Consider the following 53,476-nt stretch of genomic DNA (forward strand, 5'->3'; position numbering starts at 1 on the left):
TTCATATTTGCAGCAGTTTCGGTTTTGGACGTAATTACGTGGCTCCGGCGATTGCCGATTTGGCCGTTGAGTACCCAGACCTCGAAGTCCGTATGGATGTTTTTGATCGTGTCGTCGATATTGTTGCAGAAGGTTTCGATCTCGAGATACGTGTTGGAGACGACATTCCAGGTCAGCACATAAGTCGGCAGTTGGTCGCAAATCGACGGGTCATCTGCGCCACGCCTGAATACCTGGAAGAGCGAGGCGTGCCTAAGACAATTGAGGACTTGGCCCGCCATGACTGCTTGGTTCTGAAAGAGCGAAATAATAACTTCGGTGTGTGGCAACTGCGAGATGGCCAAAAGGATGTAACCGTTCGTGTGAACGGCCAGTTGTCATCCAATAATGGGGAAATTGTCTTGCAGTGGGCTCTGAAACATCGTGGTCTGTTACTGCGCTCGATGTGGGATGTGAAGCCACTACTTGAACAAGGTCGATTGGTGCAAGTGCTTCACGATTACAGTCAAAGCGCAAATGTTTGGGCTGTTTACCCCACCAGGTTAGCTGAATCTGGGAAGCTAAGAGCGTGTGTTGAATTTCTACAGGCATGGTTTATTCGGCTCAGGGCTGAATGAACCATGCTTGCGGTCATGGTTAAATAGGGCAACCCTTGCCACGCAGTATGTCGTCAAACCTGGACGGGTCGAGTTCACCAGATGCCACTGCTTTCAGAATGGCAGCCTCTCTGTCCAGAAGTTCCGTGCAACGGGCGTGTACCTTGGCTAGTTCGTCGGTCCTTACTGCAACAACACCGTCTGCGTCACCCACAATGAGATCACCAGGGTTTACCAACATACCGGCGCAAGCGATTGGAACATTAATTTCGCCGCCTCCATCAGTACTCGGTCCTCGATGGACATAACCGAGAGCATAAACCGGCAGCTCTCCGTCCAGCCACTCTTCTCGGTCCCGGATGGCGCCATTGATGACGACACCTGCAATACCCGCCTTGATGGCCATTGCGCGCATGATGCCGCCGATGACAGCTCTGCTCAGGTCCGCGCTACCATCGATAACCAACACATCGCCAGGGCGTGCCATCTGTATGGCCTTAAGCACGAATAAGTTATCACCAGGACGAACACGCACCGTTAACGCGGTGCCGCAGAGATGGCGCAGTCCATGATAGGGCTTTAAACCGAGGCCACCAGTGTTGCGACCAAGGCAATCGCTAACAATCGCTGACGGCATCCCTTGAAAGACTTCGTGCCAATCCTTCACCAGCGATGGCGCACATGGGTTGATCAAGTAGCCTGCGGGCCAGTCACCATGACTTGTCACATTCAACATTGCAGTAGCTCCTAAGCGGGAAACTAAAGCTCCCGCTCATCAGACTGGCGTCCTATCACGCCAGCCAAGGGTTGCTCTCAAGGTGCCGTGATTCGAACTCTCGAATCTGATCCTGACGTTGCAGAGTCGTACCGATAGCATCGAGACCCAACATCAGCGCTTCTTTGCGCAATGAATCGATATTGAAGGGGATGGCTCGACCGTCCAACAGAATATGTTGGGCCTCAAGGTCAATCGCGATGCAAGCGCTCCCGCTTTGACTCACAACCTGGCCAATTTCTTTGAGTTCGGCTGGCGAGAGCTGAATGGTCAGTACCCCATTACGCTGGCAGTTATCATAAAAAATGCCAGCAAAAGTAGTACCGATCAGGGCACGGACACCGAGCTGCTTCAAACCCCAAACGGCATGTTCACGGCTTGAGCCACATCCAAAGTTTGGCCCGACCACCAAGAACGCGGCCTTGTTCCACGGATCTTGGTTAAGAACAAAGTCAGGGTTCGGAGCGCCATCAGGGAGAAAGCGCAGATCGAAGAACACCCCCCGGTCCAAACCGCTACGGTCGATTCCCTTCAGGAATTGCTTAGGCATGATTACGTCAGTATCGACGTTGGCCGCGAGCAGTGGTGCCGCGTAGCCCTCGACATATTTGAAAGGTTCCATGCTCAGGCCTCCAACGCCAAAGAACGTACATCAACCAGGTGGCCAGTAACTGCGGCTGCGGCAACCATTGCAGGAGACATCAGGTGAGTGCGGGCCCCAGCACCTTGACGGCCTTCAAAGTTACGGTTCGTACTGGAAGCACACCGATCACCCGGACTCAGCACGTCATCGTTCATTGCCAAGCACATGGAACAGCCGGACTGACGCCATTCGAAACCAGCATCACGAAAGATCTGTGCCAACCCTTCAGTTTCGGCCTGGTCGCGTACCAAGGTGGAGCCAGGGACGATCATCGCACGCACACCATCCGCGACCTTACGCCCTTTAACGACCCGTGCAGCATCGCGCAAATCCTCAATTCGAGCGTTGGTGCAAGAGCCGATGAAGGCGTGACTGATTTGAATGCCTTCGAGAGCAGTGCCTGGTTGCAAATCCATGTAGCGCAGTGCGCGCTGTAAGTCCTGACGGAGGATGAGGTCAGGCTCTTGCATTGGGTCCGGGACGAGGCCGGTGATTGCGCCAGCTTGATCGGGGCTGGTTCCCCAAGTGACCATCGGTTGAAGATCCCCGACATGCATCCGGACCTCTTTATCAAATGTGGCCTCTGAATCTGTATAAAGTGTTTTCCACTTTTCGACTGCAGCGGTCCACTGGGCACCTTTGGGGGCACGTGGCTTGTTCTCGAGGTAGGCGAAAACTTTTTCATCAGGAGCCATGAAGGCGCCCCGCGCACCGGCCTCAACTGCCATATTGCAGATCGTCATCCGTGCTTCAACACTCAAAGCGGTGATAGCCGGCCCGGTGAACTCAATGGCATATCCGGTGGCGCCGGCAGCGCCGATCTGGCGGATGAGTTCCATGATGATGTCTTTGGATACCAACCCGGGTCCTGGGGTCCCCTCGACTGTCACACGCATCGTTTTGAGGCGCTTGTACACGAGGGTTTGAGTAGCCAGGAGATGCTCGATCTCTGACGTGCCAATGCCAAACCCGAACGCACCAAGCGCACCGTAGGTGGTGGTATGACTATCACCGGCAGCGACAACCATGCCAGGCAGGATGAAGCCTTGTTCGGGAGCGACAACGTGCTCAATGCCTTGGCGCTTGTCCAATACGTCGAAAAGTTCGATGCCGAAATCGCGGCAGTTCTGCTCAAAGTAATTGACCTGAAGAGCACCTCCAGCGTCCGGCATTTCCGAAATACGTTCTGGCGCTGTCGGGTTTACGTGGTCTACGACACACAGGGTTGCTGACGGTCTCCAGACCTTGCGACCGGCTTCACGCAGACCGCTGAAAGCCTGAGGGCTGGTGTATTCATTGGCGACTTGGCGATCAATGTAAAGGAGCACATGGCCCTGATCGTCCAGCTCACAAACGGTATGAGAGTCGATATGCTTCTGATAAAGCGATCTTGGGCTGTTCATCGCAAGTTCGTACCCTTTGTTATTGTTCAGGCCCGAAGGCATCACGGCCACTGCAAAACAGTGTCAACAACAGGATATCGATACGAGATCATGCATCAACTAGCGCTCAGTGGAGTATGCATTCACACTTCGTGAATTGAGCGCTAATGACGAAAGATGAGGAGCGCAGAACAACCCAGCAAAAATAGAGAGAACAGACCGCACAGTACTCTCTCTGGCGCAAGATACGCCCATTTCACGCCCCAGCTGACACTCAAGACGCCGCCCAACGCCATAGCTAATCCCATCGGCCAATCCACATGGCCTCCGTGCCCGTATGTGACAAGGGTAATCATCGTGCTTGGCAGAGCAAGAGAAAGAGCCATTCCTTGCGCGGCAACCTGGGTGAACCCAAATACGCTGGTCAAGACGGGTACGGCAACTACCGAGGCACCGACTCCAAAAAATCCCCCAAGAGCACCACAGGCTCCGCCTAATACTCCCAGGCGAGGTGAGGTGGAGTGCGTAAGGGCTTTCGGTACTGCAACCAGGCGGGCCCGGACCAAATTCAGGCATGCTAGGAAAATCATCAGAATGGAAAAGCCGAACTGAATGAGTTCGGGATTCGTAGTGGTCGCTAACTTAGCCCCTAGTCCAGCACTCACTAAACCCGCACCAGCGAGCGGCAAAACCAGCGAGTAATTTACGAGCGTGCGCTGTTGGTATCGCCAAAAAGCGAGAATCAGATTTGGCGCCATCATGACCAGAGCAGTGCCTTGGGCAAGCGTCTGAGTTTGATCAAAAAAAATTGTCATTATTGGGATAGCAATGAGCCCGCCACCAATCCCAAAAAAACCTCCCAAGGCTCCCATAGCAACACCAAATATAAAATCTATCAGCAGGGAGAACACGTGATTACCTATATGCTAGAGAGCAGCTAGTTAAAAGTACCCCCAACGAGTTGTCTGCTCAACAGCGGATGGTAAATTATCAGTCTACATTTCGTGAATGATGGAACCGGGATTGCGGCTGGTTAGGTCGACTAGCGAAATTCAGCTTATGACAAAACCTACCACCCCTGAAGTACAGCGATGAGGCTTGATTGGGCGTTTGGTACAAATCGTTCGGGCTGTTATGACCAGTCATCGTGTCCTCGCGTGCTAGCCCTGTGGTTAGGAGATCCCCTTTGAATGCACGGCGGACATATCCTTCACCCCTGTATCAACAATCAATGCTGATATCAGTCTCCGGTACGGACGTGCACAAGAGCGCATACCCGGATTTAGCGCTACCGACGTCAATCAGCGGAAGGATTTTCCCGTCCAATACGGCGCACTCACAGGTTTGGCATATGCCAGCCCGACAATGGGCAGGTAATACCAGCCCCTTGGCTTCTGCGAAGCTAAGGAGGGTTCCATCTGTGGGTTGCCATGAGGCAGTGACACCTGATCTGCTGAACGTGACCTGGAATGGCCCACATTCGGGGATTTTGCGCATTTCCACTGGACTGTCAGGGGTGGCGAAGCTGTCCATATGCAGCCGATCCACAGCGTTAGCTTGAACCACGCTGTCCTTTATCTGGCGCTGAAAGCCTTCAGGCCCGCAAACATGGATGGCAGCGCCACGCTCGGCAGCGTCGGTGACTAACGCGGATATATTCGGCCTGTAGTTGATCGCGCCTTCAATTTCACTGTTCCCCTCGGTCACATGCAGGGCGATAGCACCTTGGCTTAGCTGCCCTACCAGCTTGGTGACCTCAACCCACAGCGCTAAGTCGTCGCTGGATTTCACGGTGTGCACGACCCGTACAGGATGCGGGTAACGTGCTTGCACAAGTGCTGTGAGCTTGGTGATCGTCGGGGTTATGCCTATTCCTGCGGTAATGAAGAGATTGGCTGGAGCGTCCAGACTAAACGTAACTGGCCCTGAAGGACCAGTGAGATGCAGCCACCGCCCTGTTTTCAAAGCATGAATAGCTTGGGAGCCGGCACCACTCCCCTGCTTCACCGTGATGCGTACCCGATCATCCTCGACGCCTGACACGGTATAGCGGCGCCACGTGCCATCTGTTGTCAGATGGTGAACTGCGACATGCTGCCCAGCCACAAAGCTGTCTAGCGAGCCGAGCATGGCTACAGGATCTCGTAGCCATACCGAGCGAATACCCGGAGCTTCCTCAACAATCTCAACGACTTCTGCAGGACGCGGCCAGGTAGTCAACGCAGGTGCTCTTGGAACCTTGGCTGCAATTGCCAGCCTTTCGCCGTAATGCGCCTGCGTGCTTGAAATTCTGTCGCCAGGTTGCAGCGATCCTGCTTGCTCGACCTGTGCGTAGACGCCGCAATACATGTGACCGAAATGTCGGTTCAGTTGGGCGGGAATGTTCATGTCCAATTCGCCCGTCTGCGGGTTTACCGACGTCGCTCGGCAGCGCTTGATTGGCCGGATGATCGAGAGACGGGACTGACCAAAATCCACACCTTTGCCAAGCCATCCGATTTCGGAAAATGGTTCTGCATCGATATAGATGTTGCCTCGAAAACGCATGGGGTCGATCGTTACGCCCATGAGCGTAGACAGCGCCTGCACTGTCCTCACATTGATGATGGACAATGCCGAGTCGTCAAAATCCCAATGGCCGAGAAAATCGTTTCGATGAACAATGCGTGATTGCGCACCAAAAAATTCGGCCAGTAGTTCTGGATCTGTCAGCAAATCTCCACGAGGCACTGGCTGCTTAACATGGAGCGTCGCTGCGCCCAGGCTTTGGCCAGGCAGAAAATGAACAAGCGCTGGATTGGTCGTGAGTTGCTGATACGGGGCGGCCCCGGCCGTCGTCCCACTACGGGTAATGGCTACCGCACGGTCGCCTGGAAAACCTTTTCCGTATTCCAGCGAGACACTGTCCAGCCTTTCACCTTCGAAGCCCTTTATTGGATAGCGGAACAGCGAAACGACGTGAGCCATCTGACATGCCCTCTTCACAAATTCATAGGAATCACTCGAAGCCCAGCGTGACCTGACGGGGCTGAACTTTTCGATGCATGCAATGCCGATCACCCAGTCGCTCGTCACTGATGCAAAAAAGCCACTGCCCGGAGGGGCAGTGGCCGGGTCCGCACCGAACTCCGTCAGAACAGCGCGGGATCAGGACACAGGCAATTGCATCACCCGCGTCCCGCCAGTCACGAAGCGTTGATCCAGATGGTCTTCAGCTCCGTGTACTGATCATGGGCCCAGATGGACTTGTCCCGCCCACCGAAGCCAGACTCCTTGTAACCACCGAACGGCGTAGTCACATCCCCTTCGCCGAAGCAGTTGACCGTGACCACGCCCGCACGGATTTCCCGCGAAAGGCGCAGCGCGTTGCGCAGGCTGCCGGTGTAGGCCGAGGCGGCCAGGCCGTAAACGGTGTCGTTGGCCAATTCGATCGCCTCGTCGATGGTCTCGAAGCTGGTCACGCTCAGCACCGGGCCAAAGATTTCCTCGACGAACAGTTTGTTGTCGCGGCCAACGTTGTCGACGATGGTCGGTTGCACGAACACACCTTCCTCGGTTTCGCCGCCCTGAACGATGCTGAGTTTCTGCTCGGCCGCGTATTCCAGGTACGACTTCACCTTCTCGAAGTGCGACTTGCTGACCATGGCGCCCAGGCGGTTGTCCGGGTCGAGCGGGTCGCCCAGCTTCCAGTCTTTCAGGTGCTTGGCGATCAGGCTCAGCAGTTCGTCCTTCACGTCCTTGTGGACGATCAGGCGCGAGGAGGCGGAGCAGTTCTCACCCATGTTCCAGAACGCACCCGCGGTGACGAACTGGGCCACTTCGTCCAGGTCTTCGCAGTCGTTCATGACCACGGCCGGGTTCTTGCCACCCAGCTCCAGGACGATGCGCTTGAGGTTGGACTCGGCGGCGTATTTCAGGAACAGGCGACCGGTGTCGGTGGAACCGGTGAAGCTGACCATCGGGATGTCCATGTGGCGGCCAATGGCCTCACCCACTTCACGGCCACCGCCAGGCACCAGGTTGAACACGCCAGCCGGAATGCCCGCCTCGTGGGCCAGTTCGGCCACGCGCAGGGCGCTGAGGGTGGTTTCCTTGGCTGGCTTGACCACGATCGAGCAACCGGCGGCCAGCGACGGGGCGATCTTCCAGGCCAGCATCAGCAGCGGGAAGTTCCACGGCAGTACCAGGCCGACCACGCCGATGGCTTCACGCACCACCATGGTCACGGCGGCATTGCCGGTCGGCGCGGTGGCATCGTAGATCTTGTCGATCAGCTCGGCGTGCCAGCGGATGGTGTGGATGGTTTCCGGCACGTCGACGGTCTGGCACTCGCTGACCGGCTTGCCGCTGTCCAGCGCTTCCAGCACCGCCAGCTCGTGGGCGTTGTCTTCCAGCAACTGGGCGAACTTCTGCAGCACATGCTTGCGGTCGTTCGGCTGCATTTTCGACCAGGTGCCTTCCTCGAACACACGCTTGGCTGCTGCAACAGCGACGTTGACGTCGCTGACGTCGCAGGCGGCGACCTCGGCCAACTGCTTGCCGGTGGCCGGGTTGGTGGTGACGAAGGTGCGGCCAGAGATGGCGTCGCGGAATTCACCGTCGATGAACGCCTGGGTGCGCAGTTGCAGGTCGGCGGCGATGGCCGCGTATTGATCCTTGCTCAGCAATTCAGCCATTTTTCCAGCCTCCTTATTTGATCCGGGCGATGGTGGCTTTCAGCTCGGTGACCACGCGCTGCAGCTCTTGCTTCTCGGCTGCGTCCAGGTCGTACAGCGGCTTGCGCACGCCTCCGGTGCTCAGACCGTTGAGGGCGACGCCGTATTTGATCGACTGGACGAACTTGCCACCTTCGAGGAAGTCCATCAGCGGCATCATGGCGGCCATGATCTTGCGGCCCTTGTCGAAGTTCTTCTCGATCACGCAGGCCTCGTACAGGGCCACGTGCTCGCGCGGGATGAAGTTGGAGCCGGCGCAGACCCAGCTCTGGGCGCCCCAGGCGAAGAACTCCAGGGCCTGGTCGTCCCAGCCGCACGAAAGCTGGATGTTCGGGCGCTTGATGGCCAGGCGATGCAATTGGGCCATGTCACCGGAGCTTTCCTTGATGGCGACGATGTTCTTCACATCGGCCACGGCGTCGAAAAACTCTTCACCCATGCTTACGCTCATGCGGCCCGGGTAGTTGTAGAGCATGATCGGCAGGCCAGCGGCGGCATCGACGGCTTTGACGTGCAGGGCAATTTCCTGCTGGGTCGGCAACGCGTACGGCGGGGTACCGACCAACAGCGCATCGGCCTTGATTTCCTTGGCGTGCTGGGCGAAAGCCACGGCGTCTTCGGTGCGAATGCCACCGGTACCAACGATCAGCGGCAAACGACCATGGAGCACGTCCTTGGCCTGGGCAGCCAGTTCGATGCGTTCTTGAGTGGTGTGGGCATAGTATTCACCGGTCGAGCCGCCGATGATCACGCCGTGAATCTTCGATTCGACCAAGTACTCGAGCACTTCGGCGAAGGCCGCTTTGTCGATCGAGCCGTCCGCTGCCAGTGGAGTGATTGCCGGGGTGTAGATGCCTTCAAATTTCACGGTAGATTCTCCAAGGATACATTTGGTAGTGAAAGCCGCGACGCAACGCGCCGCGACGGCTGTGTTTCAGGTCAGGCGAGCGAGGCGGCCTGTTGCAGATTCATGGATCGGGTTTCGGGTGCCAGCGCGAAGGAGAACGCCAGGCCGACGAAAGTCACTGCGGCGGCGGCGTACATGGTCGCGCCGATTCCGTAGGTATCGAGGGCAATCGGGACCAACCAGGTTCCGACCGCGGCGCCGACCCGCGACATAGAGGTGCCCACACCCACCGCACCAGCGCGAATTTCGGTAGGGAAGAGTTCGTTGGGGTAAACAAGCTGCAGCACCTGGGCACCGCCGATAAACAGTGCATAGGCGCCGAACAAGGCCAGAATCAGCATTTCCGAACCGCTACTGAATGCGCCCAGGCCCAGCAACGCCAGTCCCGACCACAGGAAGCTGTGCAGCAGCGTGGTACGCCGGCCAAGCCCGTTGATCAGGCGTGTAGCAATGATGCAGCCGACTACGAATAGACAGGTGATGGCGACAGAGCCAATCGACGCCCACTCACCTTTGAGATTGAGCGCGCCCAGAACCTTCGGGGCGAAGGCATAGACGGCAAACACCGGAATAACCGAGCAGGTCCAGAACATGGTGACGAACAACATGCGTTTGCCATAGCCGGAGTGCAGCAGGCTGAGGAACGACAGTTTTCGCGTTTTAGGCTCTTCTGGCAGGTTGCGCAGAGAGAAATCACTGCCATATACACGCTTGATGATCTGCTCGGCCTCGGCGCTGCGGCCCTTGCTGATAAGCCAGCGTGGCGACTCAGGCGTACCAAGGCGCAACATGAACAAAACGCTACCGACTACTGCTGCACTGGCCAGGACCATGCGCCAGGCATCATCGCCACCGTGGTGAAGAATCGCTTCCCCGACCATGTAGGCCACAGCTGCGCCTGCGAACCACAGTACGGTGAGGGTGGCCAGGCGAGGCCCCCGATTCTTCTTGGGCAGGAACTCAACCAACAGCGAAGTGGCCACTGGATACTCAATGCCGACAGCGATGCCGATGGCAAAGCGCAACAGGAACAGTGCCAGCGCCGACTCGACCCAGAACTGCGCGACTGAGGACAGAACGAACAGGGTCGGCCCGACGAAGAAAACGCGTTTGCGACCAAAGCGATCGGTCAACCACCCGCCGAAGAAGCCACCGAAGAAAATGCCGATCAGCGCCGAGGCCGCAATCATGCCCTGCCAAAAGCTGGACAGGCCAAGCCCTGCGGACATCTGTGCCATGGCCACGCCAACGATGCTCAGCACATAGCCGTCAACAAACGATCCGCCGCCAGAGCGTACCGTCAGAAACTGATGAAAACGATTAATAGGTACATCTTCGATTGATACATTGGAATTTGTCATTGTTTTCTCCTGCCACGACCAAAGTGCAGCCTGTTTAAGGACGAACGGGTCCGCGAAGCTGAAAACCTTATTCAGCTCCGTCTCGTCGAAGTGCACTTCGACCCTAAACAGCACGCAATAGAAACCGCAGGCCAGGCCAATTAGTGCCCGGCTAATATCAATAAGTTATAGCGTCTTACATTAACTCAGCTTTCTTTTCCGGCGCGGTACTGTCCCCATTTCAGATTCAGGTTCAAACCCAGCGATACCAAGGGCGCCGGTGGGTTAGCGCACGGTCCTGGTGCCTGGCGAACAAAGTCGATCAGTTCATTCTTCTCACCGGCCAGCCAGTCAGCCAAAAGTTTGCCGGTAGCGGTGCCGCGAGTAACACCCAAACCATTGCAGCAAAGAGCACCATAAACGTTAGGCGCCAACTCCCCAAAATACCCCATGTGATTTCGCGACATCGCCAGTGCACCGCCCCAGGTATATTCGAAGGGCATGTCTGGCAGCATCGGGAAGCGCCGTTCGAAGGCGTCACGATGACGAACCACGAAGCGTTCGAGGTATTTGCGATTGGCACGGCCGTCGGGGTTGAAACTGAAACTGTTACGGATCAACAAACGGTTGTCTGGCGTGCGACGCACCGTGGTGCCGAATGGATCAGCGGGAATGACGCCCCAGTATGGCTTGCCGCCTAGCCTCGCCTGCTCCTCTTCGTTCATCGGACGGGTCAGGCTGGCATAAGTGAACACCGGCAGCATGCGGCCTTTCAGGAAGCCGAAACTCATGCCGAAAGCGTTGGTAGTGAGCACCAGCTTGTCAGCCGTGATTGAGCCATTGGCATGCTTGAGCACGGTTTTTGCGCCGTAGTCAATTTCAGTGATCGGCGTCTGCTCATACAGCGTGACATTCGGCGGCAGATTATCTGCCAACCCTTTTACCAACGCCGAGGGCTGAATAAGGGAAGTGCCCGGAGTGAACAGGGCCTTGCGGTAGAAATGAGTGCCGATATGCTCTGGAAGCTGAGCGGCGTCAATCATCTCGTACGGCTGATCGAGTTTGTCCAAGCCGCGCCGGTAGGCATCCAGTACGGCAATGCCGCGTGGCTCTACGGCCGCTTGGTACTTGCCACAATGCTTCATCTGGCAATCGATCTGATAGCGTTCTACCAGTTCCTTGAGGAATGACTGTCCGCTGAGATTGAGCTTCAGCGTGGTTCTGGCGATGGCAATGTCACCGATGTAGTCGTCGGCGCCGATGTCATGAGGCAGGTCGATGGCAAAACCAGCATTGCGCCCCGACGAACCGAACCCCACTTCCTGAGCTTCGAGCAGCACGACCTGGTCATCCGGAAAATTCAATGCCAGCTGGCGTGCAGCGGCTAATCCGGTAAAGCCAGCGCCGACCACAACCCAACGTGCGGCGGTGTGCCCGCGGTGCGGAGCTTTGATCTGCCGTCCTTTGCTCAGGTGGTACCAACCGCACGTGGTGTCGTCGGCGGGCAACGAGGTGATCTTTGTCATTTCAGGAACCAGATATTGTTGTTAGCGTCTGTTCCTCATCACGCCTCGCCAAACCCGGCATCCTGCCGGGTGTTGGCGCGCGGTGAGCATTACTTCATAAGGCCAGTGCCACTTCCATCCCTTGGGGCGCCGCGTATTCGGCCATGCGGCGACGCGACAACTCGAAGTGCTCGCGCACAAGCTGTCCGGCAGTTTCAGGATCTCGACGCTCGATGGCCTCGATCATTTGATCGTGCTGCTGGCAGGCGAGCTCTAGGTCGCGCTGCATGTCATCTGTGGTCGGGTGTCGATAGAAGATCTTGCCAAGCCTTGTGTGGTCGATAAGAAGGCGCCGCAGGCTTGGCAACAAGTAGTCGTTATGCGCCATCCGGCCGATCTCCAGATGGAAGGCATCGTTGTAGAGCACTCGGTTTTCCACATCGCGCTCTTCGATGGCCTGGCGGAACATCGCCTGAATGGCCTTGAGCCCCTCGATCTCACGCGCAGTTGCATGGGTAGCCGCCAGCTGGGTAGTCGCTATGTAGATCAATGGCGCTGCCAGGAAAAAGCTATGCAGAGAATCGTGGTTCATCGCAGCCACGCGAGGCGCGCGATTGGCTTCCAGTTCGATGTAGCCCTCTGCTGCGATTTGTCTCAGCAATTCGCGAACCGGCGGGCGTGACAGGCCGAACTCTTCACTCAAGGCCAGCTCATCGACCACCGCGCCAGGTGCCAGCTCCATGCTCAGGATGCGCCGGCGCAAGGCATCAGCAAGGACGCCCTTGCGGTCCAGCGGCACTTCACCGATCAGTGGATGAGCCTCAGCGGTTGCTTTCATGGCGGCTTTCTTGGTTTTCATATTGTTGTGTCTACAATTTGTATAATGAATATAGGGTTCGTTAGACAATGTGTCTACTGGTTTTTCGACCATCGGTAAAGCGTGATCACGATGGCTCGAAGCTCACATTTCTGTCCGCGACAATATCATGCCAACCCACGACCATAGCGGCGCCCAGCGCAGCCGCCGCAAAGGCTCATGGCCACTGGGTTCGCGGTATTCTTTCGAAATTATCTTGGTATACACAAAGAATACAATCGCATTGACGGGGCTCGGAACCCATGCCAGTCTGAATCAAACAGTGATCGCTCCGAGTTTTGGTGAACGGTGGGGGGTTCCATGAGAGGCGGCAAAAATGAGCTGTACGAGGATCTGAAAGGCCAGATTCTGACCATGGAGCTCAGCCCCGACCAATTGCTGGACGAGTTGGGGCTAAGCGAACGATACGGGCTATCGCGTACCCCTGTCCGAGAGGTGTTTCGCCGCCTGGCGGGTGAAGGCTATCTGGACATACAGGAACATCGTGGCGCCCGAGTGGCACCGATGAACCACAACACCTTGCGTAACTTTTTCCTGGTGGCGCCCATGGTTTATGCCGCTATCGGCCGACTTGCTGTTCAAAACTACAAGCCCGCTCAACTGCGCGACCTGCATGCCACCCAGGAGCGCTTTCGCACGGCGAGCCAAATTCGCGACCCTCGGGCGATGGTCGTTGAGAACAACCGCTTCCACGAGATCATGGGCGAGATGTCTGGCAACCCTTATCTCGAACCCAGTCTTGGTCGCCTGTTAATCGACCACGCACGTATCGGCCACACCTTCTTCCGCCCACGCAATAGCGACATGGAGCGCCACCTGTGCTTGGCCGTCGAGCATCACGACAGTTTCATTGAAGCTTTCAGCCGGCATGACGAAGGCGCGGTCGTCGATTTGGTGTTTGAACACTGGGAGCTGTCGCGCTGCAACATGCAGCTGTTTATCGCCCCGCAAAGCCTGGTTGAAGACGTTGCACGCGATGTCAACAGCGGCTGACAAGCGCCCGTAAGACAAGTATTGCATTACCGCCATGGACGGACGTTGGCCGACCATGGATGCACGCAGGTGAAATTCAACAAAAACAGGGCACAACGCCCAGCCACCACATGCAGGAGTTCAACATGAATCGTATCCGCAAGGCACTGTGCGCAATCGCGATGATCGGTTTAGGGCTGTGCCAGGCCCATGCCGAAGAAAAGGTCATCAACATGGGCACCTTATCCTGGGAAGACCTCACGCCCATCACCGGTATCACCAAGAAAGTACTGGAGGACGCCGGCTACACCGTCAAGGTGACTTCGTTCTCGGAGTGGGGCATCGCTTATGCGGCCCTGAGCAAGGGTGACGTGCAGATCCTCGCCTCGCAGATCGACTACGTGGCCCAGGATTTCTGGAACCGTAATAAGAGCCGCCTAGAAAAGATTTCGCCAGTTTCCCACGGGCTGTACCAGGCGATCGCTGTGCCCAAATACGTGCCAATCGACTCGATTGAGCAGCTCAACGAAAACGCCGACAAGTTCGGCAACAAGATCGTCGGTATTGAACCCGGCTCGGGCTTGATGAGCGACGCAGCCAAGGCAGTTAAAGCTTATGACCTGAAACTCAACCTGCTCGAAGGTAGCACAGCGGCCATGACCGCCGCGCTCAAATCGGCGGTCGATCGCAAGGAATGGGTAGCCGTGACCCTCTGGGAGCCGACTTGGATGGCCCTCAAATACGACACCAAATTCCTCAAGGATCCGAAAGGCGTATTCGCTCCAGCGCAAGGCTACTACTGGATTGGGCAGAAAGGCTTCTCAGCGGAGAACCCCCAGGCCCGTGAAGTAATCGCTAGCGTTTATGTACCGCTGGCGGACATCAGTGCGATCAACAGCGCAGTGAACGATGGCAAGACCATGGACCAAGCCGTGAAGGATTGGACCGACAGTCATGCCGATCTGCTCAAGCGCTGGGAAAACATCAAAAAATACTGACAGCAGCGTTTTACTTTTGCCACTGCCGAACTTGAAACAAGAACACACCAGAAAACTCTGGTTCGGGTGCACACATGAATACCACTGACGTTGTTGAAACACTGGTGGATTGCCGCGGTGTCTGGAAGATCTTCGGCGACCGCGCGCCTGCCGCTATGCAGGCCTACCGCGAGCGAGGCCTAACAAAAACTCAGATTCTTCAGGATTACGGCTGCGTGGTGGGCGTCTCCAATGTCGACCTGCAAGTACGTCGAGGAGAGATCTTCTGCATCATGGGCCTTTCTGGCAGTGGCAAGTCCACGCTGATCCGCCTGCTCAACCGCCTCATTGTCCCCACAAGTGGCGAAATTCTGGTTAAGGGTCGCGACATAGCACAACTGGACGCCGCAGCGCTGCGCGAGGTCCGTGCCAAACATATCGGCATGGTTTTTCAGAGCGTTGCCTTGCTGCCACATCGCACAGTGTTAGAAAACGCGGCCTTCGGCCTGGAAGTGCAAGGCCTGTCCAAGGGCAAACGCCATGAGGTGGCCGGACGCGCTTTGGCCAAGGTTGGGCTGAGCGATTGGGCCAACCGCTACCCCGCCGAATTGTCCGGCGGCATGCAACAGCGTGTCGGTCTTGCCCGGGCAATCGCTTCCGACCCTGAGGTGATACTCATGGACGAGCCGTTCAGCGCCCTGGACCCGCTAATCCGTCGGCAGCTGCAGGACGAGTTCAGGGAACTCACCAAGTCCCTGGGCAAATCCGCTGTGTTCATCACCCACGACCTCGAGGAGGCCATTCGCATCGGCGACCGTATCGCCATCATGAAAGATGGGGTGATCATCCAGGAAGGCACCGCCGAGGATATCGTGCTCAATCCGGCCGATGACTATGTAGCCGAATTCGTTGCAGGGATTTCACGCCTGCACTTGGTCAAAGCTCATTCCATAATGCAACCGCTGGCGGAATACAGTGCCCGCTACCCGCACGAAAATCCGGAGCAATTGCAATGTGCCGCCCCGGAGAGCGACCTGGATTCCCTGATCAACCTGTTGATTCGCTCGGGTCACGATGCAGTCGGCGTGCGTGAGAATGGAATGTTGCTGGGAGTGATAAGCCAGCGTGACTTGCTGCGCGCCGTTCAAGGTGTAAGAGATGACGAGGCCCCTATGCAGGCGCGCACGTCCGTGGGGGGTCTCGCATGAACCCCGAAGACTTTGCCTCTGCCTTCGATGAGCGCGTCGACAATGCCTTGATGTGGCTATCCGACAATGCCGCTGGCCTGTTCGACCTGTTCAACGACCTGCTCAAAGCCCTGTACCAGGCTGTCTACACGGTATTGGAGGTACCACCTTTCTATGCCGTGGCATTGGTGTTCGCACTTCTGGCATGGCGCCTGGCCGGGTGGCGCTTTTCGCTTGGCACCTTCTTGGCACTACTAATGTGCGCGCTGATGGGCTTGTGGCCGCAAACCATGATCACCCTGGCGTTGGTGCTTACCGCCACCAGCCTGGCGTTGATAATCGGTATTCCCTGTGGGGTAGCGGCCGGCCTTTCACCTGCAGTGAATCGCGTCTGTGACCCGGCCATGGACCTGATCCAGACATTACCGCCCTACATCTATCTGCTTCCTGCCATCGCACTGCTGGGCTACGGCACTGGTACAGCACTCGTGGCTACGGTCATCGTGGCCGTGCCGCCAGTGCTACGTCTCACCGCGCTAGGCATCCGCATGACACCAAAGGCGTTTCTGGAGTTGGGGAACGCAAGCGGTACTACCGGTTGGCAACAATTCGCCAAGATCCGCTTGCCGTTCGCCATGCCTAGCATCATGACAGGTATCAACCAAAGCCTGATGATGGCCTTCGGCATGGTGGTCATCGCAGGGATCGTCGGCTCTGGAGGGCTTGGAGAAGTAATCTACAGCGCCATCCGGACGCTGGACATCGCCCGCTCGATCAACGCCGCCATCGCCATCGTGATCCTCACCCTGATCCTCGATCGGCTGGCCCAGAGCGGCATCCGCACCGCCGAGGAGGCGCGTCATGGCGCTCACTGAAATGAACATCTCTCCCGGCGCCTACCTGGCGCCCCTGTTCGACTGGCTGAACACCAACATGCATGGGCTGTTCGCGGTCATAAGCCGCTTCGTCGAGACCATGCTAGGCGCGGTCGAGGCGCTGCTGTTATTGCCACCGGCTTACGCAATGATTGCCGGCGTATGCATTTTGACAGGGCTGTTCATCAACCTACGCACCGCTGGGCTTGCAGGTGTGCTGCTGGGCTTTTGCTGGCTCAGTGGTTTCTGGACCGCTTCCATGCAGACCATCGCCTTGGTGTCAGTGGCTGTACTGATTGCCGTTGCCGTGGCCTTCCCGCTGGGCATCCTTGCAGCTCGGGTAAAACGCTTCGACAACGCCTTGAGCCCGCTGCTGAACGTGATGCAGACCGTGCCGCCATGGGTGTACTTGATCCCGGCTGTGATCATCTTCAGCCTGGGCAAGGTGCCAGCGATCATGGCGACAATCGTTTATGGCATTCCGCCAATGCTGCGTCTGACCACGCTCGGCTTCCGCCAGGTACCCAAAGACTTGCTGGAGCTTGGCCAGGCCACCGGTGCAAAACCCCGCACCATCTTGTTCAAGATCGAGTTTCCCAGTGCCATGCCTACCCTGCTGGTTGGCCTCAATCAGTGCATCCTCATGTCGCTGGCCATGGTCGTTCTGGCCGGGTTGGTCGGTGCAGGCGGCCTGGGCGCCGAAGTTACCCGCGGCCTGACGCGCATGGAAATGGGGCTAGGCCTACGTGCGGGCTTGGCTATCGTCGCCGTGGCTCTATTACTCGACCGGCTCTCACGAGGCCTGCTCAGCCGTCGGGCTGGGCCACAACTTCAGTAAGGCCGGGAAAACACGGCGGGCCGTTCTGGCCCGCCACAACTTTTTGCATGATCAAAGAGAAACACCGTTGCGTCCAACTCGTAGCTTCAGTAATGCCCTGAATGGGCACAATTCACGTTTCACCCACTCGATCGAACAGCCCAGCCATCAACAAACGCGCGTGGGCTTTCTGTTGCTCGAGCACTTCTCGCTGTTGGCGTTTACTCAGGCCCTGGACACTCTGGTTACTGCCAATCTGATTCAGCCAGAAACCTGTGTGAGTACCACCTTCAGCTTGGACGGCCAGTCAGTAATCAGTGACCTGGGTATCGATATCTCTCCAGCAGCAGCATTGGAGAAAAGCCTCAAGCTACCCTTGGATTTGCTGATGGTTTGCGGTGGCCTGCGTACCGCGCTTGTAGCTTCCGCTGACTTGAGCGCATGTCTGCAGGGCCTGGCAAGAAAGGGAGTTGCATTGGCCGGACTGTGGAACGGCACCTGGTTCCTAGGGCAGTCGGGGTTGCTTGACGGCTACCGCTGCGCTGTTCATCCGGAGCACCGTGGGGCCGTAGCAGAAATCGCCCATCACAGTCACGTAAGCACAGACAGCTTCGTCGTCGACCGTGACCGCTTGAGCGCGGCGAGTCCTGCAGGCGCGTTTAACATGGTGCTTGAGTGGTTGGGGCAAAGAAGAGGCACGGCGTTGACCGATGGCGTTACCGCCATCCTGGCTTTCGAGGCGTCCCGCTACCGGCGCACTGTCCCGACCCCCCACACCAACATCAGTGAGCCGCTACGTGAAGCGATCAGCCTGATGGCCGCGAACATCGAAGAGCCCCTGAGCCAGGATCAGATAGCCGAATACGTAGGTCGCTCGAAGCGCCAGATCGGACGCTTGTTCCAGCATCAGCTGGGGACTACTCCTGTGCGCTACTATCTGGAGCTACGCATCACCGAAAGCCGACGGCTGCTGCAGTATTCCGACCTGCCTCTATTGGGCGTGGCCGTGGCATGCGGGTTCGTCTCTGCAAGCCACTTCAGCAAGTGCTATGCGTCGTTCTTCGGATACAGTCCTTCTAAAGAAAAACGCTTTGCCTGCGTGAAAAGCATGCAGCGCGAACCCAGTTGACGCAGAGCCCGCGCGCAGACGTTCTGCAAACGGGCTTTCCATGTCACGCAGCTTCTGTCGTCGACAGCGGCATCACCTGCCCATGGCGCCGGCTGTTGATCACACCTATTACCAAGATCACCAGGGCCAAGCCGATGGTTAGCGATACCTCCAATCGATGTTGGGGCATCACGAACATCACGCCCAAGGCGAAAATGATGAAGCTAATCACCCCATAGGTCAGCCATGGGTAGAACCACATCTTGAAGGCAATAGCTTGGTGCTGCTTTTCTAGCACGGCTCGCATGCGTAGCTGGGAAAAAGCGATGGCGAGATATACCAGCAGAGCAATCGACCCCGAGCTGGCCAACAGAAATGCAAACACCTCGGAAGGAGCAAAGTAGTTGATGATGGTGGTCACCATTCCAATCAGTGTGCTGCCTATCACGGCAGTCCGAGGTACACCGGCTCGCGAAGTACGGCCTATGGAAACCGGTGCATCTCCGCGCTTGGCAAGAGAGAACAACATGCGCGAAGCGATGTAGATGGATGAGTTCAGACAGCTGGCCACCGCCACTAGCACCACAATGTCCACCATCAGCTTGGCATAGGGAATGTTCATGATCTCCAAAGCCCGTTGATAGGAACCATGAAGTGGCAGCAGCGGATCATTCCATGGCACCACCGATATAATGATGAAGATAGAAAGCAGGTAGAACACGCTTATCCGCCAGATCACCGAGCGTGTGGCCTTGGCGATATTTCGGGCGGGGTCGGCAGATTCGGAAGCGGCGATAGTGACCGCTTCGGTGCCGAGGTAGCTGAACATGGTGGTGAGCAGGGCACCAATGATGGCCGTCCAGCCATTGGGCATGAAACCACCATGGGCGCTCATCAGACTCGCCAGACCGCTGACCTCGCGTGCCGGCAGTGCCCCTGCCAGAGCGAATCCGCCAAGTGCGATGAAGGCAACGATCGCGATCACCTTGAGCATTGCGAACCAGAATTCGAACTCACCGTACTTGGCTACGCTGAACAGGTTTGTGGCGGTGAGCAGCACTGTCATCGACAACGCGAAGCACCAGGGTTGAACCCCGGGAAACCAGTTGTTGAGCACGACGCCGGCAGCAATCGCCTCGATCGGAATCACCAGCACCCAGAACCACCAATACAGCCAGCCAATGGTGAAACCGGCCCAGCGCCCGATTGCACGATCTGCATAAGTGGAAAAGGAACCGGTGTCAGGACTCGCCACCGCCATCTCGCCTAGCATGCGCATTACCAGCACTACGAGAGCGCCAGCAAGCGCATAGGCAATGATCGCTGCCGGACCTGCCGCAGCGATCGCTTGTCCGGAACCTACGAATAAACCCGCGCCGATCACTCCGGCAATCGACAACATAGTCACATGTCGAGGCTTGAATCCCTGCGCCAACTGATCGCTGGCTTTCCCAGACGTCGTCATAGTCATTATGTTCCCTGCTTTTGCTCTTGTTATGGGTAGGGTGCAGTGCCAGGGCACGTCACCGCTTAACCATAGAGAGCGAAAACAGGACTCAATTGACTGGTTCGGACACCAAATGGAGTGAGCCGGACATATCCCGGGCTACACAGCGTCAGTGAGATGATGGTTTGCAGCGGGCGCTCAACACAGTGGCCAGCACCACTAGCGCCGCCCCAGCACCCATGCGCAGTGAAGGCTGTTCGCCAAATATCCACCAAGCACAAGCGATGGCATACACAGGCTCCAGGGCGATGATCATCCCAGCCGTGCGCGCCTGCAGGCCATCCAGGCTCTTTACGAAAAGAAATTGCGAAAGCCCGGTACAGAAAACGCCCAGCAGCGCCAGGTTTACCCAGTCATCAGCCCGCAGGCTGGCAGTGGCGAGGTGGCTAAACGCAAAGGGGATCATCAGCGCTGCCACTACCACGTTCTGCCAAAACGCGATCTGCAGGGCGTTCATACCCCCTGTGTGGCGACGGTTAGCCACCGCCAGCAGTGCGAATGACAAGCCCGAAGCCAACCCCCAGACCAAACCGACAGTACCCTTGTCGAGCAGGTCGAATGAAGGAACCACCAACACCAGCCCAGCTGTCACCATCAGCAGCAGCAGGCCTTCGGTTCTAGCGATACGCTCGCGAAACAGCAGCAAGTCCACGAGAGCGATGAACGCGGGGAAGCTGGCGAAGCCGAGCGTAGCGACTGCTACGCCCCCCACTTTCACAGCAATGAAGAACGTAACCCAGTGGGCGGCCAATAAAGTGCCAGTGAGGCCAATGACCGGTAGATTGCGCCAGCTCAGGGCATCCAACAGACGAGTGCCCTTGAGGCCAGCAACAAACCCAAGGGCAATGAAGGCAAATGTCGCTCGGCCGAAAGTAATGACGCTGGCATCGGCGAGAATCAACGCCCCGAGGATACCGGTAAGCCCAAACAGCACCGCAGCGACGTGTGCGGCGAGCAAAACATTGCGATGACCGGTGGATACACCGGTGCTGGAAGCAGAAGTAGCGATCATGGCAGTCAAGTCTTCAATAAGCGCGCGAACGCGTTCCGCGCGGCGCGGCGCGGCGTTAGAAACGTAGTAAGTTCTATTTTTTTAGGAGTGCTACCGGATTGCCGGTGCAAGGGCGCCGCAGCATTGGAGTTGTAAGACGAGGCTGCTTACTCGAAAACTGCAACGGCTGGCCTATGGCGCGAGGCAAGCCGTTATGTGAATTATTGAAGGTAAAAAACTTGATCGACCGTTTGGGGAGGACAAGATCTTGTCTAAACCGGACGTGGAGCATGTCCTAAGTTGACATTGCCTAAGCGGCGCATGGTCCTGCCTGGAGCGTTCATGAACACCTAGGTTCACGCTGCTTCAGAGTTTTCTGTCTGCTCCAGGGCCCCGATACTGTCCGCCTCGGGACGTTTTCACTCCATCATCGAAGACAACCCGGTGTTTATGGACTGGATAATCGCACTGGCACATGCCTCCCAGACCCAATTATCTGAGGGATTTGGTACCTCGTGTCATTGCAACGTACAGGTCCTTAGCGTCAAGGGAGTCTGCGTCCAGGATGACCGCATGATCAAACTCCAGCCCCTTAACCAACAGTGTGGTCCCAATGAGCTTCTTGTGCCGGGTAGGTCAGGGTGGTTGGGCGAGGCCGCGGTTGGTTTTCCGCCATAAAAACCAGGTCGACGGCGATAGCCTGTTTACGAACGCAACCCCTATGCCTGCATCAAACGACCGAGTCGATTTCGCCCGCATGTCTCTCGCAGCTCACGTAGGTCATCATGAATTTTGCGGTAGCCGTACACGCCTCCGCTTTCGAGCCAAGCATGTTCGATCAAGCCAAGCAGACGATGACCTTCTTTTGCTCGGGCAGACTGAAGCTCGGCCAACCAGGCGTAGTAGCCGCTGGGATCCACCTTTAGGGTTTGGCAAAGGCGCCGCACCGGGTAATCCGTCGAGTGCTTCTGGAGTGGTCTACTAACCCCGAGCCATCCCATCCTGGCTCCAAGTCGAGCAGGCCCCGTATTTTGGACAGCAGGCTGTTTTTGAGAGTGTGGGCCGGACGGAAGTCGTAAAGCGGAAACTGATTGACCTTCGACTGTCCGCGTAGCGTGCTCTCCACCTGCCTACCACCCAACAGGTTTCGCGAGGCCCATGTGTAGGAGACGGTGAAGCAGTCAGTACTTTTCACCGTTCTCTGAACCGGCTAAAGCGAAATTCAGATTTTCTATGGACATTAGTTTTCCGCGACAAGTCCATACAAAACAATCAGTTAAATCAATGTCCATGACTGACAATTAGTCGGTATAGCCACAACGTGTAAAAGCTGCACCCAAGAAAAAGCCGCGTTTGATACGCGGCTTTTTTGTGCCTGACATTCAGCCCGTCAGGCCTTTTTGGTTCTCGGCAGGAAGATCGCCAGCACCCCGAACAGCGGCAGGAACGAGCACAGGAAGTACACGTATTCGATGCCGTGAATGTCCGCCAGATGCCCGAGCAACGCCGCGCCAATCCCGCCAAAGCCGAACATCAGACCGAAGAACACCCCGGCAATCATCCCGACATTGCCCGGCACCAGTTCCTGCGCGTACACCACAATCGCCGAGAACGCCGAAGCCAGGATGAAGCCGATCACCACGCTCAGGACGCTGGTCCAGAACAGGTCGACATGGGGCATGAGCAGCGTGAACGGTGCCACGCCGAGGATCGAGAACCAGATCACCGCCTTGCGCCCGATCTTGTCGCCAATCGGCCCGCCAAAGAACGTACCCGCCGCCACCGCGCCGAGGAACAGGAACAGATGCAGCTGCGAACTGGCCACCGACAGGTCGAACTTCTCGATCAGGTAGAAGGTGAAGTAACTGGTCAGGCTGGCCATGTAGAAATACTTGGAGAACACCAGCAGCCCCAGCACCACCAGCGCACTGACCACCCTGCCCTTCGACAGTCCATGAGTGGCGGCCTGGCCGGCCTTGAGCTTGAACAGGTTCAGGTGATGGGCGTACCAGCGACTGATGCGATAGAGCACGAACAACGCAAACACCGCGAACAGCCCGAACCAGGCCACATTGCCCTGCCCGAAAGGAATGATGATCGCCGCTGCCAGCAACGGGCCGAAGGCCGAACCGGCGTTACCACCGACCTGAAAGGTCGATTGCGCCAGACCGAAACGCCCGCCCGACGCCAGACGCGCGATGCGGGAAGCTTCAGGGTGGAAGGTCGAAGAGCCGATTCCGATCAGCGCCGCCGCCAGCAAGATAAGAGGGAAACTGCCAACCACCGACATCATCACAATGCCGATCAACGTGCACACGGAACCGGCGGGCAGCAGCCACGGTTTCGGATGCCGGTCGGTGTGATAACCGACCCACGGCTGCAACAGCGACGCGGTCAACTGAAAGGTCAGGGTAATCAGGCCGACCTGGGTAAAACTCAAACCATAGTTGGCCTTGAGCATCGGATAGATCGACGGCAGCACTGACTGGATCAGGTCGTTGATCAAATGCGCCAGCGCCACCGCGCCGATGATGCGCATCACCAAAGGGCTGCTTTGTGGAGGAGCGGACGCCGAGGCAGCGGCGGTCTGAACGTTGCTGATAGCCATGGGAGTTTCCGGACTGCAGATGGGTGCACGCGGGCAGGTGCGTCAATGTGCCATTTTTCGGTGCGCCAGCGCCATCCCCTTAGCCAGCTAACGAACTATTCAGTCGTCGCGCCGCAAGTGATAGCGCAACGCCATGGTCTGAATCTTGCCTTGCTTATCCGCTTGAACGCGGTGCCCTTACAAAGGGCATCGAGAATGGGAAGTTTCGCTACAGAGCCGGCCTACAGAGCGGGCAAGGGTGAACTTTCGAGGCCTTTTAGCAGGGCACCAGTCACGGTCGCAACGACCGCGATGCACGCCGATGGTGCGTGGTGTCCAGAGGAGTCATGGGGCATGCAGGCTTTTTTATCACCGGGGATCAGGTTGCTGGGGCGATTTGGCTTCGCACGTAAATTCCAGCTGTTGTTTCTGCTGTTCATCCTGCCATTGGCCGGCAGCCTGTTGATGATCGGCCAGGACTATAGCGACAAACTTAACCTGATCGCCGGTGAACGTGCCGGTGTGCGGCAGTTGCTCGCCCTCGATGCACTCGACAACCTGCTCGCCGCCCAACGCGACCGCGCCGCCCGCTGGCGCGCCACGGAAACCAACCGCCAGCCGACACCCGCGACTCTGGCCGCCGTGGCCGCATTCGATGGCGTGCAGCCTGCCGTTGCTCAGGCCACGCTGGAGCTGGGCAATGCCTTGCAAGCCGAAGGCGCGGAAGGTGAAACCCTGACCCGCTATCAGGCACTGCAAGCTGCGCTCAATGGTCTGGACTCGAAAAGCCTCTCCGGTGTCGGTTGGTGGCCGGATGGTTACGACCGCTTCACCAATGCCCTCAGCGCCCTGCAAGCGTTGCGCGAACAGATCGCGATGGACAATCGCCTGATCCTCGCGCCATGGCTGGAAACCTATCTGCTGACACAGATTTCCACCCAACACGCACCGGACCTGATCGAGCGGGTCGGCCGACTGGCAGCCGTCGGCCAGGCGTCCGTGGTTTCCGGTCAGTTCACCCTGCAAAGCCGTCTGCAACTGCGTGACCTGCGCAGCCGCATCGGCGATGCGCGCGAGCAGTTGGTGAAAACCGCGAGCCTGCTTGAAGCGCGTCTGCCGCCAGCCCTGCAAGGCTGGGCCGGGCAATATCACGACAGCCTCAAGCAACTGGATGCCGGTCTCAAAGTGCTGGATGACGGCGTGTTCGGCGGTAGCATCAATCTCAAGCCGGAAGAGTTCGAACGCAGCCTCGACGCCCTGCTCGGCAACCTCGCCACGCTGCGCCAGCAATCGCTGGTGTCGCTGGATCGGCGGCTGGATGACTACCACGGATCGGCGATTCGTCAGTTCATCGTTGTCGCGGCGGTCTTCGGTTGCCTGTTGCTGGCGGCGCTATATTTGTTCGTGTGCCTGCAAGCCTCGATCCGTCGTAGCGCCAGCGGCATCACGCTGCTCGCCGAGGCTCTGCGCGACGGCAATCTGAGCTTGCAAGTGCCGGTCGTGGGCCGTGATGAATTGGCGTCGATCAGCACCGCGCTTAACGTGGCGGTGGTGCAACTGCGCACCAGCCTGCTGGGTGTCGATCACGAGACTTCGCAACTGAGCAATGCGGTGCGCAGCCTCAACGATCACTCCAGCGGCGCTCTCAGCGAAGTCGAGGCGCAGCAATTGCAGATCAGCCAGATCGCCGCAGCGGCCACGCAACTGGCGGCGACGTCCCAAGGCGTGGCGCAGAGTTGCGAACAGGCTTCGGGCAGCGCCCAGCACACCCAGCGCATCGCTGCCGACAGCAGCCGTGACAGTCAACGCACCACAGCGAGTATCCAGCAGCTCAATCAGCGCCTGAACGAAACTGCCGCAGCGCTCGGCCGGGTCAGCGAGCAAGGGCAGCAGATTCAATTGGTGGTCGACACCATTCGCGGCGTCGCCGAACAGACCAACCTTCTGGCGCTCAACGCCGCCATCGAGGCCGCTCGTGCGGGTGAACAGGGTCGCGGTTTTGCCGTGGTGGCCGACGAGGTGCGCAGCCTGTCGCAACGTACGCAATCGTCCACGGCGCAGATCGCCGGTACGGTCGACAGTCTGCGCAATACGGTCAACGAAGCCGTGAGCTTGATGGAGGCTGCGTGCGGTCAGGCGCAATCAGACGCGGAAGCGGTCACCGGACTGGGCGAACGCCTGGGAGAAATCGCCAGCGCCGTGCAGAGCGTCACCGACACCCTCGCCCAGATCGCCACGGCGGTCGAAGAACAGGCCAGCACCGCCGATGAGGTCAGCGGCAATATCCAGCAGGTGGATCAGGCGGCGGTTCGCCTGCTCGAAGGCGCGCGGGCCGTGAATCTTGCGGCGGACACCTTGAGCCAGGGCAGCCATGCCTTGAGTGCCAACACTGGAAGATTTCAGCTGCGTTGAAAGCCCCTCCCGCGCCGATTTTCGGCGCGGGAGGATAAGCGGTTGAAAATAAGAAGAAATATTTTGAATTTACGCTTGACGCTTTTCCATTTCAGGGGAATAATGCGCGCCACTTGGCTACATAGCTCAGTTGGTTAGAGCATAGCATTCATAATGCTGGGGTCCGGGGTTCAAGTCCCTGTGTAGCCACCAAGTACTAAAAACGGCTTACCGAAAGGTAGGCCGTTTTTTTATGCCTCGAGAAAAGTGCCCTTCCTCAGTGAATCGGCTGGCTCCGTAGGAACCGGGTGCGAAAAGCGTACGAAGAGGATTTTTCGTTCGTTCAAGCACGCGCATCCCGGCAAGTCGATTTGATCGCCATCGCGATTGGCCGACAAGCTCCCCTGTCTTGATCCAAAGACAGACAGGGAGTTGTCATGGACCCGGACAAAAACCTTTTCGATGATATCTGGCGCCGAAAGCTTCCGAACGGCGGCGCCTCATGGGCCGCCTGGTTTCCGCCCCGAGAGCCGGAACCCGTCTACGTTCCAACAGATGAATGGCCAACCCCAAAGCCCCGCGACGATCTGGTATTTGCCAAGTCCTGCACACCGGACAACTGGTGCCGGACGGATGCGGGCACAACACCTGAGCCCGCCTCCAGTTTCGGCAAGATCATGGTGGCGGGCGCCATACGCTTTCCCGCAGCCAGTAAGGTCGTAGCGAAAGCAATCGGCGCCGATCTGGCCTTGGGGCGCATGGCGGGCGGTGGAATTCTGCAGCAACGTCTCAACTGGGCAATCCGTGGTGCGACAGGCCCGGCCAGTGTTTTCATCCTAGGGATGCTGCCGGCCAGAATGGGCGACGGCACCCTTTATACCGACGAACAACTGCGCACCCTACCCCGCGCCACCACTCGCGTGCGCTTCCAGTTCCGGCGTGATGCCGGAGGGGTCATGCAGGTCTACGGCATCCACACCGGCGTCTCGGGCGACGACTCCGTGCGTACCGTAAAAGTCGAGTGGAACAACGACAAGACCGCCATGGAGGCGAAGCTCAACGGCATCACGATTTTGTGGACGCCGCAACGCGGGCCGCTGGGATCGATGCCGCCGCTGGTTCACCCGGAGCACGGCGAAGCACTGAGTACGATCCTCGTCCACCCGATCGCCGCGAACACCGACAGCCAGATTGAAATCCTGCCCGGCGAAGACATCACCGCCGAGGATTGTATTCTGGTGTTTCCGGCGGAGACCGGGCTGAAGTCGTTGTATGTGGTGTTTTCTAAGCCGGCCAGATTGACGCCCGGGACGGTGACGGGGATTGGTGAGGATGTTTCCGGGATATGGCTGGCGGGAGCAGGAACGGGGATTGGTGTGCCAATTCCCACGCGAATAGCGGACAGACTCAGAGGGCGGGAGTTTTCAAGTTTCGACGCGTTCAGAAAAGCACTCTGGCAAGCCGTGCGGGATGATCCAGAACTTTTCGATCAGTTCAATTCGGATGCCCAAGATCGTTTAATGTCGGGCAACGCACCCGCGGTTCGAGACAGGGAGTCTGTAGGCACAAGAGGGGTATTTGAAATACATCACGTCGAGCGGATTACTGATGGCGGCGCTGTCTACGACATAGACAACCTCCGAATCAACACCCCTAAAAATCACATCTTTCAACATAAAAAAAAGTGAACACACATGGAAAAAATATCTGAATACACTGAAACCGAATTTATCCGTTTCATCGAAAAAATACGTGCCACCAATAAAAGTGGATCGGATACGGAGCTTGGCGAGCTGCTGGCACAATTCAGAAAGCTTACGGGTCACCCGGATGGCACCGACTTGATTTTTTATCCCGAACCAGGAGAGGACAACTCTGCCGTGGGCATTACGAAGACCGTGAAAGAATGGCGTGCGACCAACGGACTGCCTGGCTTCAAGCAGTGAACATCAGGCCCCCATAGTCCCACCACTGCAAATATCCAAGCAGTCAAAACGGCTTACCGAAGGGCAAGCCGTTTGTTTATACCTATTATCCCAGGGCCGCCAGCCCTTTCGCCCAGATCTGCCGCGTCCGTAAACCGACCATCGCCCGCCAGTCCGGATCCGCCGGATAAAACTGCTCCAGCAGATTCAACTTTATCGCCCGCCCCGTCGCATCCAGCGGATTGCCATGCAGATGCAGCCAGTGATCGTCGCGCAGGTAACGATGCACGTCCGGCCCTGGGTAAGTCCCGCACTCGATCACAAATGGCATCAGTTGCACATTCGGCAGCGCACTAAGCAGCGCCTGCGAGGTGTAACCCGTAGCGGTTGCCGCAACACCGGTATCACTCAAGGTTTCGGCACCGGTGTGCAGCGTGTAGAGCCACGGGCCGTAAATGGATTGCGCTTGGGCCAGTGCCGGATACGGTGCCTGAGTAATCGTCAGCAGCATCGGATGCCCGTACTCGCCGGCGCCGGTGTGCAGGTCGAAACACATCACGGTTTCAGCACCGGCCAGATGATTCTCGATGATTGAATGCAGCGTGCGATTCGACCAGCTCGGCGCGAGTCCGCCAAAAAACAATCCGTCGGGATGACTGTGCTGCCCGCCCTCGACAATCGACATGACGGCCGGCCAGCCATGCTCGGCAATTTGCACATCGAGCAAGGCATCAGCCTTTTGCCGCTCGGGACCATTCAAGTCGGTGCAGGCGTAGATTTCATGCAGCGCGGCGTAAGCACGGTTGTCCGGAAGCGGTCGGTTGAAATCCAGGTGATTGCGGTTGAGGTCGACGTTGTCTTCATTGACCCGCCGCAGCCACGCCGTGCCCCACGGGTTGATCAGGTGAACCATCACCACCGCGACATCCTTCGGCAGCGACTCCGGCGTGAAATGCTTCAGCCAGTCGATCTGGCACTCCGAACCGTAATAACCCTCAACACCGTGGGTGCCGCTGAGCGCCACCAGGCGCCGTTTGGCCGCTGGATCCCCCAGCACCGCGACATCGGTACCCAAAGACTCGCCAAACGGCCCATTGAGCGGATGCACGTACAAAGAGAGCGTGGCACCCGCCACCTTCGCGGCGGCAAGAAAGCGCTCGCGCTGTTCGCGATAGCTGGGCTGTGTCGGAAATGCGTTGTGCATGGCGGCCTCTTGTTGATTGTTCTGGCTTCACTATTGGCTCTGACCCTACAGAAAATTCGCCAAGGCATGAAGGACAAACACACCTGCGGTTTGCGTCGTACACGGCCGGTCGATACAGTCCGTCAGACTTTTATCCCACGGACGGAGAGCCCCGCGTGTTTCCAGCCCTGCCCCTGAACCGTTTCCGCCTGCCCGCCTTGACGCTGATCGTCAGCGCCATCGCCCTCACGGCCTGCAACGCCCCGCCCTCCTCGACCCTGCCGCTGGCACCGGAAGCCGCCTCCGGTTACCGCACCGGCCTGCAAGCCAGCCACGCCGAAAAACACATGGCCGCCGCTGCCAATCCATTAGCCGCCGAGGCCGGGCGCGAGATGTTGCGTCAGGGTGGTTCCGCCATCGATGCCGCCATTGCAATGCAAGCCGTGTTGACCCTGGTCGAACCGCAGTCCTCGGGGATCGGCGGTGGCGCGATGATCGTGCTGTGGGATGGTAAACAGGTGCGCACCTATGACGGTCGCGAAACCGCACCGGCCGGTGCGACCGAAAAGCTGTTTTTACAAGCCGACGGCAAACCGATGCCGTTCCCGCAGGCGCAGATCGGTGGACGCTCCGTCGGCACGCCGGGCGTGATGCGTGCATTGGAACTGGCGCACAAAAAGCACGGCCGCTTGCCGTGGGCAACATTGTTCGAGCCGGCGATCAAACTGGCCGAGCAGGGTTTTGCGATCTCCCCGCGCCTGCATTCGCTGCTGGAATCCGACCCGGTGATTCGCCGCTCGCCAGACATGGCCAGGTACTTTCTGAACAGCGATGGCAGCGTCAAAGCCGTCGGCACGCGACTGCAAAACCCGGCGCTGGCCGCCGTGCTCAAACGCATCGCCAACGAAGGTGCGGACGCACTGTACAAAGGCCCGATCGCCGAAGAGATCGTGGCCAAGGTTCAGGGTCACGCCAACCCCGGCAGCCTGTCGCTGACCGACCTTCAGCACTATCAGGCCAAGGAACGCGCGCCCCTGTGCACCGACTACAAGCGCTGGCAAGTTTGCGGAATGCCGCCGCCGTCATCGGGCGGGATTGCGGTGGCGCAGATTCTCGGCACCTTGCAGGCGCTGGAAACCCGCGATCCGCGCCTGTCCCTGACGCCGCTCAAGCCTGTGAAGACCGATAAACCGGCCGGCATCGAACCGGCACCGCAAGCCGTGCACCTGATCGCCGAAGCCGAGCGCCTGGCCTACGCCGACCGCGCGCAATACGTAGCCGATACCGACTTTGTGCCGGTGCCGGTCAAGGGCCTGGTCGATCCAGGTTACCTGGCCAGCCGCGCCAGCCTGATCGGCGAACGCAGCATGGGCAGCGCCAAACCCGGCACACCGCCGGGCGTGCAGGTTGCCTACGCGCCGGATCGCTCGCCGCTGCGCATTTCCACCTCGCAAGTGGTTGCCGTGGATGACTTCGGTGGCGCCGTGTCGATGACCACCACCATCGAAGCAGCCTTCGGCTCGCACCTGATGGTTCAGGGCTTCTTGCTCAACAACCAGATGACCGACTTCTCGTTCATCCCGGAAGAGAACGGACAGAAAGTCGCCAACCGCGTGGAGCCCGGCAAACGCCCGCGCTCGTCGATGGCGCCGACCCTGATCTTCGACCGCAACAGCGGCGAGTTCGTCGCCACCGTTGGCTCTCCCGGCGGCTCGCAGATCATCGAATACGTGGCCAAAACCACCGTCGGCCTGCTCGACTGGAACCTCGACCCTCAAAGCGCCATCAGCCTGCCCAACTTCGGCAGCCGCAACGGCCCCACTGAACTGGAACAGGGCCAGTTCAGCCCGACGCTGATCCAGGCACTCAAGGACAAGGGCCACACCGTCAACGAAATCGACATGACCAGCGGCACCCAGGCCATCGTGCGGGTCAAGGATGCTGCGGGGAAGGCAACGCTGTCAGGTGGGGCAGATCCTCGGCGCGAAGGAGTAGCGTTGGGGGATTGAATCAACGCTGCCAACTGAAAAAGGCTTACCGAGAGGTAAGCCTTTTTTGTATTGCAACATCCGGCCATGACTTGTCATTCAGCGGCGCTCAAACCTCAAGCGTCTTGCCATCCACCGGATTGCCAATCGTCAGGAAATGCCCGCCAGCCACATGGTGCAGAGTGCGCAAGCCGTCATGCCCTTCAAAATGCCAGCGTCCATCGCTGAACACCCGCGAATCAGCCTGCGCCGCGATCACCTCGGCCAGAAACAGATCGTACTGTTCGTGATTGCGCGGCTCCGGCAGCAACCGGCATTCGAGCCAGGCCACACAACCGTCCAGCATCGGTGCCTCGATCTGCTCGCCAGCGAAGCTCTGCAAGCCGTACGCCTGGAACTTGTCCTGACCTTGATCGCGATTGATTTCCAGGCCTGAAGTCGAGCCGACGGTCTGCACGATGTCAGCCTGATTCACACAAGGAACGTTGAGAACGAAGGTGCCCGACGCCTCGAGCAGTTGCCGGGTCCAGGTTGATTTGTCGAGGACCACCGCGACTTTCGGCGGTTCGAAATCCAGCGGCATGGCCCACGCCGCGGCCATGATGTTGCGCTGCCCGGCATGGGCGGCGCTGACCAGCACGGTCGGCCCGTGATTGAGCAGGCGGTAGGCTTTGTTCAGGGGAACCGGGCGACGGAAAGACTCGCTCATGGGATCTGCTCCGGGAAAAAGAGCCGATTGTAGCGGGATAAAAACCGCGAAGGGATTGCCATGGACAATCCCTTCGCCTGAAAGCATCAGCTGGATAACTGATTGGCAAACTGGCCGACCGCGTTCACCACTTTCTGCGCGCCGTCCTGGATCTCGACGATCACCGTACCGGCCTCGGCCGCCAGCGCCAGCCCTTGTTCGGCCTGTTGCTTGCCGTCGGTCATCAGGGCCACGGCGTTGCGCGCCATGTCCTGGTTCTGGCGCACCACGCCGACGATTTCTTCGGTCGCCTGGCTGGTCCGCGAGGCCAGTTGCCGCACTTCGTCGGCCACCACCGCAAACCCGCGCCCCTGTTCACCGGCGCGAGCGGCTTCGATGGCGGCGTTAAGCGCCAGCAGGTTGGTCTGTTCGGCAATGCCGCTGATGGTCTTGACGATGGTGCCGATCACCTGGGATTGCTCGTTCAGCGCCTCGATGCCTTCGCCGGCAGTCTGCATGTGCCTGGACAAATCGCGCATCACATTGACCGCTTCAGTCACCACACGGGTGCCGCGCTGGGCCGTGCTGTCGGTCTGCAGGGACGTGCTGTAGGCGATATTGGCGGCATCGGCAACGGCCTGTTCCTGATTGACCTGATCGGTGATCACCGTGGCGAACTTCACCACTTTGTAGAGTTTTTCGTTGGCATCGAGCACCGGGTTGTAAGACGCCTCCAGCCAGACGACACGACCATGGCTGTCGATCCGCTTGAAACGGCCGGCGACAAATTCGCCGTTGTTCAGGCGACGCCAGAAGTTCTGGTACTCGGCGCTGTTGTACTCCTCCGGCTCGCAGAACTGGCGGTGATGTTTGCCCTTGATCTGCGCCAGGCTGTAACCCATGCCCTGGAGAAACCGGTCGTTGGCACTCAGCACGTTTCCGCTGAGGTCGAACTCGATCACGGCGGTCGAACGCACCAGTGCGCCGATCAGGTTTTCGTGTTCGCGGGAGGCCTCGATGGTGCGGGTCAGGTCGCTGGAGAAAATCGAAAAATGTTTGATCCGGCCATCCGATGAACGAATCGGCTGCACGATCGAACGCAACCACGCCTCTTCGCCATTACCGCGGGAAAGACGCACAGCGCCGGCGAAATGCTCGCCACGGGTCAAAGCGGCCTTGAAGCGGTGATGAAACTCGTCGGATTTCACATGGGCCGGCACGATGTCTTCGATGGCGCGGCCGATCAGGTCGTGGCTCTTGTAGAGCATTTCGCTGAGGAAGTTCTGGTTGACCGACTGAATCCGTCCGTCAGGCTCGAGATTGAGCACCAGCATCTCGCTTTCCAGGCTCTCCTTCACTTGCAGAAGGCTGGAGAGTTCTTCACGAAGAGCCGCCAGCTCTTGCTTCAGGCGTTTGTTGAACATGGGGGAGAGCACCGATGGACTGGATGGATAGCGGACACACAGCCTAACCATCGGCCTTGGAGGGCTTTTCTGAAGAGCGTTTGAGGCGTGTCCTACAAAAATAGTTACGCCTCGACAACTCAGGCGGTGCCGGCCACGGCACACCGCTCCGCGCGTGGCATTCGCGAACCAAAATACGCCGCACTGGCGACACCTACCGCGCCCATCACCGCGCAGAACATCACACAGATCCACGGACTCCACGGCATCAGACCGATCAGCAGCAACGGTGTGACACTCGCCCAGGCGGCGTAGGCAATGTTGTAGGTGAAGGAGATCCCGGAAACGCGGATCCGCGCCGGGAACAGGCTGACCATCACCGACGGCACCGCACCGACCACGCCACAGCACAATCCGGCGACGGCGTAAGCCAGACCGACCCAGTCACCGCCGCTGATCAGGCAGGTGTAAAGCAGGCCGATCCCCAGTGGCAGCAACAGACTGTAGAGCATGACCGTGCGCCACGCGCCGATGCGATCGACCAGCCGGCCGGCAATCACACAGCCGATATTCAGGAAGACGATGCCCAATGCGCTGAGCGCAAAAGTGTGGCCGGCAGTCATGCCGAAGGATTTCTGCATCATGGTCGGGGTGATGACCACGAACACCACCACCGCCGAGGTCAGCACGCAGGTCAGCAGCATCGCCGGCAACATGGCCAGGCGATGATCGCGCAGCACGGTGCGCAGCGGCAGTTCGACCCGCGCCTCGCGCTGCGCCTCCATGGCCATGAACACCGGGGTTTCGCTCAGCCAGCGGCGCAACCAGACGCCGATCACACCGAACACGCCGCCGAGCAGGAACGGATAACGCCAGGCGTAATCCAGCACTTCGGCGGGGGTGAACACTTGCGCCAGGAAGGTCGCAGTCAGTGCGCCGATCAAATAACCGAAGGTCAAACCGGCCTGCAGAAAGCCCAGGGCATAACCGCGATGGCCGGCCGGCGCGTGCTCGGCCACAAACACCCAGGCGCTCGGCACTTCACCGCCCACCGCTGCGCCTTGCAGGATGCGCAGCGCCAGCAGCAACAGCGGTGCGAAATAGCCGATTTGCGCGTAGGTCGGCATGATCCCGATCAGCAGGCACGGCAGCGCCATCATCAGGATGCTCAGGCTGAAAACCTTCTTGCGCCCCAACCGGTCGGCGAAATGCGCCATCAGGATTCCGCCCAGCGGGCGCGCCAGATAGCCGGTGACGAAGATCCCGAAACTTTGCAGCAGGCGCAGCCACTCGGGCATTTCCGGCGGGAAGAACAGCTGGCTGAGGGTCAGGGCGAAGAACACGAAAATGATGAAATCGTAGATCTCCAGCGCCCCGCCCAGGGCCGCAAGGCCGAGGGTCTTGTAGTCGGAACGGCTGAACGGCGCCGGTCGGGCAGTGGAATGGGCAGTCATGGCAAAGAACTCTGGCAGGCAAAAAACCAAGGCGCCCATGGTCTACGCAAACGGGCCGCCGGACAACCCGTTAGACCATAGTCTGATTCGGCAAAACACGGTCACAAAAATCCGCCGGTTGATTTACTGTTGGCACCTGTCCAGACGGGCCGGCCAAGCCCCGAAGACCACAATAAACATAAAAATCCGAGGTACTCCCGTGGCCGTTGATATCGAAGATAGCCGCTCTGCGCGCTTTGCCTTGCGCTGTTCAAGTTTCGCCGAACGCTGGTTTCCCGACTCCTGGGTCTTCGCCGCGCTGGCGGTGATCATCGTCGCGCTGGCGACCCTGGCCATGGGTGCCAAACCCACCGACGCCGCCATGGCCTTCGGGGACGGATTCTGGAGCCTGATCCCGTTCACCATGCAGATGGCCTTTGTGGTGATCGGCGGTTACGTGGTGGCCAGTTCGCCGCCTGCCGTGAAGCTGATCGATCGCCTGGCGCGGATCCCGAAGAACGGCCGCTCCGCCGTGGCCTGGGTTGCGCTGATCTCGATGGTCGCGTCCCTGCTCAACTGGGGGCTGTCGCTGGTGTTCGGCGGCCTGCTGGTCCGCGCCCTCGCCCGCCGCACCGATCTGAAAATGGACTACCGCGCCGCCGGTGCCGCCGCCTACCTTGGCCTTGGTGCGGTTTGGGCGCTGGGCCTGTCCTCGTCCGCCGCGCAGTTGCAGGCCAACCCGGCCAGCCTGCCGCCGTCGATTCTGTCGATCACCGGGGTGATTCCGTTCACCCAGACGATTTTCCTCTGGCAGTCGGGCGTGATGCTGCTGGCGCTGATCGTGATTTCGATCATCATCGCCTACGCCACCGCGCCCGGCCCGAACTCGGCACGTGACGCCAAGGCCTGCGGCATCGACCCGGCCTTCAACCTGCCGCCGCTGCAACCGCGCACCCGGCCCGGCGAATGGCTGGAGCACAGCCCGCTGCTGATCATTCTGCTGGTGCTGCTGGCGGCCGGATGGCTGTTCCACGAGTTCTCGACCAAACCGGCGATCACCGCGATTTCCGGGCTCAACACCTACAACTTCCTGTTCATCATGCTCGGCGCGTTGCTGCACTGGCGCCCGCGCAGTTTCATCGACGCGGTGTCGCGCGCCGTGCCGACCACCACCGGTGTGCTGATCCAGTTCCCGCTGTACGGCTCGATCGCCGCGCTGATGACCACGGTCAAGGGCACTGACGCCCAGACTCTGGCCCATCACATCTCGACCTTCTTCGTCAGCATTGCCTCCCACGACACCTATGCACTGCTGATGGGCGTGTACTCGGCGATTCTCGGCTTTTTCATTCCGTCCGGCGGCGGCAAGTGGATCATCGAGGCGCCGTACGTGATGCAGGTGGCCAACGATCTGAACTATCACCTCGGCTGGGCGGTGCAGATCTACAACGCCGCCGAAGCCCTGCCGAACCTGATCAACCCGTTCTACATGCTGCCGCTGCTGGGCGTACTGGGGCTGAAGGCGCGGGATCTGATCGGTTTCTCGTTCGTGCAATTGCTGGTGCACACGCCGCTGGTGCTGGTGTTGCTGTGGGCGCTGGGCACGACGCTTTCCTATCTACCGCCCGTAATGCCGTAAGCGATGACGACAGGGTGCCGGCTCCGGCGCCCTGTCCTCTCTTCGACAAAAACGCCCCGAACGATCCTTTCTGCGGTTGCCTGTCGCAAATAATGGCTCAGAGCCATCATCTTTCTTTACCGCGCCACTGCCTCGGTAATATTCTTGCGCGCCAATATCTGTTTCATTTTTTGTCAGAGCGCAAAGGGAGTTCGTTGCAATGATCGTCGGGATTGACCTGGGAACCACCAACAGCCTTGTTGCCGTATGGCAGGGCGACGCCACCGAGTTGGTGCCCAACGCCCTGGGGCAGTTCCTGACACCCAGCGTGGTGGGTCTGGACGATCAGGGCCGGATTCTGGTTGGACAAGCCGCCCGTGAGCGTCTGCACACTCACCCGCGCCTGACGGCTTCGCTGTTCAAGCGACACATGGGCAGCGCCACGGAGGTTTACCTCGGGGATAAAAAATTCCGCCCTGAGGAATTGTCGGCGCTGGTGCTCAAGAGCCTGAAAGAAGACGTCGAGCGCACCTACGGCCAGACCGTCACGGAAGCCGTGATCAGCGTGCCGGCCTATTTCAGCGACGCCCAGCGCAAGGCCACGCGCATCGCCGGTGAGCTGGCGGGCCTGAAAGTCGAAAAGCTGATCAACGAACCCACCGCCGCCGCACTGGCTTACGGCCTGCACCAACGGGACAAGGAAACCTCGTTCCTGGTGTTCGACCTGGGCGGCGGCACCTTTGACGTGTCGATTCTCGAACTCTTCGAAGGCGTCATGGAAGTGCGCGCCAGCGCCGGTGACAACTTCCTCGGTGGCGAGGATTTCGACAACGTGTTGCTCGAGCACTTTATCGACCAACATCGCAACGTGTCGGATTTCCCCGAGCGCTCCACCATCCTCCAGCCGCTGCGCCGCGAAGCCGAGCGTGTGCGCCGCGCACTGGGCCAGGACGCCAGCGCCGAATTCCGAGTGCAAGTCGGCGAAAAACAATGGACCCAGACCATCACCCAGGCGCAAATGGCGACGCTGTACATGCCGCTGCTCGAACGCCTGCGCGCGCCGATCGAACGAGCCCTGCGCGACGCACGCATCCGCGTCAGCGACCTCGACGAAATCCTGCTGGTCGGCGGCACCACCCGCATGCCACTGGTGCGCAAACTGGCTGCCGGGCTGTTCGGCCGCTTCCCGTCGATCAGCCTCGATCCGGATCAGGTGGTCGCTCAGGGTGCTGCGATTCAGGCAGCGCTCAAGGCCCGTTCGGCCGCGCTGGAAGAAGTGGTGCTCACCGATGTCTGCTCCTACACGCTGGGGATCGAGACCTCCACCCAGGTCGGTCGCCAGTATGAGAGCGGTCATTACCTGCCGATCATCGAGCGCAACAGCATCGTACCGGTCAGCCGGGTGAAAACCGTGCAGACCCTTCACGACAATCAGGAACAGGTGGTCGTAAAAATCTTTCAGGGCGAAAGCCGCCTGGTCAAAGACAACGTGGCGCTCGGCCAACTGGACATCAAGGTGCCCAAGCGCAAGGCCGGCGAAGTCGAGCTGGATGTACGCTTCACCTACGACAACAACGGCTTGCTCGAAGCCCAGGTCAGCATCCCCCTGACCGGTCAGCAACACTCGCTGGTCATCGAGAACAACCCCGGCGTGCTGACGCCCGAGGAAATCCAGCAGCGTCTGCAAGCCTTGGCGCAATTGAAGATCCATCCGCGCGAGCAACAGGTGAACACCCTGCTCAGTGCACGACTGGAACGTCTGTATCAGGAAAGCCTGGGCGACTTGCGCGATCAGATCGGCCATTGGGCCAAGCAATTCCAGCACGCCCTGGACTCTCAGGACGAGCGGCAGATCCGTGAGACCCGCACCGAACTGAGCAAGCAGTTGAGCGCCCTCGACCGCAGCCCTTGGCAGTAAGGAAGCACGACATGGAATGCTGGTCCGTCCTGCAACTGCCCGAAGACGCCGGGCTGCGTGATATCAAGCGCAGCTATGCGCGTCTGCTGAAAGTCTTCCGGCCAGATGAGGATGCCGCAGGCTTCCAGCGCCTGCGCGAGGCTTATGAGCGCGCACTGTCGATTGCCCAATGGCGCCTGGAAAACGAAGAGACCGAGGAACACGGCGACGTCATGCAGGCTCCGGGGATCGCCGCGCTGACGGCACAAGAGCAGTCCATGGCTCAGGCGCTGCAGAAGACCGGGACCGATGCCTGGGATTACCCTGCGGCGCTATTTGAACCGGTGACCCCGGCCGCGCCCGAAGCACCGCTCGAATCGCCGATCTTGCGGGTACAGCCCCTGAATCCGGAGCCTCTTAACCTGGAGCCCGAGCAGCCGACCGCCGACCCGGCCATTGAAGCCGCATCGCAATTGCTGAACGGCCTCTCGGAAGCCAACCTGGACGAGCGCTGGGAGCAAGCGCGCCAGCAGGATTGTGCGCAGGCGTTCCAGACATTGTTGCTGACGTTGTGCTTCGATCAGCCCGCCCTGCGCCTTTCGATTGCCCGTTGGGCGGTGCAGCACCTGGGTTGGCTGGGCCCCTGGCAGGAGATCGTCATCGGCGACGGGCAGCGCAGCATTCTCGCCAACGAGCTGCTGACGGATTACCGGCAATCGCTGGAAACGCTGCTCGCTTCGCAAAACGAGCGCGAATTTCTCGCGCTGCTCAGGACTTATACGGCCCAACCGTGGCTCCAGGTGTTCGACCGTCGGGAACACTGGCAGCAGATCATTCTGCAACTGCTGCAGGACACAGAGTGGAGCGTTCCGCTGTTCGACCGTATCTCCCAATTATTTGGCTGGGACGACACCAAGGGCATTCATCCGCAACCGGACTGGCTCTGGCAGGCGCTGATCGAGCGCTGCAACCAGGAAAGCCTCTACGACACTCTTTGCGCCCGGGCCGAAGATCTGCGCAACGGGTCGCCCGACGCACTGGCCGCGCGCATGCTGATCAGCCCGATGAAGCCGCGGCAACACAAAGACCTGACCGACCGCTTCATTCCGGCGGACTGGCAGGCCTGCCAGCAGCTGTCGGAGACCCTCAAGTGGCGCTTCCCCGACCTGCTTGCCCGCTTGCCCTATGCCGACGTCTTCTACTGGCGACGGTTTCTGCCGCGCTACATCGCCGCCGAAACCTGGGTGCGGTCATGGGCCGCGATTGCGCTGGCGCTGTGGCTGTTCTATCTGCCCGCCGAGCACAAGACCACGGCGATGAGCATCGTCATTCCCCTGGCCTTCGCCTGCGTTCCTGTCTGGTTTTTCCGGATCGGCTTGAGTTATTGGTTTCTGATCAGCGCCCATTTGATCGTTCAGGATCTGTGGTTGACCGAAAGGATCATTCCACGCCGATGGAACCCTGATACCCGCTGGCTCGTGCTGCGCCATGGCGTACCGCAAGCCGTGATGATCCTGCTGTTCTCGGTCATGCTCGGTGGTCTGGGAGCCTTCACCTATATCGGGGTGATCCTGATCGGGCTCTGGCACAAGCGGCGCATCGGCACGCTCGACCCGGAGTTCAGCGACAAGCACCCATGGCTGACCGCGCTGCACTGGGCGCATTTCAGCCCGTTGCAACTGCTGTTTCTGGTGGTCATGACCGGCGTGATTCTTGCGAGTCAGCTTGGTTATTCGCTGAAACTCCTGTTCCCCGGCTAGGCTAGACGCGGGCCGGATTGCCCTCCACCAAGGTTTTACCCTCGCTGAAAAGGATCTGAGCATGTTGAAACTTGCAGGCCTCACCCTCGCAGCGCTCACGCTGAGCGCCGCCGCCCACGCCGATGTCGACCTGAAACTGGGCAGCACCGAACGCGTCACCCGCCTCTTCGCCTACCCCAACAATTGCAGCGTGATCTGCTTTCGCAACTGGACGCTGGAGCAGACCGTCGCCCACTACCTGAGCCAGAGCGTGCAGCGTGACGGCTACACCAACGCCAAAGTGCTGGTGAAAAACGACAACGATCAGCTCTATGCCGAAATCAGCGGCGTACCACAGGGTTACGACAAACCGCTGACCGCGCTGCTGGACGCCGGCGATCTGGCCTACACCGGCGCCAGCAAGCTCAACGCCGACGGCAAATGGGCGTATAGCTGGTACCTGTTCCTGCCACTGGGCATGGCGCTGGAAAACCGCAAGAGTGTCGAGCTGCTGCACTTCCCGCCGGATTACTCGCTGACCCAGGCCCAGGATTACCTGCGCTCGAACACCACCGACCGCTGGGCCGCGCTGCTGACCGACAATGGCATCCCCGCCGACCAGACGCCGGCCTACCAGACCATCATCGACATCGCCCCGATCGCCGCGCCTGCCAGCGCCGGCAAGGATCTGGAAGGCGTGTACGACTACTTCAAGGACTACCAGACCACCATGGTCAAGCAGGTCAGCCAGAACGCCAGCGGCGCCGTACTGCCAATGGTTGCCTTTGGTGCGCCGGTGCGTAACTGGATCAAGCAGCAATACGGTGCGAGCGTGAATGTACTGGGCCTGGCGACCATCAGCCCGAGTGCGGGCGTAAATGTGCCGGTGCTGGGTTCCAACCACCCGAGCTACATCTGGTACGCCGCCGATCCGAGCAACTACACCGGCGACGATGCCCAGGCCAAGGCCGATGCCGCGGGTCTGAAGGTGATGGGTCAGGACTTGAGCGCCGCCTGCTGGCAGGCCGGGATGGGCAGCAAACCAGGCACCGACCCGAAAACACTGCTCAACAGCTGTACCCAGACCTGGCAAGTGACGCAGAAAGCCAAGACCTGCGAGCTGTTCTACACCACGATCCGCAACGAGACCGTGGCACAAGCGGACAAAACCTGCTCGACCTCACCGGTCAAATCCCAGCTACAAGAGCTGAAAAGCCCATTGCCGGACATGGCCGCGCCCGCCGCCCACCTCTGAGCAATCGGACGTTCTTCCCGTGTCAGCCCTGGCTGACCCGGGAAAGCGTCTATTTCGCCTGTCAGATCTGACAGTAGACCGTTAGTGTGATTGGCGGGATCTTGGATCCAATCATCGTGTTGCAGGACTGACAGGACGCCAGCCGAGGGAAGTCGCGACACCGAAGCCAACAAGGACCGTTATGAACACTTACGCACTACCGGGTAAACCGGCGCGCGATACCGAGGGCATTTATCCTTTTGCCGGGCTCCCCGTGCGCATGGGATTTCCGTCGAAGCAGGATTTCGAGATTGTTCACGATCCCGAGGGCGTGGCCACCGCTGTCGTAGCATGCCGGGCATTCCTGCGTATCACCCGCATGTGCCGGGTTTCTGGCCAACTGCTGCCCTATCGATGCCGGCAGACCCGGCAACTGCTGGCCGGTATCCACCTCTACGATCCGCGTTTTTGCGGCGCGTTCGAGCATTGCTGCGACCCGAACACCTTTCTCGACATGAGCGAGTTATGGGTGTGGGCCCTGCGCGATATTGTGGAGGGTGAAAGGCTGAACATCGATTACACCGCCACCGAAGACAAACTGCTGCGGCAGTTTGCCTGTGGTTGCGGGTCCTCGAACTGCCGTGGGTGGATCACCGGTTACGACGAAACACCCAATCTTGAAGGCCAGCGCTATTTGCTGAACTGGCGGCGTCGGCAAGGTTTACGCTGAACGACCGATCAAGGCGCGCCGACCGGACGCAAACGGTACTGCGGCGGCAATTGCTCGAAACCGCTGATCGTGGTGTTCAGACTTTTCCAGCGACCATCCTTGATGCCGTAGATGCAGCCGTGGATCGACAGGCTCTGCCCGCGATGCCAGGCGTTCTGGATGATGCTGGTGTGGGCGACGTTGGCCACTTGCTGGATCACGTTGAGCTCGCACAGACGGTCGACCTGTTCTTCTTCGGTCGGCAGCTTGGCCAGTTCTTCGCGTTTTTCGTAGTACAGGTCGCGGATCGAACGCAGCCAGCCATCGATCAGGCCGAACTGGCGATCCTGCATCGACGCCCGCACACCGCCGCAGCCGTAGTGCCCGGTCACCAGGATATGTTTGACCTTGAGAACGTCCACCGCGTACTGGATCACCGACAGGCAGTTGAGGTCGGTGTGCAGCACCACGTTGGCGACGTTGCGGTGAACGAACAGATCGCCCGGCAGCATGCCGACGATTTCGTTGGCCGGCACCCGTGCGTCGGAGCAGCCGATCCACAGATATTCAGGCGTTTGCTGGCGGGCCAGCTTGGCGAAGAAATCCGGGTCTTCCTTGGTGATCGCGTCAGCCCAACGCTCGTTGTTATCAATCAGGTCTTGTAAGTCATGCATGCTGTAAGGCCTCAAGAAAGATGCGCTGGTAGGACAGTCGACCGCCCGTCGGGGTCACGCAGGAATCGCGGGTGATTTGCTTTGAATTCTCGCGCGCCCGGTGAGTCCACCTCAGTAAGGCCCACAGTATGAGGATTTGCCATGACTGATTCACGACGTCCATATGATGCGGTGCAACCGGAGCCCATCGATGATAACGAAGACCGCATGGGGTCGGTGCACGAGCTGGATTTCGACGATGAAGAGCCCAGTGCGAAGATCGGCGATGAACTGCCCGAACGCGAGCGCGAGCAGCTTATGCCGCGCGAGCGCGTGCGCGAAGCCGGTTTGACCGGGGCATCGACCGCCGATCATGAACCTACCGACGACGACCTCAGCCCGGAAACCCTGATCCATGAAGACGGTGCGCGGGACGCCGAGGAAGCTGGCGAAGGCAACCCGGCGGATTGGGATCTGAGCGTGGTCCACGAGGACGACATCGGCGGCGGCAACGGGCTGGATGAAGCGGAACTGGCGCGCCGCGATCCGCTGGATCGCAAGCGCTAATCTCGTTGCCTGATATGACGCCTTCGCGAGCAAGCCCGCTCCCACATTGGTTTTGATTGAATCACTACATTTGTGAACGACTCAATCCCAAAGTGGGAGCGGCTTGCTCGCGAAGCTTTTAAAAAGGATCAGTCGACGAGCGTGCAGGCCATGACCACGGCATCTTCACGCCCGCCGACCGCCGGGTAGTAATCCCGACGCCGACCGATCTCGTTGAAGCCATAACGTTCATACAGGCGAAACGCCGAGGTGTTGCTGTCGCGCACTTCCAGGAAACATTCCCGGGCATTGGCGGCGTAGGCGCGGGACATCAGGTATTCGAGCAGGGTCAGCCCCAGCCCGCGCCCCTGGTTTTCCGGCTTGACCGTGATGTTGAGCAGATGCGCCTCATCGAGAATGATCTGCACCACACCGTGTCCCACCTGTTGCTCGCCTTCGAACATCAGCCAGATCTGGTACTTGCCCAAGCCATCGAGAAAAATCCCGCGGGTCCACGGATGGCTGTACGCGGCGAATTCAATCTTCAGCACAGCGTCCAGATCCGCCTCGGTCATCGGGCGAAACGATACAGCGTCACTCATTCGATTCTTTCCAGCGCGCCATCAGCCGACGCATGGCTTGCCACACGGCGGCCTTGCGCTGTGGCTCTTCCATCAACAATTCCAGCCCCGGCACGGCCCACGCCAGGCCAAGACCCTCGATTTGCAATTCACGGTTGAACGCTTCGGCATCCGCCTCACCAGCAAAGCGCACCGCCGGCAGGCCGATCAGCCACAGGCAGGCGCACGGCGCCGCCTCCATCTGCACCGACAGGAAACCCTGGACGAAATCCCGGGCCGCTTCAGGGCCCTGATCCATCGTGCCGCGATTCAGCCATGGCCAGCGCACCGGCTCACCGACAATCTGCGGCGCGTCCGGCAGGCCGGCGGCACGCAGCATGTCCTTGAGCAACAGATAGGCAGGATCGCGCGACTGGAAGGCTTCGCCTGTGGGTAACTCCACCAGCAGCAGGCAACGGCCGGCGCGCAGCAATTGCAGGGCGAAACGCGGTGGCGGCACCGGCGCCGGCTTGGCCACCACGGGTGTGTCGTCGACTTCTTCGACCGGTTTGGCGCCCGTACGGGTGCTGGCCAGCGAAGGTCGCGGAACCTCGATCTTCGGCCGCTCGACCGGACGCGCAGCCGGCTGCTCCGGCGCTTCGGCCGGGGTTGCCGGAATCACCGGCGCGGCAATCCCGGGCTCGGGCTCGGGCATGTCCAGCAGCTCGGGCCGCGACGGCGCGGCAAAGGGCAATTCGGTGCGCGGCAGCCAATTGACCACCTGCATGGCGTTCAAATAGGCGCGGCGGCGGGACTCGATTAGCAAGGGTCGGCCACTTGTGGATAACTGAAGTGCGCTGATTCTACCGCCCTTCGCTCAAGATCGCCCGCTGTTGATCGATAGTCTTGACCGATACCTTGACGCAAAGAAAAGCGACAGCCCGTCCCGAGAGTGAATCGCATCCTTCGTGATGCAGTACAATCGCGGCTTTTAATCGCCAACCAGCCGGCCATTCCGATGATCGAACCCAAGCGCGTCTTGCGCGCCCTCGCTGAACACTGGGCACTTCTGGAGCCACTGTGCGAGCACTTCGACCAGGGCACCCTGAGCCTCAACGAACTGCGCACGCAACTGGCCGCCCAACAACTGGACAGCACGCCGCAGGACATTACCAGCCTGCTCGACGTGTGGATCCGCCTCGACATTCTGGTTCCCGTGGCCAAGAGCCCGAACCGTTTCGAGCTCAATGCGCAGATTCACGACTTCCTCGCCTACCTGCGCCGGGAACACCGTCTGGGCCTGTGCCTGGAAATCGAAGCCTATCTGCGTCACCTCGAGCGTCTGGCCGGTTATATCCAGGATGCGTTCGACGTCCGTGACGGCAATGATTTGGCCCGTCAGCTGCGTCTGCTCGACATGCGCGTGCGCGACGTTCTGAAGAAACTCGACAACGACGAACAGGCGTTGGTGGCCGTGGCCGAACGGGCCAAGACCAGCGACCGGCAGATTCCGCTGCGTCAGCGTTATGCCGAAGTGCTGGCGACCTGGGACGAATATGTCGAGCCGATGATCGATCTGGTAAACGCCGACGGCGCCTTCGAGCAAGGCGTGCGCAAGGTCGAAACCGTCCTGCTGAAGATGCTCAGCGAACAGCAGCGCCTCGGCCATCTGGTCGATGACGACATGCTGCTGCGCACCCACGCGCGCATCCTCGAAATGCAGACCAGTGCCCAGTTGACCTTGCGTCACGCCCGGGAACTGTTGCTGCCGCTGCGTGAAGAGGCTCGCCGACACAACGCCGTGACCCGTGGTGCTGCACTGGCGCTGGCCGCGATCCGCCGCAAAGGCATTGACGCCGTACCGCAAGCCGCGATGCCGCTGTTCACCCGGCCGCAAAGCACCTTCCTCGGCAGCGCCAGTCAGGTTGAGGCCTACGTCTATGCCCTGGCGCGTTTCGAGCCGAAACCGGCGCGCTTCCCCAAGGCGCACAAAGCGCAGAAGACCGGCGATGCCCCGCGTGCACCACGCACCGTGCGCGAGATGGTCGACCGCTGCGAAGAGTCCCTGCCGATGCCGGATCTGATGACCTGGCTGCTGGAGCAGGAACCGGACGGCGCGACCGACGAATTGCTTTACTGGTTCTCGCGCCTGTCGCGGGAAAAACGCTTCAAGCGCGAGCGTCTGGAACGCCGCGAATATCACACTCACGAGCACCAGGTCAGCCTGCGCTCCTTCGCCCTGCTCTCGGCCGCCGACACCGCCGCCGAGGATTCTGCGAGCATCCCCAATGCATCTTGATCTATCCGAACTGTCGCAACTCGCGCCGATCTTCCGCGAGCTGTTCAAGGGTTACCACGTCAGCCGCCGCGACCCGGAGCTGTACGCGCAACTGTCGAACTTCCAGGACCAGTACCGCACGCTGTTCAAGGCGCTGGGCTTCGAACTGGTCTGCGACACCCGTGGTTTTTATTACTTCGTGCCGGACATGGCGGCTGCGGCGGTGAACAAGACTGCCCAGCGCCTGGCGCTGTTCACTTTCATCCTGGTCGAACATCTGGCCGATCAGGGCCGCGACCCGATCGCCGTACTCGACGGTGGCAGCCTCGGCCGTGAAGAACTGCCGTCGCTGCTGGAAAAGTACCGCGACCTGTTCATCCAGGCTGAAGTGCAGACCGTCGAAGAACTCGAAGAAAAAATCATGCGCCGCATGACCCAGCTCGGCTTCGCCAGCGAGGAAAACGGCGTGTACCGTTTCCTGCCGCCGATGCACCGGTTCCTCGACGTCTGCCTGTCGGTTCAGCAGGACCGCGATCTGGCGGCCAGCGTGCACAGCGTTCTGCCCCTGCCGGCACCGGTGCTGATCGACGAAGAGGCCGAGGCGAAATTCCTCGCCACCGACGACCCGCTCGATCTCAGCGAATTTGAGGAAGAGAGCGAAGAAGACGCACTGGCCCGCGCCATTGCCGAAGAACAGGAGTCCGACGCATGAGCCAGGAACGCTACGGCATCCGCCGCTTTGCCCTTTTGAACACCGCCGGTTACAGCCTCGGCCTGTTTCCGCTGGAAGAACCGCTGTCGGTCTACGGCGCAAACAACCTCGGCAAATCCGCCTCGATCAACGCCTTGCAGTTCCCGATCCTGGCGCGCATGTCGGACATGAGTTTCGGCAAGTACAGCCTGGAGCAGTCCCGGCGCTTCTACTTTGCCTCCGACACCAGCTACATCCTCGTCGAAGTGAACCTGCCTCATGGCCCGCACGTGATCGGCGTGGTCGGTCGCGGCCCGGGCGGTGGTTTCGGTCACCAGTTCTTCGCGTATGCCGGCAAGCTCGATCTGGCGCACTACCAGAAAAACGACACTTGCCTGCGGCAGAAAGAGCTATTCAGCAACCTTGAGAAAGAAGGCCTGAAAGCCTACGAACTCAAGCCGGATGAGCTGCGTCGCTTGCTGGTTGGCGGTCACACCTCGATCCCGCTGGATCTGACCCTGATCCCGCTGCGCTCCACCAGCGAGCAGAGCCTGAAGACCTTCCGCGCGCTGTTCATCAACCTGCTGCACATGCGCGAAATCACCGCAGCCAAGCTCAAGCAGTTGTTCCTCGATGCGTTCGAGCACAGCCTGCGTTCCGGCAGCGTCGATTACATCGCGGCGTGCGAAGAAGCCTTCCGCGATGTGCGTCGCATGGAACAGGACTACAACTCGCTGGTGGCTGCCGGCCCGCTGGTCGAAGCCTTGGCCAACGGCGTGAAACAGCGCGATGTACTGCGCGGCAAACTGCATCGCCTGTCGCCGCTGCTCGACTCGTTGCTCGGCACCTGGTCGGACTACGCCACGGCGCGCAAGGAAGAGCTGACCATCCAGGCCGAGCATTACCGTCGCGAGCAGGACGATCTGCAAAACGATCAGCGCGGTGGCACTCAGGAACTGATGCGTCTGGAGCGGGAAATCTCCGGCATCCAGCGTTGGCTCGGCGAGTTGTCCGTTCTGAAGAACCGCTTCGCGCTGGTCGATGACGTCAAGGTTCTGGAGCAGCAACTGCTGGCGGCCAAGGACGCTCACGACGAACTGGCCGGTGCGCTGGCGCAGTCCCGCCAGTTCAGCGCCGAGGATCTCGAAGAACGTCTTCGCGATCTGGAAAAGCGTCTGAAGTCGGTGAAGCAGCAACTCGATCACGCCGACAACAACAGCTATGCCCGCCTGCGCGAAGAGTTTTCGCAACAGGACGTCGAGCGCCTGATGCGCCTGTTCAACAGTGCGCTGTTCAGTCTGCCGCTGGGCGAGCACGGCATCACCCTCGACGACGATGGCGAATGGGTGAAATCGGTTGAGCTGATCCTCGACGGCTTCAAGGGCGAGCGTTTCGAAGTGCCGGGCCTGTCGATCGACATCTCGCACATCGAGCCGCCGGCTCTGCAAGCGCTGGCCGACCGTGCCGCGTTGCGCGATCAGAAAGAGCGTCTGGAAAAAGAGCTCAAGCAACTCAAGACCCAGCAAGCCGTGGCCGCTGACCGCGCCGCGAGCAAGACCCAGACCGAAGCGCTGTACCAGCAGGTGCTGGATGCGCAGAAGGCGCTGGAAGACTTCCGCCGCACCCAGACCCTGAGCGCCGAAGAAGGCGACAAGCTGGAGCAACTGGCGCAGATGGAAGCCGCGCAGGACGAACTCAAGCGTTCCAGCGATGCGTTCACCGAGCGCGTCCAGCAGCTGTCGGCCAAGCTGCAACTGGTCGGCCGGCAGATCGCCGACATGGAAGCCAAGCAACGCACCCTCGACGACGCCCTGCGCCGTCGTCAGCTGTTGCCGGCAGACCTGCCATTCGGCACACCGTTCATGGATCCGGTCGACGATTCGATGGACAACCTGCTGCCGCTGCTCAATGACTATCAGGACAGCTGGCAAGGCCTGTTGCGCGCCGATGGCCAGATCGAGGCACTGTACGCGCAGGTGCGCCTCAAGGGCGTGGCCAAGTTCGACAGTGAAGACGATATGGAGCGCCGCCTGTCGTTGCTGATCAACGCTTACGCGCACCGTACCGACGAAGCCCTGACCCTGGGCAAGGCCCGTCGTGCAGCCGTGACCGATATCGCACGGACCCTGCGCAACATCCGCAGTGACTACGACAGCCTCGAGCACCAACTGGCGCTGTTCAACCGCGAGATCAACAAACGTCAGGTGTCCAACCTGCAGAGCTTCCGCATCGTGCTCGCGCCGAACAAGGAAGCGCTCAAGCACATCGACCAGATCATCCACAGCGCCGGTCAGTACGAAGAAGGCGAAACCCTGTCGGTGTTCGACCTGAGCCAAAGTGCGGAACAGGACAACAAGAACGAAGAGGCCAAGGAATACCTGGCGCGGCTGGTGGCGGCGAACCACAACCAGCTCGGCCTCAAGGACTTGTTCGAACTGGCGTTCGAGATCACCAAGGTCAACGGCCAGCCGGTTATCCACACCGACATCGATGGCGCGGCCTCCAACGGCACCACGATGACCATCAAGGCGCTGACCAACATGTACCTGTTGCTGCACTTGATGGACCGCGACCTGGCCGGTCGCGTGCGCCTGCCGTATTACCTCGACGAGGCGGCGGACATCGACGAGAAGAACCAGGCTGCGCTGCTGGAAACCAGCCTGCAACTGGGCTTCGTGCCGATTCTGGCGAGCGTGAAGCCGCAGGTCTGCGCCAGTGTCGCCATCGACCTGGAAGGCGGCAGCGGCCCGGCCGGGATCTACATCGACGAGGCGGACTGGAAGTACATCCGTCGCCACGATGTGGTGAAGGCCACCGTCAATGTCCAGGCCGACGAGCCGGAGCTGGATGCGGTTTGATGCGTAACTGACGGGCACAAAAAAGGGCCGCGATCCATTGGATCGCGGCCCTTTTTCATGTCTCGGAATTTTGTGCTGAATGACAGGGCCTCTTCGTGGGCAAGCCCGCTCCCACAGGGATTGNTGTATTCAACACAAAAACCTGTGGGAGCGGGCTTGCCCGCGAAGGCGTCCTCAACAACGCCCCATATTTCCCGGATTATTTACCGAGGGGGATTTTCGGTGCCCAGTTCAGCCACTCGTCTTCGAACTTGTCGAACAGCGGGAAGGTTTGTTCGGCGCGCGCGGGGTTGCCCATCTGCTCGCCGTCCGGCGTGGCGAAGGCAATACCGCCCTGAATAGCTGTCTCAAGCGACTCCGTGCGCACCGTTACGCCTTTGAACAGCCCGATGTCGAAACCGACGCCACTGGTGTTCCAGAAGCGACTGCCGCTGCGCACCAGTGGCGCGTACTTCGGTTCGATCAGGATGTGTACCAACACGCGATCCGCTGTCTGGCCCAGTTCGTAACCGGTAACTTTGCCTACGGTGATCTCACGGTAGGTGACCGGCACGCCCGGTTTCAGCGAGCCACGACGGGCAGCGCTCAGTACCAGACTCAAGCCTGCCTCTTGCTTGGTGACTTCCGGCGGATTGGCCAGGGCCACGAAGTTCTTTTGCGGGCCGAGGTTCTTGGCCGCCGGTTGCACTTCGATGTACTGGCCGGTGACCAGGGTTTCCAGGTTCGAGGTCTTGATCAGCCCCAACTCCGGTTTGACCACCCAGAACTGGCTACCGACACGGGCGATCTTCTCCGGGACTTCGGTGATGCGCGCGGTGAGGATCACCGATTGCAGATCATCGGTCAGGTCGACGCTTTCGATCTTGCCGACGTCCAGCCCCTTGAAGCGCACCGGGGTGCCGCTGCGCAGACCGTCCGCGCGATCGACCTTGATGGTGACGACGGCGCCTTTCTGATTCGCTTCATCATGGTTGGCGAACAGACGGAAACGCGGAATGCGCTTTTGCAGCGGTGCCTTGACTTGCGGCGTTTCGAAGGCGATGCCGCCGGCCATCAGGGTCTGCAACGATTCACTCTTGACCTGAATGCCGCCGGTCAACCCGCCGGTCAGCGTGACGCCGCTGACGTTCCAGAACCGGGTCGAAGCGTTGACCAGGTTTTCGTATTCCTTCTCGATGTGGACGCCGATCACCAGTTGTTTGCGGGTCTTGGAGAACTGATAGCTCTGCACCGAACCGACCTTGACCTGCTTGTAGAGGATCGGACTGCCGACATCGATCGAGCCGAGGGTATCGGTGAACAACACCAGGTGCAGGCCGGGTGCGCGCAGATCCAGCGGCGGAGCCTTTGGTCGGGCTTCGAATTCACGTTGCGGAGCACCGCCCTTGTCACCCGGTCTTACGGCAATGTAGTTACCTTTTACCAACGCTTCCAGACCGGTGATGCCGGCCAGGGAGATCGATGGTTTGACCACCCAGAATTGCGTGCCGGTCACCAGATAGTCTTCGGCCAGCGGATCAAGGGTCAGTTCGGCGGTCGCGCTGGACAGATCCGGATCGATCTTCAGCGCTTTCAGGTTACCGACCTGAATGCCCTTGTACATCACCGGAGTGCGCCCGGCTTGCAGGCCTTCGAAATCGCTGAGTTTGACCTTCACGCGGATGCCGGCGGCGGCCGCGTCGAAGTCTTCGTAGAGACGGAACGGCAGGCTTGGATCGGTGGGCGGGCTGTCCTTGCGATTCTCCGGGGTGGCGAAGGCGATGCCGCCGGCAACGATGCTGGCCAGGGATTCGCTGCGCACTTTCACGCCGGACAGGTTGGCGTCGATGCTGATGCCGCTGGCATTCCAGAATCGTGTGTGTTTGCGCACCAGTTTGGCGTAGGTCGGTTCGATGAACACCTTGAGCTCGACCGTGCTCTGGTCTTCCGACAGCACGTAACTTTTGATCTGACCGACTTTGATCTGCTTGTAGAACACCGGGCTGCCGCGATTCAGCGAACCGAGGCGATCGGCCTTGATCGTCAGGTGCAGACCGGGTTTGGAGTCCGACAGCGGCGGTTCTTCGGCCAGGGCCTTGAACTTTCGGGTCGGTTCGCCTTCACCAGGGCTGATAGCGACGTAGTTACCCGATACCAGAGTTTCCAGACCCGTGATCCCGGCCAGCGTCACACTCGGTTTGACCAGCCAGAAACGGGTGCTGGTCTTCAGGTACTGGTCGACATCCTTGTTCATCTCGATAGTTGCGATGACACCTTTGGAGTTGCCTTCATCATCGAGCTTGAGGGCCTTCACCTTGCCGACCGGCATGCCTTTGTAGACCACTTCAGTCTTGTTGGCCTGAATGCCTTCACCGCTTTCAAAACGCACCTGAATCTCGATGCCGGTTTCGTTGTAGGCACGCCAGCCGAGCCAGCCGCCGATAATCAGGGCGATCAGGGGCAGCACCCAGATGGCAGACCAGTTCGAAGCCGGTCGGGTTTTCGCTACAGGCAAATCAGTCATGGTCGGCGTCCGACTCCGTGTTATCCCAAATCAGTCGGGGATCGAAAGTGACAGCGGCGAGCATCGTCAGAATCACCACACTGGCGAAGGCGATGGCGCCAAGATTGGCTTCGACACTGGCAAGCCGGCCGAAGTTGACGACCGCCACCAGAATGGCGATCACGAAAATATCAAGCATCGACCAGCGGCCGATGAACTCGATGAAGCGGTACATCCAGATCCGCTGACGTGCGGACAAGGGTTGGCGGCGCTGTACGGAAAACAGCAGCAGCGCGATGCCCACCAGCTTGAATGTCGGCACCAGGATACTGGCGATGAACACCACGGCGGCGATGGGAATCATGCCGTGCTGCACCAATTGGATGACACCGGACATGATCGTGCTCGGATCCCCCTGACCAAGCGAGCTGACGGTCATGATCGGCAGCACGTTGGCCGGGATGTAGATAATCGCAGCCGTGATCAACAGCGCCCACGTTCGCGCAAGACTGTTGGGCCGCCGGGCGTGAACCAGCGCACCGCATCGGGTGCAGGTCTGCACATCGCTGTCGGTATCCTGCCTGTTCAGTTCGTGGCATTCGGTACAGATCAGAATGCCTGCATCAATCGCCCGCATGGGCATCTTCTCCTGATAACGCCTGCCAGATCTGGTGCGGCGACATCACCACTTCGAGCCAGACCTGAACCAGTAACAAACCGATGAAACATGCCAGACCGAGGCCGACGGTGATGGCCGCCATGTCCGCCAGTTTGACGATCGCGACAAGGACGCCCATGAGATAGACCTCAAGCATGCCCCAGTCTTTGAGGTGGTGATAAATGCGGTAGAGCAACAGACCATAGCTGCGGCCGACATTGAAGCGAATTGTGAGTAAAACGAACAACTGGCAGAGCAGCTTGAGCAGCGGTATGGCCATGCTGCACAGAAATACCACGATCGAAACGCCCTGCATGTCAGTGTTGAACAGACCGAGCACGCCGCTCCATACCGTATCCTGCGAGGATTGCCCGAGGATATTGAGCTGCATGATGGGTAAAAAGTTTGCCGGGATGTACAACAGCAATGCCGCAATCACCAGGGCAAGGCTGCGCTGCACCACATTATGGCGATGGGCATACAGTTCGTAACCGCAACGTGGGCAGAGGGCTTTTTCGCCATGAGCAAGGGTTGGCTTGCGCATCAGCAGGTCGCACTCATGACAGGCCACCAAGTCTTCCAGCGGTAATTCTGACAGCCCTTGGGCGCCAACCGGATCTGACATAAAGGCTCTGGCTCCGAAAAAGGTGGGGCTATTCTAGTGTTCTGATTCGAAAATAACTGTGCAAATTTGTTCGCTGTCGCGAGTAAAACTTTTCAACGGACAAAACAAAACCCCAACTGCTTTCGCAATTGGGGTTTCGGAATTTAATCTTGACGA

43 protein-coding genes, 1 tRNA gene and 2 pseudogenes are annotated in these 53,476 nt (G+C 59.4%); 21 read left to right on the forward strand and 25 right to left on the reverse strand.

Annotated elements, in window-relative coordinates; translation table 11 throughout:
• On the forward strand, positions 1-617 hold a 617-nt coding region (locus ACTJK9_RS20540), incomplete at its 5' end, for a LysR substrate-binding domain-containing protein (protein ID WP_440815829.1).
• Positions 618-636: 19 nt separating this feature from the next.
• Here ACTJK9_RS20540 and ACTJK9_RS20545 read toward each other — a convergent pair.
• The 10 genes from ACTJK9_RS20545 to ACTJK9_RS20590 form a co-directional block, all read right to left on the reverse strand.
• Entirely contained in the window at positions 637-1,332 is a 696-nt protein-coding gene (locus ACTJK9_RS20545; RefSeq protein ID WP_045154616.1) for an RraA family protein, read from the reverse strand.
• Between the two features lie 55 nt (positions 1,333-1,387).
• Complete coding sequence (leuD, locus tag ACTJK9_RS20550) at positions 1,388-1,999, reverse strand: 3-isopropylmalate dehydratase small subunit (RefSeq protein WP_440815895.1); 612 nt, start codon at positions 1,997-1,999, stop codon at positions 1,388-1,390.
• Positions 1,996-3,417 carry a 3-isopropylmalate dehydratase large subunit gene (leuC, locus tag ACTJK9_RS20555; RefSeq protein ID WP_440815832.1) on the reverse strand — a complete coding sequence of 474 codons (1,422 nt, stop codon included), beginning with the start codon at positions 3,415-3,417 and terminating at the stop codon, positions 1,996-1,998. The genes leuD and leuC overlap by 4 nt, the downstream gene beginning before the upstream one ends.
• Positions 3,418-3,560: 143 nt before the next feature.
• Positions 3,561-4,307 (reverse strand): sulfite exporter TauE/SafE family protein, encoded by a 747-nt coding sequence (locus ACTJK9_RS20560; RefSeq protein WP_440815834.1) that lies wholly within the window; start codon positions 4,305-4,307, stop codon positions 3,561-3,563.
• A 310-nt stretch (positions 4,308-4,617) separates the two neighbouring features.
• Positions 4,618-6,456, reverse strand: coding sequence for an MOSC domain-containing protein (locus ACTJK9_RS20565; RefSeq protein ID WP_440815837.1), 1,839 nt, complete (start codon positions 6,454-6,456; stop codon positions 4,618-4,620).
• Between the two features lie 125 nt (positions 6,457-6,581).
• The gene (locus tag ACTJK9_RS20570; RefSeq protein ID WP_440815840.1) at positions 6,582-8,072 is read right to left on the reverse strand and encodes an aldehyde dehydrogenase; all 1,491 of its coding nucleotides are present in this window, start codon (positions 8,070-8,072) and stop codon (positions 6,582-6,584) included.
• A gap of 13 nt (positions 8,073-8,085) precedes the next feature.
• Entirely contained in the window at positions 8,086-8,979 is an 894-nt protein-coding gene (locus ACTJK9_RS20575) for a dihydrodipicolinate synthase family protein (protein ID WP_440815842.1), read from the reverse strand.
• Positions 8,980-9,050: 71 nt separating this feature from the next.
• Positions 9,051-10,379: an MFS transporter gene (locus ACTJK9_RS20580; protein WP_054884802.1), complete on the reverse strand. Its 1,329-nt coding sequence runs from the start codon at positions 10,377-10,379 to the stop codon at positions 9,051-9,053.
• Positions 10,380-10,564: 185 nt separating this feature from the next.
• Entirely contained in the window at positions 10,565-11,884 is a 1,320-nt protein-coding gene (locus tag ACTJK9_RS20585; RefSeq protein ID WP_440815844.1) for an NAD(P)/FAD-dependent oxidoreductase, read from the reverse strand.
• A 94-nt stretch (positions 11,885-11,978) separates the two neighbouring features.
• A complete protein-coding gene (locus tag ACTJK9_RS20590; protein WP_054884850.1) occupies positions 11,979-12,701 on the reverse strand; it encodes a GntR family transcriptional regulator in 723 nt (240 codons plus the stop codon).
• 339 nt (positions 12,702-13,040) lie between these two features.
• On the opposite strand from ACTJK9_RS20590, the gene ACTJK9_RS20595 reads away from it, so the two are divergent.
• The 6 genes from ACTJK9_RS20595 (at position 13,041) to ACTJK9_RS20620 (ending at position 18,697) form a co-directional block, all read left to right on the forward strand.
• Positions 13,041-13,733: a GntR family transcriptional regulator gene (locus tag ACTJK9_RS20595; protein ID WP_440815847.1), complete on the forward strand. Its 693-nt coding sequence runs from the start codon at positions 13,041-13,043 to the stop codon at positions 13,731-13,733.
• A 125-nt stretch (positions 13,734-13,858) separates the two neighbouring features.
• Positions 13,859-14,710 (forward strand): glycine betaine ABC transporter substrate-binding protein, encoded by an 852-nt coding sequence (locus ACTJK9_RS20600; protein ID WP_172224969.1) that lies wholly within the window; start codon positions 13,859-13,861, stop codon positions 14,708-14,710.
• 74 nt (positions 14,711-14,784) lie between these two features.
• Positions 14,785-15,897, forward strand: a complete 1,113-nt coding sequence (locus ACTJK9_RS20605; protein WP_440815851.1) for a quaternary amine ABC transporter ATP-binding protein — start codon at positions 14,785-14,787, stop codon at positions 15,895-15,897.
• Positions 15,894-16,751 carry an ABC transporter permease gene (locus ACTJK9_RS20610; protein ID WP_440815853.1) on the forward strand — a complete coding sequence of 286 codons (858 nt, stop codon included), beginning with the start codon at positions 15,894-15,896 and terminating at the stop codon, positions 16,749-16,751. The genes ACTJK9_RS20605 and ACTJK9_RS20610 overlap by 4 nt, the downstream gene beginning before the upstream one ends.
• Entirely contained in the window at positions 16,738-17,589 is an 852-nt protein-coding gene (locus ACTJK9_RS20615; RefSeq protein ID WP_440815856.1) for an ABC transporter permease, read from the forward strand. Before ACTJK9_RS20610 ends, ACTJK9_RS20615 begins: the two co-directional genes overlap by 14 nt.
• 67 nt (positions 17,590-17,656) lie before the next feature.
• Positions 17,657-18,697 (forward strand): GlxA family transcriptional regulator, encoded by a 1,041-nt coding sequence (locus ACTJK9_RS20620; RefSeq protein ID WP_397462299.1) that lies wholly within the window; start codon positions 17,657-17,659, stop codon positions 18,695-18,697.
• 43 nt (positions 18,698-18,740) lie between these two features.
• Here the strand turns inward: ACTJK9_RS20620 and gabP are convergent, their stop codons facing one another.
• From gabP to ACTJK9_RS20640, 4 genes and pseudogenes are all read right to left on the reverse strand, one after another.
• Positions 18,741-20,147: a GABA permease gene (gene gabP, locus ACTJK9_RS20625; protein WP_440815860.1), complete on the reverse strand. Its 1,407-nt coding sequence runs from the start codon at positions 20,145-20,147 to the stop codon at positions 18,741-18,743.
• A gap of 145 nt (positions 20,148-20,292) precedes the next feature.
• On the reverse strand, positions 20,293-21,195 hold the full coding sequence (locus ACTJK9_RS20630; RefSeq protein WP_440815862.1) for a DMT family transporter: 903 nt from the start codon (positions 21,193-21,195) through the stop codon (positions 20,293-20,295).
• 620 nt (positions 21,196-21,815) lie between these two features.
• Positions 21,816-22,148: pseudogene (locus ACTJK9_RS20635) on the reverse strand (IS3 family transposase); the annotation flags it as partial.
• 416 nt (positions 22,149-22,564) lie between these two features.
• Complete coding sequence (locus ACTJK9_RS20640) at positions 22,565-23,782, reverse strand: MFS transporter (RefSeq protein WP_064599394.1); 1,218 nt, start codon at positions 23,780-23,782, stop codon at positions 22,565-22,567.
• A 333-nt stretch (positions 23,783-24,115) separates the two neighbouring features.
• On the opposite strand from ACTJK9_RS20640, the gene ACTJK9_RS20645 reads away from it, so the two are divergent.
• The 4 genes from ACTJK9_RS20645 (at position 24,116) to ACTJK9_RS20660 (ending at position 28,098) form a co-directional block, all read left to right on the forward strand.
• Positions 24,116-26,173 carry a methyl-accepting chemotaxis protein gene (locus ACTJK9_RS20645; protein WP_085613402.1) on the forward strand — a complete coding sequence of 686 codons (2,058 nt, stop codon included), beginning with the start codon at positions 24,116-24,118 and terminating at the stop codon, positions 26,171-26,173.
• A gap of 115 nt (positions 26,174-26,288) precedes the next feature.
• Positions 26,289-26,365 (forward strand) — tRNA-Met (locus ACTJK9_RS20650).
• Positions 26,366-26,589: 224 nt separating this feature from the next.
• The gene (locus ACTJK9_RS20655; RefSeq protein WP_440815865.1) at positions 26,590-27,840 is read left to right on the forward strand and encodes an S-type pyocin domain-containing protein; all 1,251 of its coding nucleotides are present in this window, start codon (positions 26,590-26,592) and stop codon (positions 27,838-27,840) included.
• 6 nt (positions 27,841-27,846) lie between these two features.
• Positions 27,847-28,098: a bacteriocin immunity protein gene (locus ACTJK9_RS20660; protein ID WP_064599398.1), complete on the forward strand. Its 252-nt coding sequence runs from the start codon at positions 27,847-27,849 to the stop codon at positions 28,096-28,098.
• Between the two features lie 85 nt (positions 28,099-28,183).
• Here ACTJK9_RS20660 and ACTJK9_RS20665 read toward each other — a convergent pair whose 3' ends face one another.
• Positions 28,184-29,281, reverse strand: a complete 1,098-nt coding sequence (locus ACTJK9_RS20665) for a DUF2817 domain-containing protein (protein WP_085613403.1) — start codon at positions 29,279-29,281, stop codon at positions 28,184-28,186.
• A 155-nt stretch (positions 29,282-29,436) separates the two neighbouring features.
• On the opposite strand from ACTJK9_RS20665, the gene ggt reads away from it, so the two are divergent.
• Entirely contained in the window at positions 29,437-31,269 is a 1,833-nt protein-coding gene (gene ggt / locus ACTJK9_RS20670; protein ID WP_440815869.1) for a gamma-glutamyltransferase, read from the forward strand.
• An 88-nt stretch (positions 31,270-31,357) separates the two neighbouring features.
• Here the strand turns inward: ggt and ACTJK9_RS20675 are convergent, their stop codons facing one another.
• From ACTJK9_RS20675 to ACTJK9_RS20690, 4 genes and pseudogenes are all read right to left on the reverse strand, one after another.
• Entirely contained in the window at positions 31,358-31,957 is a 600-nt protein-coding gene (locus tag ACTJK9_RS20675; RefSeq protein ID WP_440815871.1) for a flavin reductase family protein, read from the reverse strand.
• 86 nt (positions 31,958-32,043) lie between these two features.
• On the reverse strand, positions 32,044-32,475 hold the full coding sequence (locus tag ACTJK9_RS20680; RefSeq protein ID WP_371857749.1) for a methyl-accepting chemotaxis protein: 432 nt from the start codon (positions 32,473-32,475) through the stop codon (positions 32,044-32,046).
• 108 nt (positions 32,476-32,583) lie between these two features.
• Positions 32,584-33,411: pseudogene (locus ACTJK9_RS20685) on the reverse strand (PAS domain-containing protein); the annotation flags it as partial.
• A gap of 68 nt (positions 33,412-33,479) precedes the next feature.
• Positions 33,480-34,793 carry an MFS transporter gene (locus tag ACTJK9_RS20690; protein ID WP_064599409.1) on the reverse strand — a complete coding sequence of 438 codons (1,314 nt, stop codon included), beginning with the start codon at positions 34,791-34,793 and terminating at the stop codon, positions 33,480-33,482.
• A 199-nt stretch (positions 34,794-34,992) separates the two neighbouring features.
• Between ACTJK9_RS20690 and ACTJK9_RS20695 the strand changes: the two genes are divergently transcribed.
• From ACTJK9_RS20695 to ACTJK9_RS20715, 5 genes are all read left to right on the forward strand, one after another.
• Complete coding sequence (locus ACTJK9_RS20695; protein ID WP_440815874.1) at positions 34,993-36,411, forward strand: short-chain fatty acid transporter; 1,419 nt, start codon at positions 34,993-34,995, stop codon at positions 36,409-36,411.
• 199 nt (positions 36,412-36,610) lie between these two features.
• Entirely contained in the window at positions 36,611-38,308 is a 1,698-nt protein-coding gene (locus tag ACTJK9_RS20700; protein WP_085613410.1) for a molecular chaperone HscC, read from the forward strand.
• 11 nt (positions 38,309-38,319) lie between these two features.
• Entirely contained in the window at positions 38,320-40,047 is a 1,728-nt protein-coding gene (locus ACTJK9_RS20705; protein WP_440815877.1) for a J domain-containing protein, read from the forward strand.
• 61 nt (positions 40,048-40,108) lie between these two features.
• Positions 40,109-41,281 carry a hypothetical protein gene (locus ACTJK9_RS20710; RefSeq protein ID WP_221398101.1) on the forward strand — a complete coding sequence of 391 codons (1,173 nt, stop codon included), beginning with the start codon at positions 40,109-40,111 and terminating at the stop codon, positions 41,279-41,281.
• A gap of 181 nt (positions 41,282-41,462) precedes the next feature.
• Positions 41,463-41,990, forward strand: coding sequence for a lysine methyltransferase (locus ACTJK9_RS20715; protein WP_440815880.1), 528 nt, complete (start codon positions 41,463-41,465; stop codon positions 41,988-41,990).
• A gap of 8 nt (positions 41,991-41,998) precedes the next feature.
• Here the strand turns inward: ACTJK9_RS20715 and can are convergent, their stop codons facing one another.
• The gene (can, locus tag ACTJK9_RS20720; RefSeq protein WP_007951756.1) at positions 41,999-42,643 is read right to left on the reverse strand and encodes a carbonate dehydratase; all 645 of its coding nucleotides are present in this window, start codon (positions 42,641-42,643) and stop codon (positions 41,999-42,001) included.
• 141 nt (positions 42,644-42,784) lie between these two features.
• Here can and ACTJK9_RS20725 point away from each other — a divergent pair, with 141 nt between their 5' ends.
• Positions 42,785-43,189 carry a serine kinase/phosphatase gene (locus tag ACTJK9_RS20725; RefSeq protein WP_085613414.1) on the forward strand — a complete coding sequence of 135 codons (405 nt, stop codon included), beginning with the start codon at positions 42,785-42,787 and terminating at the stop codon, positions 43,187-43,189.
• 128 nt (positions 43,190-43,317) lie between these two features.
• Here the strand turns inward: ACTJK9_RS20725 and rimI are convergent, their stop codons facing one another.
• Positions 43,318-43,770, reverse strand: a complete 453-nt coding sequence (gene rimI, locus ACTJK9_RS20730; protein ID WP_039766383.1) for a ribosomal protein S18-alanine N-acetyltransferase — start codon at positions 43,768-43,770, stop codon at positions 43,318-43,320.
• Entirely contained in the window at positions 43,763-44,515 is a 753-nt protein-coding gene (locus ACTJK9_RS20735) for a hypothetical protein (protein ID WP_064599426.1), read from the reverse strand. The genes rimI and ACTJK9_RS20735 overlap by 8 nt, the downstream gene beginning before the upstream one ends.
• A 231-nt stretch (positions 44,516-44,746) precedes the next feature.
• Between ACTJK9_RS20735 and mksB the strand changes: the two genes are divergently transcribed.
• From mksB to mksF, 3 genes are read left to right on the forward strand one after another with little or no spacing between them, the layout of a single operon-like run.
• Entirely contained in the window at positions 44,747-46,027 is a 1,281-nt protein-coding gene (mksB, locus tag ACTJK9_RS20740; protein ID WP_440815884.1) for an Mks condensin complex protein MksB, read from the forward strand.
• On the forward strand, positions 46,017-46,718 hold the full coding sequence (gene mksE / locus ACTJK9_RS20745) for an Mks condensin complex protein MksE (RefSeq protein ID WP_011335946.1): 702 nt from the start codon (positions 46,017-46,019) through the stop codon (positions 46,716-46,718). Before mksB ends, mksE begins: the two co-directional genes overlap by 11 nt.
• Entirely contained in the window at positions 46,715-49,555 is a 2,841-nt protein-coding gene (gene mksF / locus ACTJK9_RS20750; RefSeq protein WP_064599430.1) for an Mks condensin complex protein MksF, read from the forward strand. The genes mksE and mksF overlap by 4 nt, the downstream gene beginning before the upstream one ends.
• A 199-nt stretch (positions 49,556-49,754) precedes the next feature.
• Here the strand turns inward: mksF and ACTJK9_RS20755 are convergent, their stop codons facing one another.
• The 3 genes from ACTJK9_RS20755 to ACTJK9_RS20765 are packed head-to-tail and all read right to left on the reverse strand — an operon-like array spanning position 49,755 to position 53,320.
• Positions 49,755-52,058: a PqiB family protein gene (locus tag ACTJK9_RS20755; RefSeq protein ID WP_440815888.1), complete on the reverse strand. Its 2,304-nt coding sequence runs from the start codon at positions 52,056-52,058 to the stop codon at positions 49,755-49,757.
• Positions 52,051-52,674 (reverse strand): paraquat-inducible protein A, encoded by a 624-nt coding sequence (locus ACTJK9_RS20760; protein WP_007951771.1) that lies wholly within the window; start codon positions 52,672-52,674, stop codon positions 52,051-52,053. The genes ACTJK9_RS20755 and ACTJK9_RS20760 overlap by 8 nt, the downstream gene beginning before the upstream one ends.
• A complete protein-coding gene (locus ACTJK9_RS20765; RefSeq protein ID WP_039766393.1) occupies positions 52,661-53,320 on the reverse strand; it encodes a paraquat-inducible protein A in 660 nt (219 codons plus the stop codon). The genes ACTJK9_RS20760 and ACTJK9_RS20765 overlap by 14 nt, the downstream gene beginning before the upstream one ends.
• Positions 53,321-53,476 lie beyond the last annotated feature (156 nt).

The organism is Pseudomonas sp. 22082, from assembly GCF_052046055.1.
Taxonomy (GTDB): Bacteria; Pseudomonadota; Gammaproteobacteria; order Pseudomonadales; family Pseudomonadaceae; genus Aquipseudomonas; species Aquipseudomonas pharyngis.

Bases quoted from the DNA above. Each gene is read 5' to 3' on its own strand.
- ACTJK9_RS20545 (WP_045154616.1), bottom strand. From the start codon at position 1,332: ATGTTGAATGTGACAAGTCATGGTGACTGGCCCGCAGGCTACTTGATC.
- leuC (WP_440815832.1), bottom strand. From the start codon at position 3,417: ATGAACAGCCCAAGATCGCTTTATCAGAAGCATATCGACTCTCATACC.
- ACTJK9_RS20570 (WP_440815840.1), bottom strand. From the start codon at position 8,072: ATGGCTGAATTGCTGAGCAAGGATCAATACGCGGCCATCGCCGCCGAC.
- ACTJK9_RS20580 (WP_054884802.1), bottom strand. From the start codon at position 10,379: ATGACAAATTCCAATGTATCAATCGAAGATGTACCTATTAATCGTTTT.
- ACTJK9_RS20585 (WP_440815844.1), bottom strand. From the start codon at position 11,884: ATGACAAAGATCACCTCGTTGCCCGCCGACGACACCACGTGCGGTTGG.
- ACTJK9_RS20590 (WP_054884850.1), bottom strand. From the start codon at position 12,701: ATGAAAGCAACCGCTGAGGCTCATCCACTGATCGGTGAAGTGCCGCTG.
- ACTJK9_RS20595 (WP_440815847.1), top strand. From the start codon at position 13,041: ATGAGAGGCGGCAAAAATGAGCTGTACGAGGATCTGAAAGGCCAGATT.
- ACTJK9_RS20600 (WP_172224969.1), top strand. From the start codon at position 13,859: ATGAATCGTATCCGCAAGGCACTGTGCGCAATCGCGATGATCGGTTTA.
- ACTJK9_RS20605 (WP_440815851.1), top strand. From the start codon at position 14,785: ATGAATACCACTGACGTTGTTGAAACACTGGTGGATTGCCGCGGTGTC.
- ACTJK9_RS20610 (WP_440815853.1), top strand. From the start codon at position 15,894: ATGAACCCCGAAGACTTTGCCTCTGCCTTCGATGAGCGCGTCGACAAT.
- ACTJK9_RS20615 (WP_440815856.1), top strand. From the start codon at position 16,738: ATGGCGCTCACTGAAATGAACATCTCTCCCGGCGCCTACCTGGCGCCC.
- gabP (WP_440815860.1), bottom strand. From the start codon at position 20,147: ATGACTATGACGACGTCTGGGAAAGCCAGCGATCAGTTGGCGCAGGGA.
- ACTJK9_RS20630 (WP_440815862.1), bottom strand. From the start codon at position 21,195: ATGATCGCTACTTCTGCTTCCAGCACCGGTGTATCCACCGGTCATCGC.
- ACTJK9_RS20640 (WP_064599394.1), bottom strand. From the start codon at position 23,782: ATGGCTATCAGCAACGTTCAGACCGCCGCTGCCTCGGCGTCCGCTCCT.
- ACTJK9_RS20645 (WP_085613402.1), top strand. From the start codon at position 24,116: ATGCAGGCTTTTTTATCACCGGGGATCAGGTTGCTGGGGCGATTTGGC.
- ACTJK9_RS20655 (WP_440815865.1), top strand. From the start codon at position 26,590: ATGGACCCGGACAAAAACCTTTTCGATGATATCTGGCGCCGAAAGCTT.
- ACTJK9_RS20660 (WP_064599398.1), top strand. From the start codon at position 27,847: ATGGAAAAAATATCTGAATACACTGAAACCGAATTTATCCGTTTCATC.
- ACTJK9_RS20665 (WP_085613403.1), bottom strand. From the start codon at position 29,281: ATGCACAACGCATTTCCGACACAGCCCAGCTATCGCGAACAGCGCGAG.
- ACTJK9_RS20675 (WP_440815871.1), bottom strand. From the start codon at position 31,957: ATGAGCGAGTCTTTCCGTCGCCCGGTTCCCCTGAACAAAGCCTACCGC.
- ACTJK9_RS20680 (WP_371857749.1), bottom strand. From the start codon at position 32,475: ATGCGCGATTTGTCCAGGCACATGCAGACTGCCGGCGAAGGCATCGAG.
- ACTJK9_RS20690 (WP_064599409.1), bottom strand. From the start codon at position 34,793: ATGACTGCCCATTCCACTGCCCGACCGGCGCCGTTCAGCCGTTCCGAC.
- ACTJK9_RS20700 (WP_085613410.1), top strand. From the start codon at position 36,611: ATGATCGTCGGGATTGACCTGGGAACCACCAACAGCCTTGTTGCCGTA.
- ACTJK9_RS20705 (WP_440815877.1), top strand. From the start codon at position 38,320: ATGGAATGCTGGTCCGTCCTGCAACTGCCCGAAGACGCCGGGCTGCGT.
- ACTJK9_RS20710 (WP_221398101.1), top strand. From the start codon at position 40,109: ATGTTGAAACTTGCAGGCCTCACCCTCGCAGCGCTCACGCTGAGCGCC.
- ACTJK9_RS20715 (WP_440815880.1), top strand. From the start codon at position 41,463: ATGAACACTTACGCACTACCGGGTAAACCGGCGCGCGATACCGAGGGC.
- can (WP_007951756.1), bottom strand. From the start codon at position 42,643: ATGCATGACTTACAAGACCTGATTGATAACAACGAGCGTTGGGCTGAC.
- ACTJK9_RS20725 (WP_085613414.1), top strand. From the start codon at position 42,785: ATGACTGATTCACGACGTCCATATGATGCGGTGCAACCGGAGCCCATC.
- rimI (WP_039766383.1), bottom strand. From the start codon at position 43,770: ATGAGTGACGCTGTATCGTTTCGCCCGATGACCGAGGCGGATCTGGAC.
- ACTJK9_RS20735 (WP_064599426.1), bottom strand. From the start codon at position 44,515: ATGCAGGTGGTCAATTGGCTGCCGCGCACCGAATTGCCCTTTGCCGCG.
- mksB (WP_440815884.1), top strand. From the start codon at position 44,747: ATGATCGAACCCAAGCGCGTCTTGCGCGCCCTCGCTGAACACTGGGCA.
- mksE (WP_011335946.1), top strand. From the start codon at position 46,017: ATGCATCTTGATCTATCCGAACTGTCGCAACTCGCGCCGATCTTCCGC.
- mksF (WP_064599430.1), top strand. From the start codon at position 46,715: ATGAGCCAGGAACGCTACGGCATCCGCCGCTTTGCCCTTTTGAACACC.
- ACTJK9_RS20755 (WP_440815888.1), bottom strand. From the start codon at position 52,058: ATGACTGATTTGCCTGTAGCGAAAACCCGACCGGCTTCGAACTGGTCT.
- ACTJK9_RS20760 (WP_007951771.1), bottom strand. From the start codon at position 52,674: ATGCGGGCGATTGATGCAGGCATTCTGATCTGTACCGAATGCCACGAA.
- ACTJK9_RS20765 (WP_039766393.1), bottom strand. From the start codon at position 53,320: ATGTCAGATCCGGTTGGCGCCCAAGGGCTGTCAGAATTACCGCTGGAA.